Origin of the sequence: Methylibium sp. (assembly GCF_965279545.1) — a bacterium.
Lineage (GTDB): Bacteria > Pseudomonadota > Gammaproteobacteria > Burkholderiales > Burkholderiaceae_C > Methylibium.
This window is the reverse complement of sequence record NZ_OZ257250.1, coordinates 1,632,209-1,686,946: the sequence shown is the minus strand read 5'-3', so window position 1 is coordinate 1,686,946 and position 54,738 is coordinate 1,632,209. Positions and strand designations below refer to the sequence as shown.

The 54,738-nt window shown below is 67.3% G+C and carries 58 protein-coding genes (2 of these 58 only partly in view); 37 read left to right on the top strand and 21 right to left on the bottom strand.

What is annotated here, in order from left to right:
* Positions 1-778, top strand: the 3' end of a protein-coding gene (locus ACQY9S_RS07885; protein WP_428424564.1) for a M16 family metallopeptidase. The gene continues 1,988 nt to the left of window position 1, outside the view; the window shows 778 of its 2,766 coding nt (coding positions 1,989-2,766); the start codon falls outside the window, past its left edge; the stop codon is at positions 776-778.
* Positions 779-877: 99 nt separating this feature from the next.
* On the opposite strand, the gene ACQY9S_RS07880 is transcribed toward ACQY9S_RS07885, so the two are convergent.
* Positions 878-1,348 carry an Lrp/AsnC family transcriptional regulator gene (locus ACQY9S_RS07880; RefSeq protein ID WP_428424562.1) on the bottom strand — a complete coding sequence of 157 codons (471 nt, stop codon included), beginning with the start codon at positions 1,346-1,348 and terminating at the stop codon, positions 878-880.
* A 126-nt stretch (positions 1,349-1,474) separates the two neighbouring features.
* Here ACQY9S_RS07880 and rocD point away from each other — a divergent pair, with 126 nt between their 5' ends.
* A complete protein-coding gene (gene rocD, locus ACQY9S_RS07875) occupies positions 1,475-2,710 on the top strand; it encodes an ornithine--oxo-acid transaminase (RefSeq protein WP_428424560.1) in 1,236 nt (411 codons plus the stop codon).
* Between the two features lie 77 nt (positions 2,711-2,787).
* On the opposite strand, the gene ACQY9S_RS07870 is transcribed toward rocD, so the two are convergent.
* Entirely contained in the window at positions 2,788-3,984 is a 1,197-nt protein-coding gene (locus tag ACQY9S_RS07870) for a GNAT family N-acetyltransferase (protein WP_428424558.1), read from the bottom strand.
* On the opposite strand from ACQY9S_RS07870, the gene ACQY9S_RS07865 reads away from it, so the two are divergent.
* Together ACQY9S_RS07865 and ACQY9S_RS07860 are read left to right on the top strand one after the other, a co-directional pair.
* Positions 3,983-5,662, top strand: coding sequence for an NAD+ synthase (locus ACQY9S_RS07865; protein WP_428424556.1), 1,680 nt, complete (start codon positions 3,983-3,985; stop codon positions 5,660-5,662). The two genes, ACQY9S_RS07870 and ACQY9S_RS07865, sit on opposite strands and share 2 nt — an antisense overlap.
* 33 nt (positions 5,663-5,695) lie before the next feature.
* Complete coding sequence (locus ACQY9S_RS07860; RefSeq protein ID WP_428424554.1) at positions 5,696-6,034, top strand: P-II family nitrogen regulator; 339 nt, start codon at positions 5,696-5,698, stop codon at positions 6,032-6,034.
* 16 nt (positions 6,035-6,050) lie between these two features.
* On the opposite strand, the gene ACQY9S_RS07855 is transcribed toward ACQY9S_RS07860, so the two are convergent.
* The 6 genes from ACQY9S_RS07855 to ACQY9S_RS07830 are packed head-to-tail and all read right to left on the bottom strand — an operon-like array spanning position 6,051 to position 9,389.
* Complete coding sequence (locus ACQY9S_RS07855) at positions 6,051-6,638, bottom strand: TIGR00730 family Rossman fold protein (protein ID WP_428424552.1); 588 nt, start codon at positions 6,636-6,638, stop codon at positions 6,051-6,053.
* Between the two features lie 8 nt (positions 6,639-6,646).
* A complete protein-coding gene (locus ACQY9S_RS07850; protein WP_428424550.1) occupies positions 6,647-7,027 on the bottom strand; it encodes a diacylglycerol kinase in 381 nt (126 codons plus the stop codon).
* 45 nt (positions 7,028-7,072) lie between these two features.
* Entirely contained in the window at positions 7,073-7,618 is a 546-nt protein-coding gene (locus tag ACQY9S_RS07845) for an RDD family protein (protein ID WP_428424548.1), read from the bottom strand.
* A 3-nt stretch (positions 7,619-7,621) separates the two neighbouring features.
* Positions 7,622-8,362, bottom strand: a complete 741-nt coding sequence (locus ACQY9S_RS07840; protein WP_428424546.1) for a DUF3106 domain-containing protein — start codon at positions 8,360-8,362, stop codon at positions 7,622-7,624.
* A gap of 11 nt (positions 8,363-8,373) precedes the next feature.
* The gene (locus ACQY9S_RS07835; RefSeq protein ID WP_428424544.1) at positions 8,374-8,826 is read right to left on the bottom strand and encodes a DUF3619 family protein; all 453 of its coding nucleotides are present in this window, start codon (positions 8,824-8,826) and stop codon (positions 8,374-8,376) included.
* A complete protein-coding gene (locus ACQY9S_RS07830) occupies positions 8,823-9,389 on the bottom strand; it encodes an RNA polymerase sigma factor (protein WP_428424542.1) in 567 nt (188 codons plus the stop codon). Before ACQY9S_RS07830 ends, ACQY9S_RS07835 begins: the two co-directional genes overlap by 4 nt.
* 246 nt (positions 9,390-9,635) lie before the next feature.
* Here ACQY9S_RS07830 and ACQY9S_RS07825 point away from each other — a divergent pair, with 246 nt between their 5' ends.
* From ACQY9S_RS07825 to pbpG, 6 genes are all read left to right on the top strand, one after another.
* A complete protein-coding gene (locus ACQY9S_RS07825) occupies positions 9,636-11,411 on the top strand; it encodes an acetolactate synthase 3 catalytic subunit (RefSeq protein WP_428424540.1) in 1,776 nt (591 codons plus the stop codon).
* 171 nt (positions 11,412-11,582) lie between these two features.
* Entirely contained in the window at positions 11,583-12,074 is a 492-nt protein-coding gene (ilvN, locus tag ACQY9S_RS07820; protein WP_011829697.1) for an acetolactate synthase small subunit, read from the top strand.
* Positions 12,075-12,112: 38 nt separating this feature from the next.
* Positions 12,113-13,129 carry a ketol-acid reductoisomerase gene (gene ilvC, locus ACQY9S_RS07815; protein ID WP_129451737.1) on the top strand — a complete coding sequence of 339 codons (1,017 nt, stop codon included), beginning with the start codon at positions 12,113-12,115 and terminating at the stop codon, positions 13,127-13,129.
* A gap of 135 nt (positions 13,130-13,264) precedes the next feature.
* A complete protein-coding gene (gene pssA / locus ACQY9S_RS07810; RefSeq protein ID WP_428425636.1) occupies positions 13,265-14,110 on the top strand; it encodes a CDP-diacylglycerol--serine O-phosphatidyltransferase in 846 nt (281 codons plus the stop codon).
* A 213-nt stretch (positions 14,111-14,323) separates the two neighbouring features.
* Positions 14,324-15,865, top strand: coding sequence for a 2-isopropylmalate synthase (locus tag ACQY9S_RS07805; RefSeq protein WP_428424537.1), 1,542 nt, complete (start codon positions 14,324-14,326; stop codon positions 15,863-15,865).
* Between the two features lie 162 nt (positions 15,866-16,027).
* A complete protein-coding gene (gene pbpG, locus ACQY9S_RS07800; RefSeq protein ID WP_428425634.1) occupies positions 16,028-17,008 on the top strand; it encodes a D-alanyl-D-alanine endopeptidase in 981 nt (326 codons plus the stop codon).
* 48 nt (positions 17,009-17,056) lie between these two features.
* On the opposite strand, the gene ACQY9S_RS07795 is transcribed toward pbpG, so the two are convergent.
* A complete protein-coding gene (locus tag ACQY9S_RS07795; RefSeq protein ID WP_428424535.1) occupies positions 17,057-17,830 on the bottom strand; it encodes an IclR family transcriptional regulator in 774 nt (257 codons plus the stop codon).
* A 240-nt stretch (positions 17,831-18,070) separates the two neighbouring features.
* Between ACQY9S_RS07795 and ACQY9S_RS07790 the strand changes: the two genes are divergently transcribed.
* The 5 genes from ACQY9S_RS07790 (at position 18,071) to ahpF (ending at position 23,069) form a co-directional block, all read left to right on the top strand.
* Positions 18,071-18,490 carry a rubrerythrin family protein gene (locus tag ACQY9S_RS07790; RefSeq protein ID WP_428424533.1) on the top strand — a complete coding sequence of 140 codons (420 nt, stop codon included), beginning with the start codon at positions 18,071-18,073 and terminating at the stop codon, positions 18,488-18,490.
* Positions 18,491-18,654: 164 nt separating this feature from the next.
* The gene (locus ACQY9S_RS07785) at positions 18,655-20,004 is read left to right on the top strand and encodes a heterodisulfide reductase-related iron-sulfur binding cluster (protein WP_428424531.1); all 1,350 of its coding nucleotides are present in this window, start codon (positions 18,655-18,657) and stop codon (positions 20,002-20,004) included.
* 23 nt (positions 20,005-20,027) lie between these two features.
* Positions 20,028-20,609: a DUF3501 family protein gene (locus ACQY9S_RS07780; protein WP_428424530.1), complete on the top strand. Its 582-nt coding sequence runs from the start codon at positions 20,028-20,030 to the stop codon at positions 20,607-20,609.
* 170 nt (positions 20,610-20,779) lie between these two features.
* A complete protein-coding gene (ahpC, locus tag ACQY9S_RS07775) occupies positions 20,780-21,343 on the top strand; it encodes an alkyl hydroperoxide reductase subunit C (protein ID WP_428424528.1) in 564 nt (187 codons plus the stop codon).
* A gap of 154 nt (positions 21,344-21,497) precedes the next feature.
* A complete protein-coding gene (gene ahpF, locus ACQY9S_RS07770) occupies positions 21,498-23,069 on the top strand; it encodes an alkyl hydroperoxide reductase subunit F (RefSeq protein ID WP_428424526.1) in 1,572 nt (523 codons plus the stop codon).
* 12 nt (positions 23,070-23,081) lie between these two features.
* Here ahpF and ACQY9S_RS07765 read toward each other — a convergent pair whose 3' ends face one another.
* The gene (locus tag ACQY9S_RS07765) at positions 23,082-23,492 is read right to left on the bottom strand and encodes a YchJ family protein (RefSeq protein ID WP_428424524.1); all 411 of its coding nucleotides are present in this window, start codon (positions 23,490-23,492) and stop codon (positions 23,082-23,084) included.
* A 73-nt stretch (positions 23,493-23,565) separates the two neighbouring features.
* Between ACQY9S_RS07765 and yaaA the strand changes: the two genes are divergently transcribed.
* The 3 genes from yaaA to ACQY9S_RS07750 all read left to right on the top strand — a co-directional run bounded on the left by yaaA (position 23,566) and on the right by ACQY9S_RS07750 (position 25,543).
* Entirely contained in the window at positions 23,566-24,339 is a 774-nt protein-coding gene (gene yaaA / locus ACQY9S_RS07760; protein ID WP_428424522.1) for a peroxide stress protein YaaA, read from the top strand.
* Positions 24,340-24,366: 27 nt separating this feature from the next.
* Entirely contained in the window at positions 24,367-25,227 is an 861-nt protein-coding gene (locus ACQY9S_RS07755; RefSeq protein ID WP_428424520.1) for a 2OG-Fe(II) oxygenase, read from the top strand.
* 121 nt (positions 25,228-25,348) lie between these two features.
* The gene (locus tag ACQY9S_RS07750; RefSeq protein WP_428424518.1) at positions 25,349-25,543 is read left to right on the top strand and encodes a hypothetical protein; all 195 of its coding nucleotides are present in this window, start codon (positions 25,349-25,351) and stop codon (positions 25,541-25,543) included.
* A gap of 79 nt (positions 25,544-25,622) precedes the next feature.
* Here the strand turns inward: ACQY9S_RS07750 and ACQY9S_RS07745 are convergent, their stop codons facing one another.
* The 5 genes from ACQY9S_RS07745 to ACQY9S_RS07725 form a co-directional block, all read right to left on the bottom strand.
* Positions 25,623-26,156, bottom strand: a complete 534-nt coding sequence (locus ACQY9S_RS07745) for a hypothetical protein (RefSeq protein ID WP_428424516.1) — start codon at positions 26,154-26,156, stop codon at positions 25,623-25,625.
* A gap of 197 nt (positions 26,157-26,353) precedes the next feature.
* Positions 26,354-27,736, bottom strand: a complete 1,383-nt coding sequence (locus ACQY9S_RS07740; RefSeq protein WP_428424514.1) for a DEAD/DEAH box helicase — start codon at positions 27,734-27,736, stop codon at positions 26,354-26,356.
* Positions 27,737-27,952: 216 nt separating this feature from the next.
* The gene (locus ACQY9S_RS07735; protein ID WP_428424512.1) at positions 27,953-28,498 is read right to left on the bottom strand and encodes a c-type cytochrome; all 546 of its coding nucleotides are present in this window, start codon (positions 28,496-28,498) and stop codon (positions 27,953-27,955) included.
* Positions 28,485-29,789 (bottom strand): sulfite dehydrogenase, encoded by a 1,305-nt coding sequence (gene soxC / locus ACQY9S_RS07730; protein WP_428424510.1) that lies wholly within the window; start codon positions 29,787-29,789, stop codon positions 28,485-28,487. The genes ACQY9S_RS07735 and soxC overlap by 14 nt, the downstream gene beginning before the upstream one ends.
* Positions 29,790-29,793: 4 nt before the next feature.
* On the bottom strand, positions 29,794-30,612 hold the full coding sequence (locus ACQY9S_RS07725) for a quinoprotein dehydrogenase-associated SoxYZ-like carrier (RefSeq protein ID WP_428424508.1): 819 nt from the start codon (positions 30,610-30,612) through the stop codon (positions 29,794-29,796).
* A 177-nt stretch (positions 30,613-30,789) separates the two neighbouring features.
* On the opposite strand from ACQY9S_RS07725, the gene ettA reads away from it, so the two are divergent.
* A complete protein-coding gene (gene ettA, locus ACQY9S_RS07720) occupies positions 30,790-32,457 on the top strand; it encodes an energy-dependent translational throttle protein EttA (protein WP_428424506.1) in 1,668 nt (555 codons plus the stop codon).
* Positions 32,458-32,512: 55 nt separating this feature from the next.
* Entirely contained in the window at positions 32,513-35,191 is a 2,679-nt protein-coding gene (locus tag ACQY9S_RS07715) for a zinc-dependent metalloprotease (RefSeq protein WP_428424504.1), read from the top strand.
* A 331-nt stretch (positions 35,192-35,522) separates the two neighbouring features.
* On the opposite strand, the gene ACQY9S_RS07710 is transcribed toward ACQY9S_RS07715, so the two are convergent.
* Positions 35,523-36,464, bottom strand: a complete 942-nt coding sequence (locus ACQY9S_RS07710; protein ID WP_428424502.1) for an ROK family protein — start codon at positions 36,462-36,464, stop codon at positions 35,523-35,525.
* 194 nt (positions 36,465-36,658) lie between these two features.
* On the opposite strand from ACQY9S_RS07710, the gene ACQY9S_RS07705 reads away from it, so the two are divergent.
* The 10 genes from ACQY9S_RS07705 (at position 36,659) to ACQY9S_RS07660 (ending at position 46,817) form a co-directional block, all read left to right on the top strand.
* Positions 36,659-37,648 carry a YncE family protein gene (locus ACQY9S_RS07705; RefSeq protein WP_428425632.1) on the top strand — a complete coding sequence of 330 codons (990 nt, stop codon included), beginning with the start codon at positions 36,659-36,661 and terminating at the stop codon, positions 37,646-37,648.
* Complete coding sequence (locus ACQY9S_RS07700) at positions 37,632-38,438, top strand: polysaccharide deacetylase family protein (protein WP_428424500.1); 807 nt, start codon at positions 37,632-37,634, stop codon at positions 38,436-38,438. Before ACQY9S_RS07705 ends, ACQY9S_RS07700 begins: the two co-directional genes overlap by 17 nt.
* Positions 38,439-38,444: 6 nt before the next feature.
* On the top strand, positions 38,445-39,419 hold the full coding sequence (locus tag ACQY9S_RS07695; RefSeq protein ID WP_428424498.1) for a sterol desaturase family protein: 975 nt from the start codon (positions 38,445-38,447) through the stop codon (positions 39,417-39,419).
* A 39-nt stretch (positions 39,420-39,458) separates the two neighbouring features.
* Positions 39,459-40,337 (top strand): EI24 domain-containing protein, encoded by an 879-nt coding sequence (locus tag ACQY9S_RS07690; protein ID WP_428424496.1) that lies wholly within the window; start codon positions 39,459-39,461, stop codon positions 40,335-40,337.
* Between the two features lie 13 nt (positions 40,338-40,350).
* Complete coding sequence (locus ACQY9S_RS07685; RefSeq protein ID WP_428424494.1) at positions 40,351-41,163, top strand: competence/damage-inducible protein A; 813 nt, start codon at positions 40,351-40,353, stop codon at positions 41,161-41,163.
* Positions 41,164-41,384: 221 nt separating this feature from the next.
* Complete coding sequence (gene glnA / locus ACQY9S_RS07680; protein ID WP_428424492.1) at positions 41,385-42,803, top strand: type I glutamate--ammonia ligase; 1,419 nt, start codon at positions 41,385-41,387, stop codon at positions 42,801-42,803.
* A gap of 186 nt (positions 42,804-42,989) precedes the next feature.
* The gene (locus ACQY9S_RS07675; protein ID WP_428424490.1) at positions 42,990-43,505 is read left to right on the top strand and encodes a hypothetical protein; all 516 of its coding nucleotides are present in this window, start codon (positions 42,990-42,992) and stop codon (positions 43,503-43,505) included.
* Between the two features lie 34 nt (positions 43,506-43,539).
* The gene (glnL, locus tag ACQY9S_RS07670; protein ID WP_428424488.1) at positions 43,540-44,622 is read left to right on the top strand and encodes a nitrogen regulation protein NR(II); all 1,083 of its coding nucleotides are present in this window, start codon (positions 43,540-43,542) and stop codon (positions 44,620-44,622) included.
* A 50-nt stretch (positions 44,623-44,672) separates the two neighbouring features.
* Positions 44,673-46,172, top strand: a complete 1,500-nt coding sequence (gene ntrC / locus ACQY9S_RS07665; RefSeq protein ID WP_428424486.1) for a nitrogen regulation protein NR(I) — start codon at positions 44,673-44,675, stop codon at positions 46,170-46,172.
* 51 nt (positions 46,173-46,223) lie between these two features.
* Complete coding sequence (locus ACQY9S_RS07660; RefSeq protein WP_428424484.1) at positions 46,224-46,817, top strand: DUF3617 domain-containing protein; 594 nt, start codon at positions 46,224-46,226, stop codon at positions 46,815-46,817.
* A gap of 12 nt (positions 46,818-46,829) precedes the next feature.
* On the opposite strand, the gene xth is transcribed toward ACQY9S_RS07660, so the two are convergent.
* Positions 46,830-47,600, bottom strand: a complete 771-nt coding sequence (gene xth, locus ACQY9S_RS07655) for an exodeoxyribonuclease III (protein WP_428424482.1) — start codon at positions 47,598-47,600, stop codon at positions 46,830-46,832.
* Positions 47,601-47,776: 176 nt separating this feature from the next.
* Entirely contained in the window at positions 47,777-47,992 is a 216-nt protein-coding gene (locus tag ACQY9S_RS07650; protein ID WP_428424480.1) for a hypothetical protein, read from the bottom strand.
* A 752-nt stretch (positions 47,993-48,744) separates the two neighbouring features.
* Between ACQY9S_RS07650 and ACQY9S_RS07645 the strand changes: the two genes are divergently transcribed.
* The 5 genes from ACQY9S_RS07645 (at position 48,745) to ACQY9S_RS07625 (ending at position 51,463) form a co-directional block, all read left to right on the top strand.
* Positions 48,745-49,212 (top strand): single-stranded DNA-binding protein, encoded by a 468-nt coding sequence (locus ACQY9S_RS07645; protein ID WP_428424478.1) that lies wholly within the window; start codon positions 48,745-48,747, stop codon positions 49,210-49,212.
* 77 nt (positions 49,213-49,289) lie between these two features.
* Entirely contained in the window at positions 49,290-50,153 is an 864-nt protein-coding gene (locus ACQY9S_RS07640) for a DUF932 domain-containing protein (protein ID WP_428424476.1), read from the top strand.
* A gap of 113 nt (positions 50,154-50,266) precedes the next feature.
* Positions 50,267-50,623, top strand: coding sequence for a DUF7673 family protein (locus tag ACQY9S_RS07635; protein WP_428424474.1), 357 nt, complete (start codon positions 50,267-50,269; stop codon positions 50,621-50,623).
* A gap of 244 nt (positions 50,624-50,867) precedes the next feature.
* Complete coding sequence (locus ACQY9S_RS07630; RefSeq protein WP_428424472.1) at positions 50,868-51,155, top strand: YlcI/YnfO family protein; 288 nt, start codon at positions 50,868-50,870, stop codon at positions 51,153-51,155.
* The gene (locus ACQY9S_RS07625) at positions 51,152-51,463 is read left to right on the top strand and encodes a type II toxin-antitoxin system RelE/ParE family toxin (protein ID WP_428424470.1); all 312 of its coding nucleotides are present in this window, start codon (positions 51,152-51,154) and stop codon (positions 51,461-51,463) included. Before ACQY9S_RS07630 ends, ACQY9S_RS07625 begins: the two co-directional genes overlap by 4 nt.
* A gap of 31 nt (positions 51,464-51,494) precedes the next feature.
* On the opposite strand, the gene ACQY9S_RS07620 is transcribed toward ACQY9S_RS07625, so the two are convergent.
* From ACQY9S_RS07620 to ACQY9S_RS07610, 3 genes are read right to left on the bottom strand one after another with little or no spacing between them, the layout of a single operon-like run.
* A complete protein-coding gene (locus ACQY9S_RS07620) occupies positions 51,495-51,956 on the bottom strand; it encodes a hypothetical protein (RefSeq protein WP_428424468.1) in 462 nt (153 codons plus the stop codon).
* Positions 51,953-52,696, bottom strand: a complete 744-nt coding sequence (gene stbB, locus ACQY9S_RS07615) for a StbB family protein (RefSeq protein WP_428424466.1) — start codon at positions 52,694-52,696, stop codon at positions 51,953-51,955. The genes ACQY9S_RS07620 and stbB overlap by 4 nt, the downstream gene beginning before the upstream one ends.
* A complete protein-coding gene (locus ACQY9S_RS07610) occupies positions 52,677-53,069 on the bottom strand; it encodes a hypothetical protein (RefSeq protein ID WP_428424464.1) in 393 nt (130 codons plus the stop codon). The genes stbB and ACQY9S_RS07610 overlap by 20 nt, the downstream gene beginning before the upstream one ends.
* 328 nt (positions 53,070-53,397) lie before the next feature.
* Between ACQY9S_RS07610 and ACQY9S_RS07605 the strand changes: the two genes are divergently transcribed.
* Both ACQY9S_RS07605 and ACQY9S_RS07600 read left to right on the top strand, forming a co-directional pair.
* Positions 53,398-53,973: a plasmid mobilization protein gene (locus ACQY9S_RS07605; protein ID WP_428424462.1), complete on the top strand. Its 576-nt coding sequence runs from the start codon at positions 53,398-53,400 to the stop codon at positions 53,971-53,973.
* A 14-nt stretch (positions 53,974-53,987) separates the two neighbouring features.
* Positions 53,988-54,738 carry the 5' portion of a relaxase/mobilization nuclease domain-containing protein gene (locus tag ACQY9S_RS07600; RefSeq protein ID WP_428424460.1) on the top strand. The gene runs 224 nt beyond the window's last position, so 751 of the gene's 975 nt are visible here — the first part of the coding sequence; the start codon lies at positions 53,988-53,990; its stop codon lies beyond the right edge, outside the window.

The following is a 54,738-nucleotide window of genomic DNA, read 5'->3' as shown; positions in this document are numbered from 1 at the left end:
CGACGAACTGATTGCCGACATCGGGTCGGCGAAGGTCGAGCAACTGCGCGAATTCCACCGCCGCTTCTATGGCGCTTCGCACGCCGAGTTCGGCGCCAGCGGCGACCTTGACGTGCCGGCGGTGAAACAGGCGCTGGCAGCCGCTTTCGGCGACTGGAAGAGCAGTGAGCCCTGCGTGCGCGTCGCCGAGCCCCTGGTGCCGGTGCCGCCGGCGCGCCTGATGCTGCCGACGCCCGACAAGCAGAATGCCCAGATGGCGGTGTTCCTGCCGGTGCCGCTGATGGACAGCGATCCCGACTACGCGGCGCTCACGCTGGCCAACCACCTGCTGGGCGGTGGTGGCAGTTCGCGGCTGTGGGTGCGCATCCGCGAGAAGGAAGGTCTGTCCTACGGCGTCTACAGCTATCTGGCATGGAACCAGGACGAGCGCAATTCTCCTTGGCATGCCCAGGCCATCTTCGCGCCACAGAATCGCGCGAAGGTCGAGGCGGCGTTCAAGGAAGAGGTCGCGCGTGCGCTGAAGGAGGGCTTCACCGCCACTGAACTGCAGGAGGCCCAGCGCGGCCTGATCAGCTCGCGCCGGTTGTCGCGCGCGCAGGACGCACGCCTGGCGGCCGGCCTTGCCGGCAACCTGCGTCTCGATCGCACGTTCGCGATTTCGCAGCAGGTCGACGACGCGATCGCCGCGGCGACCCTCGAGCAGGTGAACGCAGCCTTGCGCAAATACATCCGCCCCGACGGCTTCGTCTACGGCTTCGGCGGCGACTTCAAGGAGTAGTCGGGGCACCTGGCACCGGCGTACCGGCGCCACCCGCCGAGCGGGTGCGCGGTCGGCTTGGGGCGGCCCGGCGCTCGACCGCAGGCGGGGCGCCCCGCTTCATTCGGTCGTCGTCGGCAGCGGCGAGGGAGGCTTGATCTCTTCCATGCAGATCATCGAGCGCACGTTCGCGACGCCGGAGATCTGCATCAGGCGATCGGTCAGGAACTGGCTGAGCGACTTGAGATCGCGCGCCACCACCTTGAGCAGGTAGTCGGAGTCGCCCGAGACGGTGTGGCATTCGAGGATCTGCGGGAAGCCGCGGATGGTCTGCTCGAACTCGCGCACATGGCCGAACTGCTCGGCGGCGATGTCCACGCTGACGTAGGCCATCACGCCCAGGCCCAGCGCCTCGCGATCGACCTGGGCGGCGTAGCCGCGGATCACGCCACGCTCCTCGAGCGATTTCACGCGCCGGAAGCACTGCGGCGCCGACAGATGCACCGCCGCGGACAGCTCGACGTTCGAGGCACGACCGCGACCCTGGAGTTCGGCCAGCAATCGACGATCAAGCGCATCCAAAGTACCCATGATTCATATCATATGCATGAAACGTGCATAAGAAAATGAATATGCACAAGAAATGGAAAGCACATTGCGTGCATCCCTCTCTACAGTGAGAGCCGGGGATCGAACCCCTGAATGCAGGAGATCGCCATGACCATCCACCCCGGTTTTCCGTTGTCGGCCAGCCCCATTGCGCTGGAAGAACACTACGGTGCCTCGAACTACGCCCCCTTGCCGGTCGTGCTGACGCGCGGCGAGGGCGTGTACCTGTGGGGGCAGGATGGCAGACGCTATCTCGACATGATGTCGGCCTACTCGGCCGTCAGCTTCGGCCACAGTCATCCGCGTCTGGTCGAGGCGCTGGTCGCGCAGGCACGGCAACTGGCCGTGACCTCGCGCGCCTTCTACACCGACAAGCTCGGTTTCTTCCTCGAACGCCTGTGCCGCCTGACCGGCATGGACCGTGCGCTGCCGATGAACACCGGCGCCGAGGCGGTGGAGACGGCGTTGAAGGCGGCCCGCAAGTGGGGCTACACCGTCAAGGGGATCGCGGACGGTCGCGCGCAGATCATCGTGGCGGCCGGCAACTTCGCCGGGCGCACGACGACGATCATCGGCTTCTCGAGCGAGGCCCAGTACCGCAGCGGCTTCGGGCCGTTCGCGCCCGGTTTCGTGACGGTGCCCTACGGTGACCCGGCGGCGCTGGAAGCCGCCATCACGGCGGACACCTGCGCCTTCCTGGTCGAGCCGGTGCAGGGCGAGGCCGGCATCATCGTTCCCCCCGCCGGCTATCTGAGGGCTGTGCGCGAGATCTGTACGCGCCGCAACATCCTGATGATCTGCGACGAAGTGCAGACGGGTCTGGGCCGCACCGGCCGGCTGCTCGCCTGCGACCACGAGGGCGTGCGCCCGGATGGCCTGACCTTGGGCAAGGCTCTGGGCGGCGGCCTGTTGCCGGTCAGCGCCTTCCTTGCGCGTGAGGAGGTGATGGCGGTGTTCACGCCCGGCGATCATGGCTCCACCTTTGGCGGCAATCCGCTGGCCGCGGCCGTCGGGGACATGGCGCTGCAGGTGCTCGTCGAGGAAAAGCTGTCGGAGCGCGCGGCGGAGCACGGCACGGCGCTGCTCGAACGGCTGCACGCGCTGCGGCACCCGGCGATCCGCGACATCCGCGGCAAGGGCTTGCTGATCGGCATCGACATCGATCCCTGCTTTGCGTCGGCTCGCACGGTGTGCGAGGGCCTGTTGCAGGAACGCGTGCTCAGCAAGGACACCCATGGCACGGTGGTGCGCTTTGCCCCGCCGCTGGTGATCGGCATGCGCGAGATCGGTGAGGCCACGGCAGCCCTCGGGCGGGTGCTCGCGCGCCTCGGCACGGCGCACTGAATCCTGCTCAGCCGAGCCCCAAGCCGGCCGAGACCCCCATGGGGGTGGCTGCGGTGGGCCGCAGCCGGGGGCGCCCGTCAGCGCTTGAACGGGTTGCGCTCATCGAGCTCGCTGACGTAGGCCTCGATGCCGGCGCCTTCGCGCTCCAGGTAGCGCGCCACGGCATCGGCGAAACGCGCGTCGCTGAGCCAATGCGCCGAATGTGTGCGCACCGGCATCAGTCCGCGGGCCATCTTGTGCTCGCCCTGCGCGCCGCCTTCGAAGCGGCGGTAGCCGTTCTCGATGCACCACTCGAGCGGCTGGTAGTAGCAGGCATCGAAGTGCAGGCAGCTGACCGCGTCGAGCGCGCCCCAATAGCGGCCATAGGCGTGACCGCGCTCGGGGTCGAGCGCGATCAGCGAAGCGGCGATCGCTTCGCCACCCCGCTTCGCGGTGAACAGCAGCCAGTGCTGCGGCATCGACGTGGCCATGCGCTCGAAGAACTCGCGCGTCAGGTAGGGCGTCGAGTGATGGGCGCGGTAGGTGTTCAGGTAGCAGCGGTAGAAGAAGTCCCAGTCGGCCGCAGTGATCTGTGCGCCGACCCGCGCCTCAAACCCGACGCCGGCCTCGCGCACGTAGCGCCGCTCCTGCTGGATCTTCTTGCGCTTCTCGCGCTGCAGGCTGGCGAGGAAGTCGGCGAAGTCGGCGTAGGCCGCGGGTTCGCGGTTGACCCAATGGAACTGCACGGTACTGCGCAGCATCCAGCCCGCTGCCTCGGCGGCGGCGCGATCGGCTTCATCGAGAAAAAGCACGTGGGCCGACGACAGCCGGTGGCGCCTGGCAAACGTTTCCATCGCGCGCAGCAGCACCACGCGGGCCTGCGGGTCACGCGCGAGCAGCCGTGAGCCCGGCACCGGGGTGAAGGGCACCGCCGAGAGCAGCTTGGGGTAGTAGCGCAGCCCGGCGTCTTCGTAAGCCTGGGCCCAGGCCCAGTCGAACACGTACTCGCCGTAGGAGTGGCTCTTGAGGTAGAGCGGGCAGGCGGCTGCCAGCGTGCCGTCGTGCTCGATCGCGAGGAACTGCGGCGCCCAACCCGTTTCGGGCACTGCGCTGGCGGATTGGTGCAGCGCGCACAGGTAGGCGTGGCGCATGAAAGGCGTGGCCGAAGGGCTCGCCTCGACCAAAGCGTCCCAGGCGCGGGCGTCGATGCGCGACGGATCGGCATGCAGCTGCACCGCCCAGTCGCCGGGGGCAGGGGTACCATCGATCGACAACGCGTCACGTCCCTGATTCATGTCTGCCACTGTGTCCGCCACGATCGCCCTCGTCCAATTCAACGCCACCGTCGGCGACCTCTCTGGCAACGCGCAACGCATCGCCCACTGGGCGCGCCAGGCCTATGCACAGGGCGCGCGGCTGGTGATCACGCCGGAGCTGTCGCTGACCGGTTATCCCCCGGAAGACCTGCTGCTGCGTCCCGCCTTCATGCGGGCCTGCGACGAGGTGCTGACCACCTGCGCCGCGGCGCTGGCCGACCTGCCGGACTTGCAAGTGGTGGTCGGCCATCCGCAGGCCATCGATGCGACGGGTGATCTTCGCACGCGCTCGCTGGCGGTGCAGCGGCGGGTCAATGCGGCGTCGGTGCTCGGTGGCGGGCGGATCACCGCCACGTATGCGAAGCGGGAACTCCCGAACTACCAGGTGTTCGACGAGCGCCGTTACTTCGTGTCGGGCCGGGATGCCGGCTTCGGGCCGGTGGTGGTGGAGGCGGGTGGTGTGCGTGTGGGGCTGCTGATCTGCGAAGACGCCTGGTTCGACGAGCCGGCTGCGGCCGCGAAGGCGGCGGGCGCACAGGTTCTGGTGGTGATCAACGCCTCGCCGTTCCACCTGGGCAAGGCCGAGGAGCGCGAGGAGCGCATGGCCCGGCGCGCGACCGGGAGCGGGTTGCCGGTCCTGTACGCGCACCTCGTCGGTGGGCAGGACGAGGTGGTGTTCGATGGCGCCTCGTTCGCCGTCGACGCGCACGGCGTGGTGCGTGCGCGTGCCGCCAGTTTTGCCGAGGAGCTGCTGCTCGTCGACGTGAGTGCTCAGGGCGCTGTCGCCGGCGCGCTCTCGCCAGCGCCCACGCTCGAAGCCCAGGCCTGGTCGGCCCTCGTGACGGGTGTGCGCGACTACCTGGGCAAGAACGGCTTCCCTGGCGCGATCATCGGGCTGAGCGGGGGTATCGATTCGGCGCTGGTGCTGGCGATCGCGGTCGACGCGCTCGGGGCCGACCAGGTGAGGGCGGTGATGATGCCCTCGCCCTACACCGCCGACATCTCGTGGATCGACGCGCGCGACATGGCGCGGCGCCTGGGCGTGCAGTACGACGAGCTCTCGATCGTGCCGATGTTCGAGGCGTTCAGGGCCGGGCTGGCGCAAGAGTTTGCCGGTCTGGCCGAGGACGCGACCGAGGAGAACATCCAGGCGCGCATTCGCGGCACGCTGCTGATGGCGCTGTCGAACAAATCCGGCCGCATCGTGCTGACCACCGGCAACAAGAGCGAGATGGCCACCGGCTACTGCACGCTTTACGGCGACATGGCGGGCGGTTTTGCGGTGATCAAGGACGTGGCCAAGACCCTGGTCTACCGGCTGGCCGCCTGGCGCAATGCGCAGGGCGCGGCGCCGGTGATTCCCGAGCGGATCATCACGCGAGCGCCGTCCGCCGAACTGCGCCCCGACCAGACCGACCAGGACAGCCTGCCGCCCTACGACGTGCTGGACGCCATCCTGGCGCGCTACATGGAGGAAGACCAGGGGGTCGAGGACATCGTCGCGGCCGGCTATGCGCGCACCGATGTGGAGCGCGTTACAAGGCTGATCAAGATCAACGAGTACAAGCGGCGGCAGGCCCCGGTCGGCATCCGTATCACGCACCGATCGTTCGGCAAGGACTGGCGCTACCCCATCACCTCGAAATTCCGTGCTTAAATTCCAGCCAGTCATCATCCACCGGAGCGCGCCATGAAACAGATCACCGCCGTCATCAAGCCCTTCAAGCTCGAGGAAGTGCGCGAGGCGCTGGCCGAGGTCGGCGTGTCGGGCCTGACGGTCACCGAGGTCAAGGGCTTCGGCCGGCAGAAGGGGCACACCGAGCTGTACCGCGGTGCGGAGTACGTCGTGGACTTCCTGCCCAAGGTCAAGGTCGAAGTCGTGGTGAAGGATGCCGACGTCGATCGTTGCCTCGAAGCGATCGTCAAGGCGGCCAAGACCGGCAAGATCGGTGACGGCAAGATCTTCGTCTCTTCGGTCGAGCAGGTCGTTCGCATCCGCACCGGCGAGACGGACGAAGCCGCCGTCTGAGTGGCGGGCCGGAACGTCAGGTGCGGCTGTAGTCGTCTCGCCCGCGGGCCAGGCGCGCCTGACTCGCGAGCCGATCGAGCAGCACGGTCGGGTCGGCTTCGACCTCCAGCACGGCGCGCGTGCCTTCCGACACGAAACCCGCGGCCACCGTCTCCTGCATGAACGCGATCAGCGCGTCGTAATAGCCGCCGACGTTGAGCAGGCCAATGGGTTGATCGTGGTAGCCGAGCTGGCGCCACGTCCACACCTCGAACAGTTCCTCGAAGGTGCCGATGCCGCCCGGTAGGGCCAGGAAGGCATCGGCGTGTTCGGCCATCATCTGTTTGCGCTGGTGCATGGTTTCGACGACGTGCAGCGAGGTCAGTCCCTGGTGACCGACCTCACGCTCCATCAGCGAGCGCGGGATCACGCCGACCACCGGTGCGCCGCCGGCCAGGGCCGCATCCGCAACGATGCCCATGAGGCCCACATTGCCGCCGCCGTAGACCAGCTGCCAGCCACGCTCGGCGACCTGTCGGCCAACGGCTTGTGCGGCTCGCGCGTGGGCCGGGGCCTCGCCGGTGCGCGAGCCGCAGTAGACGCAGAGCGCGAAGGGGGCTGCCACCTGGAGCCTCAGACGCCGAAGCGATGCCAGAGCGCGGCCACCCAGATGCCGCCGCACAGCAGCAGCGACAGCAGCACCGCGGCACTGGCCAGGTCCTTGGCGCGCTTGGACAGGTCGTGCAATTCGTAGCTGACCCGGTCGATCGCGGCCTCGATGCCGGAATTGAGCAACTCCACGATCAGCACGAGCAGCACCGAGCCGACCAGCAGCGACACCTCGATCCAGCTGCCCCCGAGCCAGAATGCCGCCGGCAGCAGCGCCACCGCCGCCCAGACTTCCTGCCGGAAGGCGCTCTCGCCGCGGTAGGCGATCTGCAGCCCGTCCATCGAGTAGCCGGCGGCGCGGATCACGCGGTCCAGGCCGGTGCGGCCTTTGTAGGGGTTGCTCATGGCGCGCGATGGTAACTGCGGCCGATGGCAGCACCGCGAAGCGCCTCAGGCACGGCGCTTCGGGATGGCCCGGGTGTCGACGAGTCGGGTGCCGCACAGCGCGTCGTGCCAGAACTGGCGCCGGGGGTGCAGTCTCGACGACAGTGCGTAGAGCACGATGCCCGTGCACAGCGCGGCCGCCAGCCGGGTGCCGCTGTCATGCCAGCCGGCCAGCCAAGCGAACGCGAGCGCGGGCAGGAACCACACCCAGGCGGCGACGTAGCGCAGCAGCGCGCGGCCGCGCGTCAGCCGCTGGCCGTCGGTTGTCTGCAGCTGGATCTGCCAGGTTTGCATCGGCAGCGTCTGGCCGGTTTGAGACCAGTACCAGACGAAGTAGATGCCGGGTGCCAGCACGAAGGCGGTCAGCAGCATGCCGTGCCGGCCGACCATCGCGTTGCGCTGATCGGTGAGAACGGAGTAGACGAGCGCGCAGAAGAACACCACGCCGAACAACAGGACCCCTTCGTACAGGAAGCAGGCGAGCCGCCGCCGCAGGCCGGGGGTGTTCGTGCCCGGGGCCTCGATGCCGGGTTGTGCCGAAAGAGCGGGCACGTTTCAGGGTTTGCGGCGTGGTTCGGTCGCGGCGCCCTGCGGGCCGCGCTGCGGCAGCAGGGTCGTGGAGTCGACGAACTCCGGCGTGGCGGCGACCTTCGGCAAGCCCGTCTGCTGGTGCAGCGGCGGCGTCGGCCGGGTCGACATCAGGTTGGTCGTGGCGCCCGGGTTTGCCTGCGTCAGGCCTGGGGTCACGGCACGGGGTTTGCGCGCTTCCAGCAGAGGGTTGGGGACCGTGTTGATCTTGGTCTCGGCGGACGGAGCTGCCGCTCGCGTGTTGCCTTTGACGGCACTGCTCTTGGCGCGGGCCGCAAGGCTGCGCCGCTGGTCTTCGGGCAGCGACTGGTAGGCCTGCCAGCGGGCCTGACGCTCCTGCGGGCTCAAGTCCTTGGCGCCCTGGAAGTTCATTCGCGCCTCGGTGCGTTGCTTGGCACTGAGGCGGACCCAGTCGGACATCCGTTGCTGCACCCGGCTGCGCTCGTCGGGCGACATGCGATCGAAGCGCGAGGCCAGCTCCAGCCACTTCTGCTTGCGCACCGGATCGATCGCGGACCAGTCCCGTTCGAGAGGCGCCAGCGCCTGGCGCTGCGCAGCGCCGAGGGAATTCCACGCCGGTCCGCCGCCACCGTTCGGGCCGGCCGCCCCCACGAGCGGCGACACCAGCACCAGAAGGGCGCACAGCACCAGCCCGGTGATCTGCCTGGCGCCAAGCGAAAGGGCGGGGAGCGAGCGCGACGACGTCAAGTCACCCGTCCTCAGTAACCACCGGGTGTGTTGGGCGAGCGCAGGAACTCGGCGAAACCTGCATCGGTGTAAGCATCGGGCGGCAAGTCATCGGCCAGCAGGGCGGCATCGACCTCGGCAGCTGCGGAGATCTGGTCGTCGTCGTGCTGAATCTGGATCAATACCAGCCCCGCCACCAAGGCGATCAAGGGCGCCAGGGTGGCGAGCCGCCAGCCCCAGCCCGGCTCGCCACCCCAGGCCAGCACGTTGCCACCGAGCCGCGTTGCGGCTGGCGCCGTGCGTGTCGCCAGCCGGCGCGCGCGCTCCAGCGCCTGCTCGCGGGCGAAACGCAAGCGCTCCGTCACGTCGCGGGGCAACTCGTCGGCGTGAGTGCTGAGCGCTGCGGCGATCCGCAACGCGTAGCGGTCTTCGAGAAACTGACGCTCGGGTCGGGCAGAACCTGGATCGGTATTCGAATTGTTCATGGCAGCACTCCTTTGGCCCTCAAGGCCTGTGCCAAGCTGTGCACCGCCCGGGAGCAGTGGGTCTTGACGCTGCCTTCCGAGCAACCCATCGATTGAGCGGTCTCGGCGACATCGAGCTCCTCCCAGTAACGCAGCAGGAAGGCCTCTCGTTGACGCCCCGGCAGCCGGGCCACTTCGGTCTCGATAGCGAGCAGGATCTGGGCCCGCGACACGCTGTCGGCTGCCGTTTCGACGGTCGTGGACCCGCCGGCCGCCGCCAGGGTTTCCAGGAGATCGAAGTCGCCGTCGGCATGGGCGGGCTCGAAATCCGAGAAATTGCGCACGACGGCGTTGCGCACCTTCTGCCGCCGGAACCAGTCCATGGTCGCGTTCGACAGGATCCGCTGGAACAGCAGCGGCAGTTCGGCCGGCGGCCGATCAGCGTACTTCTCGGCCAGACGGATCATCGAGTCCTGCACGATGTCGAGGGCCGCGTCGTCATCGCGAACGGCGTAAACAGCGCGCTTGAAGGCGCGTTTTTCGACGCTCTTGAGGAAATCGCTGAGTTCTTTGTCGGAGGCCAAGAGGCGCGGCCTGAGACCGTGGCTTTGGAGAGGCCGCGGATTATGTCACTGCACCTCGAAGTGGCAGCTCGCGCCGCGATGGTGCTGCGCCGATGTCATAATGTTGCCTCGCAAAACGCTCATTGGTCTTCAACACCATCCGACCCGGGTGGCTTTGCCAGACCGCGCAGGTCCCACATCCACCCCACCAGGGTGTGAAGAGGGACACCGATGGTTTTTCGTCAGAGAAATTCACAAAGGTTCGAAATGGACATGTCTGCCGCGGAAATCAAGCGGGCCGCAACGGCCCTGCCGCACCCCTCTCAAGCTGCCGAGCCGAACGGCTCGGAAATCCTCGTTCGCTGCCTGCAGGCCGAAGGCGTCAAGTACCTTTGGGGCTACCCCGGCGGTGCCGTGCTGTACATCTACGATGCGCTGTACAAGCAGGACACGATCGAGCACGTGCTGGTACGCCATGAGCAGGCGGCCATTCACGCAGCCGACGGCTATGCGCGTGCCACCGGCGATGTCGGCGTCGCGCTGGTCACCTCGGGTCCGGGCGTGACGAATGCCATCACCGGCATCGCCACCGCCTACATGGACTCGATCCCGATGGTGATCATCACCGGGCAGGTTCCGACGCCGGCGATCGGCCTCGACGCCTTCCAGGAGTGCGACACCGTCGGCATCACCCGCCCGATCGTCAAGCACAACTTCCTGGTGAAGGACGTGCGCGAGCTGGCGCTCACGATGAAGAAGGCCTTTCACATCGCCCGCACCGGGCGGCCCGGGCCGGTGGTGGTGGACGTGCCGAAGGACGTGTCATTGAAGACCGCGCCGTTCCACTACCCGGCGACCGTCGAGATGCGTTCGTACAGCCCGGCGAAGAAGGGGCACAGTGGCCAGATCCGCAAGGCAGTGCAGTTGCTGCTGCAGGCCAAGCGCCCTTACATCTACACCGGCGGCGGCGTGATCCTCGGCAATGCGTCGGCGCAGCTGCGCCAGCTGGTCGACCTGCTCGGCTACCCGTGCACCAACACGCTGATGGGTCTGGGCGCTTTCCCGTCGACCGACCCGCGCTTCCTGGGCATGCTGGGCATGCACGGCACCTACGAAGCGAACATGACAATGCAGAACTGCGACGTTCTGCTGGCGGTCGGTGCGCGCTTCGACGACCGCGTGATCGGCAACCCGAAGCACTTCGCGTCGGTGGAGCGCAAGATCGTGCACATCGACATCGACCCGTCGAGCATCTCCAAGCGCGTCAAGGTCGACATCCCGATCGTCGGTGACGTGAAGGATGTGCTGCAGGAGCTGATCTCGCAGATCAAGGATGCACAGACCCGGCCGGATGCGCAGGCCCTGTCGGCATGGTGGAAGCAGATCGCCGAATGGCGTGGCCGCGAGTGCCTGAAGTACAAGAACTCCGACGAGGTCATCAAGCCACAGTACGTCGTGGAGAAGCTGTGGGAGCTGACCCGTGATCGCGATACCTACATCACGTCCGATGTCGGTCAGCACCAGATGTGGGCCGCGCAGTACTACCGGTTCGACGAGCCGCGGCGCTGGATCAATTCCGGGGGGCTGGGCACCATGGGTGTGGGTCTGCCGTATGCGATGGGCATCAAGCTCGCCAAGCCGGAGTCGGACGTGTTCTGCATCACCGGCGAAGGATCGATCCAGATGTGCATCCAGGAGCTTTCCACTTGCCTGCAGTACAAGACACCGGTCAAGGTGATCTCGCTGAACAACCGCTACCTGGGCATGGTGCGGCAGTGGCAGGAGATCGACTACGGCGGCCGCTACTCCCACAGCTACATGGAGGCGCTGCCTGACTTCGTGAAGCTGGCCGAGGCCTACGGTCACGTCGGCCTGAAGATCGAGAAGCCCAGCGAGGTCGAACCCGCGCTGCGCGAAGCGATACGGCTCAAGGACCGCACCGTCTTCCTCGACGTGCGCACCGACCCGACCGAGAACGTCTGGCCGATGGTGCAGGCCGGCAAGGGCATCTCCGAAATGCTGCTGGGCTCCGAAGACCTGTAGCGGCGGCGGCACGAACGGCGCGAGGGCAGGGGCTTGCCGGCCCCTCGCCAGGAGCGCGGCGAGTGCAGCCGCCGAGGTCGAAGAACCACACTTTCTCATTTCATCGAAGCGCGTGGCCAAGGGGCTGCGGTTACCGCCGCCGTTCTGAAGAGCGCGAAGGACGATCCAACCATGAAACACATCATTGCCCTGTTGCTCGAGAACGAGCCGGGCGCCCTGTCCCGCGTCGTCGCGCTGTTCTCTGCGCGCGGCTACAACATCGAGAGCCTGACCGTCGCGGCCACCGAGGACCCCTCGCTGTCGCGCATGACCATCACCACGACCGGCAGCGAGGACGTGATCGAGCAGATCACCAAGCACCTCAATCGCCTGATCGAAGTCGTCAAGGTCGTCGACCTCACCGAAGGGCAGTACACCGAGCGCGAACTGATGCTCATCAAGGTGCGCGCCGTCGGCAAGGAGCGCGACGAGATGAAGCGCATGGCCGACATCTTCCGGGGCCGCATCGTCGACGTCACCGAGAAGACCTACACGATCGAATTGACCGGCGACGCGCCCAAGCTGGATGCATTCATCGAAGCGGTGGACCGCACCGCGATTCTCGAAACCGTGCGCACCGGCACCAGCGGGATCGGTCGCGGCGAGCGCATCCTGCGCGTCTGAATCCCGCCCCATCACTGAATTTCGACAGGAGAGAACCCATGAAGGTCTATTACGACAAGGACGCCGACCTGAGCCTGATCAAGGGCAAGAGCGTGGCGATCATCGGCTACGGCTCACAAGGCCATGCCCATGCACAGAACCTCAATGACAGTGGTGTCAAGGTGACGGTTGGCCTGCGCCGCGGCGGGGCTTCGTGGAACAAGGTCGAGAAAGCCGGCCTGAAAGTGGCCGAGGTCGCCGAGGCAGTCAAGAGCGCCGACGTCGTGATGATCCTGCTGCCCGACGAGCAGATCGCGGCGGTCTACAACGCCGAGGTCGCGCCGAACATCAAGCAGGGCGCGTCGCTGGCCTTCGCGCATGGCTTCAACGTGCACTACGGCCAGGTCGTGCCGCGCGAGGACCTCGACGTCTGGATGGTCGCGCCGAAGGCTCCGGGCCACACGGTGCGCAACACCTACACCCAGGGTGGCGGCGTGCCGCACCTGATCGCGGTGCATGCCGACAAGACCGGCAAGGCGCGCGACCTGGCGCTGAGCTACGCCGCGGCGAACGGCGGTGGCAAGGCCGGCATCATCGAGACCAACTTCCGCGAAGAGACCGAGACCGACCTGTTCGGCGAGCAGGCCGTGCTGTGCGGCGGGACCGTCGAGCTGATCAAGGCCGGTTTCGAGACGCTGGTGGAGGCCGGCTACGCGCCCGAGATGGCCTACTTCGAGTGCCTGCACGAGCTCAAGCTGATCGTCGACCTGATCTACGAAGGCGGCATCGCCAACATGAACTACTCGATCTCGAACAACGCCGAATACGGCGAGTACGTGACCGGGCCGAAGGTCGTGACCGAGGACACCAAGGCGGCGATGCGCCAGTGCCTGAAGGACATCCAGACCGGCGAGTACGCCAAGAGCTTCATCCTGGAGAACCGCGCCGGTGCGCCCACGCTGCTGTCGCGTCGCCGCCTGACCGCGGAGCACGACATTGAGGTGGTGGGCGAGAAGTTGCGCGCCATGATGCCGTGGATCAAGGCCAACAAACTGGTGGACAAGAGCCGCAACTGATCTCGGTTTGCTGTCTGCATCGAGGCCGCGACACCGCAAGGTTCGCGGCCTCTTGCCTTCGGTCCCCTGCGGTATCCTCGCGCCCATGAAAGATATTCACGGCGCAACGGCCTCGCAAGGTCGGTGGGCATGAGCATGCATGACGGTACGCAGGATCCGAAGCTGCCGGAGGCTTTCGACGATGTCGACGACGATGTGCCGCGTCGCCCGCGCCGCAAAGGCATCTACATCTTGCCCAATCTCTTCACGCTGGCAGCGCTGTTCGGAGGTTTCTACGCGATCGTGATGGCCATGAACGATCGCTTCGAGCAGGCAGCGATCGGGGTGTTCTGCGCGATGGTGCTCGACAGCCTGGACGGTCGCGTCGCACGCATGACGAACACGCAAAGCGCCTTTGGCGAGCAGATGGACAGTCTGTCCGACATGGTGTCGTTCGGTGCCGCCCCGGCTCTGATCGTCTATGAATGGGCGCTGCGCGGGCTGGGCAAGCTCGGCTGGGTCGCCGCCTTCGTGTACTGCGCCGGTGCTGCGCTGCGGCTCGCGCGCTTCAACACGAACATCGGCGTTGTCGACAAACGCTTCTTCCAAGGATTGCCGAGCCCTGCGGCCGCCGCTCTGGTGGTCGGGTTCATCTGGCTGATGGACGACGCGGGCTTCAAGGAGGTTGGCAGCATCGACTGGCTGTCGTGGATAGCCTTCGCGTTCACGCTGTATGCAGGCTTGACCATGGTCACCAACGTGCCCTTTTACAGCTTCAAGGACGTGAGCTTCAAGCGCACGGTGCCATTCATCGTGATCGTCGCGATCGCACTCTTCATCGCGGTGATCAACCTGCACCCGCCGCTGGTGCTGTTCAGCCTGTTCGTCTGCTATGGCTTCTCCGGCTACGCGGTCTATGTGTGGCGCAGGATGAAAGGCAAGCCGGTCAGCGTCATCGCGACCTCGACCCATGAGCCCGATGAAGAGGGCCTGCATCGCTGACGGCCGCAGCCCTGAGTTGCCACGGTCTGTGACGTGCTATATTGAACTCATGATGTTTCGCGCCCGCCTTTCGCTGCTGCTACTGCTAGGAGTGCCCGGCGCGCGCTGATTGCATACGTCTTTGTTCGTTTCTGCATCTCCGGCCCGCGCGCTTCCTGCCCGCGGGCTGTTTTGTTTTGTCCCGTCATTTCGCACCTTTCGCTGGAGACCTCCATGGCCGACAAGCTCATCATCTTCGACACCACCTTGCGCGACGGCGAGCAATCGCCCGGCGCCTCGATGACCAAGGACGAGAAGCTGCGCATCGCACGCCAGCTCGAGCGGTTGCGGGTCGACGTGATCGAAGCGGGATTCGCGGCGTCGAGCAACGGCGATTTCGAGGCCGTCAAGGCGATCGCCGACGTGGTCAAGGAATCGGTGGTTTGCTCACTGGCGCGTGCCAACGACCGCGACATCGCTCGTGCCGCCGAAGCGCTCGAAGGTGCGGCGCGCTCTCGCATTCACACCTTCATCGCGACCAGCGAACTGCACATGGAGAAGAAGCTGCGCATGACGCGTGAGCAAGTGCTGGAGCAGGCGAGACTGTCGATCCGTTTCGCCCGCAACCTTTGCGCGGACGTCGAGTTCTCGCCAGAAGACGGCTACCGGTCCGACCCGGACTTCCTGTGCCGCGTGATCGAAGCGGTGATCGCCGAAGGAGCGACCACGATCAATGTGCCCGATACCGTCGGCTACGGGATTCCCGAGCTCTACGGGAGCTTCATCAAGATGCTGCGTGAGCGCGTGCCGAACGCCGACAAGGCCATCTGGTCGGTGCACTGCCACAACGATCTCGGCATGGCGGTGGCGAACTCGCTCGCGGGTGTCAAGATCGGCGGCGCACGCCAGGTCGAATGCACGATCAATGGTCTGGGGGAGCGCGCCGGCAACTGCTCGCTCGAAGAGGTCGTGATGGCAGTGCGCACACGGCGTGACTACTTCGGTCTCGACGTGGGCATCGACACCACGCAGATCGTGCCGGCCTCGCGACTCGTTTCGCAGACAACCGGCTTCATCGTCCAACCGAACAAGGCCGTTGTCGGTGCCAACGCCTTCGCACACGCCTCCGGCATCCACCAAGACGGGGTCCTGAAGGCGCGCGACACCTACGAGATCATGCGTGCCGAGGATGTGGGTTGGAGCGCCAACAAGATCGTGCTCGGCAAGTTGAGCGGGCGCAACGCGTTCAAGCAGCGGCTGCAAGAGCTCGGCATCGAGCTCGAATCGGAGACTGATATCAACGCGGCTTTCGCGCGCTTCAAGGATCTCGCCGATCGCAAGAGCGACATCTTCGACGAGGACATCATCGCCCTCGTCAGCGACGAGAGCGTGACCCATGAACACGAAACCTATCGCTTGCTGTCGCTGGAGCAGCAGTCGGCCACCGGAGAGCGCCCGCACGCGAAGGTTGTCTTCGCCGTCGGCGAGAGCGAGTACCACGCCGAGAGCGAGGGCAACGGTCCGGTCGATGCGAGTCTCAAGGCCATCGAGTCGAAGCTGCAAAGCGGCGCTGAAATGCTGCTCTATTCGGTCAATGCCATCACGTCCGGCAGCACAGAATCACAGGGCGAGGTGACAGTGCGGCTGCAGTACGGCGGGCGAGTGGTCAACGGCGTGGGTGCCGACCCGGACATCGTGGTGGCGTCCGCCAAGGCCTACCTGTCAGCCTTGAACAAGCTGCACAGCAAGAACGAGCGCGTTGCCGCCCAGGGGTAACGGGAGGCATTCTTCACGTGGAATGGAGGAAGGGCGCGTAAGTTTTTGATCTTGTGTGCTTTTTTCCTTTATCCTAAACTCTGACGCGAGTCGGAGGGGGTGCCCGTGTTGAATTTGTTGCCTGTGTTTCGTTGGCGTGTGGCTGTGTTGGCGGTATTTGCCATGTGTGCCTTCGGTTTGAGCACGGGTGCCGACGCGGCCTCCAAACGAAGTACGTCCAAGGCCAGTACCAAGACCCAAGCCAAGGTCAAAGCGAAGAGTGTTTGCTCGACCAGGCGGAACTCGGTGCGCACCGTGGTGGCGCGGCCGTCCTTTGGCGAACTCAGTGGCTTGCGCGCCACCGACGACCCGCTCGATCTGCGCTCCAGCGTTGCCCTCGTCATGGACCAGGACACGCATGAAGTGCTCCTGAACAAGAATTCACAGGCCGTGTTGCCCATCGCGTCGCTGACGAAGCTGATGACGTCGGTGGTCGTTGTCGAAGCGGGACAGTCGCTCGACGAGGTGCTCACCATCACCCAGGATGATGTCGACACCGAGAAGGGCAGCGGCTCGCGGCTGGCGGTCGGCACTCAGCTGACACGCGGCGAGATGCTGCATCTGGCCTTGATGTCGTCGGAAAACCGCGCTGCGCATGCCCTGGGCCGGCACTATCCGGGCGGCTTGCCGGCCTTCGTGTCGGCGATGAATGCGAGGGCCAGCCTGCTCGGCATGACCGACACGCGCTACGTCGAGCCGACCGGCTTGTCGAGCCGCAATCAATCGAGTGCGCGTGATCTGGCTGCCCTGGTTGGTGCGGCGTACCAGCATCCGCTGATTCGTGAACTGTCCACCTCGCAGGAGTACAGCGTCGCTGTCGGGCGCCGCACGCTGCAATACCGCAACACCAACGGCCTGGTGCGCAACCCGGCCTGGGACATTGGCCTGCAGAAGACGGGCTACATCGCTGAAGCCGGCCGCTGCCTTGTCATGCAAGCCCAACTGGCGGGCCGCAAGCTGATCATGGTCTTCCTCGATTCCGCCGGCAAATACTCACGCCTTGGCGACGCGGAGCGCGTGCGGCACTGGATCGAAGCCAGCCCGCCGCCGGCAGTCTTGGTGCCTGAAGCGCCAAGGGCCGAAGGCGTCAAAACCACCTCCTGACGAGTCTGCTGCGGGCGCGGCTCCAGAACACAGGGGCCGCGCGCGCATTCAGGTCTTGCCGTTGTGGCCGAGGGCGGCTGAAATCTGGGCCGCCGTCGCCTTCACGCGGTCCATCCAGCTCTCCTCCAGGCGATCGGCCGGTGCCGAGATCGACAGGCCTGCGATCAACGTGCCCTGGTCATCGAAGATGCCGGCGGCCATGCAGCGAACACCCAACTCCAACTCCTCGTTGTCGCGTGCACTGCCGTACTGCAAGACCTTGGCCAGTTCTCGTTCGAGCGCCGGCAGTTCGGTGATGCTGTTGCGGGTGTGCCCGGCCAGACCGGTGCGCGTGGCATAGGCACGTACCCGCTGGGCATCGTCGTGTGCAAGGAACAGCTTGCCAACGGACGTCAAGTGCAGCGGCGCCCGGCCGCCGACGGCGCGCACCACCTGCATGCCCGATCGTTCGCTGTAGGTGCGTTCGATGTAGACGATCTCGTCGCCTTGGCGCATCGAAAGATTCACCGGCTGGTGGGTGAGCTTGTGCAGTTCGCGCATGGGCGCCAATGCTGCTTCGCGCACGTCCAGCCTCGCCTTGACGAGATTGCCGAGTTCGAGCAGGCGCATGCCCAGACGATAACTGCCTGCCTCCGGCCGATCGACGAAGCGTCCGATCGCCAAGTCGTTGAGGATGCGGTGCGCCGTTGAGGGGTGCAGCCCGGTTTGCTCGCTGATGTGCTTCAGTGACACCGGGTCATGGTGTGCCGCCAGCACATTGATCAGCGAAAACATGCGCTCCATCACTTGGATGGTCGGTACCTGCACATCGTTGCGTTTCATAGCGTGGATTGTCGCTCAGCGTGGCGAATTCTTGAACCGCCCGGAGGTGGGGCCACGGCGACCTCCGCCGACGGCGGACGTGAAAGCGCCAGAACGTTCACGGCCCCACGTAAACCCGAACAATTTGCTGGATAAAGGCACCCTATTGGACGCTGCAGCCCGACTCCACTACCGTCGAGTTGCACTGAGCGGTCAGCGCTCCGTGAGGTCAATTCGCATTCGCATCACAAGGAGATCGACATGCAACTGAAGGGCTCCAAGACCGAGAAAAATCTGAAGGACGCATTCGCCGGGGAATCTCAAGCGAACCGTCGCTATCTTTACTTCGCCAGCAAGGCCGACGTTGAAGGCCAGAACGACGTGGCCGCGCTCTTTCGCTCGACGGCCGAAGGGGAGACGGGTCATGCGCATGGCCATCTCGAGTTTCTGGAGGCGGTCGGCGATCCGGCAACGGGTCTGCCAATCGGATCGAGCCGTCAGAACCTGATGGCCGCCGTGGCGGGCGAGACGCACGAGTACACCGACATGTACCCGGGCATGGCCAAGCAGGCGCGTGACGAGGGATTCGACGAGGTCGCAGACTGGTTCGAGACCCTGGCCAAGGCCGAGCGCTCGCACGCGAACCGCTACCAGAAGGCGCTCGACGCACTGGTGGATTGAGTGCCTCGACTGTGGCCGCGGCGGCCTGTGCGCTGCGCCTCGCGCGGCCGCGCGACGGCGTCTTGAACGAGGGGCCCGGACTCCTCGTTCGCCTTGTGCTGCCCCGCAAGGCAGCAGGCAGCCGGGCCTGATCTGCAAAGCCACCGTCCACGGGAGGACTCCGGATGAGCACACGAGAGGGCAATCTCGAAGCCCCCACCCGGCATGCGATCGACTGGACGAGTCCCTCGTACTACGACGAGGCAGCCTGCGAGCAGGAGCTGGAGCGCGTCTTCGACATCTGCCACGGCTGTCGACGTTGCGTGAGCCTGTGCCACGCATTCCCGTCCTTGTTCGATCTGGTCGATGCCACCGACGACGGTGAGGTGCACGGCGTCGCCAAGCAGGATTACAGGAAGGTCGTCGACCAGTGCTATCTGTGCGACCTCTGCTACATGACCAAGTGCCCCTACGTGCCGCCCCATCCTTGGAATCTGGATTTCCCACACACGATGCTGCGTGCCAAGGCAATCAAGTTCAAGAGCGGGGGCGTCGGGGTGGGCGAAAAGCTCCTCGCGTCGACCGATGTGCACGGTCAGTTCGCCGGCATCCCGGTGGTGGTCCAGGGGGTCAACGCGCTGAACAGGACGAAGCCGATGCGCAGGCTGCTCGATTCGGGCTTGCACGTGCACCCCGATGCCTGGCTGCCGGAACTCGCGAGCAGTCGCTTCCGCTGGTCCGCCAGGAAGCAGGGCAGCGCGACGGTCGTCACGAACGGGGAGCGCACACCGGGCAAGGTGGCCATCTTCTCGACCTGCTATGTGAATTACAACGAGCCCGGCATCGGCCATGACCTGATCCGGCTGCTCGAGCACAACGACATCCCGTACGTGCTGGTCGAGAAGGAGAAATGCTGCGGCATGCCCAAGCTCGAACTCGGCGACCTCGATGCCGTGGCCGCCCACAAGGCGGCGAACATGCCCGTGCTTGCGAAATACGCGAAGGAGGGCTACGCGATCCTCAGTGCGATCCCGAGCTGCACGCTGATGTTCAAGCAGGAACTCCCGCTGATGTTCCCCGAGTGCACCGACACGCAACGGGTGAAGGAGGCGATGTTCGACCCCTTCGAGTACTTCATCGCTCGGCACAAGGACGGTCTGCTGAAGACCGACTTCAAGCAGCAGCTCGGCAAGGTCAGCTACCACATCCCCTGTCACGGCCGTGTTCAGAACATCGGCAAGAAGACGGAAGAGATGTTCAAGCTCATCGGACAGAAGGTGACCGTGCAGCTCAACACCGTCGAGCGCTGTTCGGGCCACGCGGGCACCTACGGCGTCAAGACACTCTTCCACCCGATCGCGATGAAGATCGGCAAGCCGGTCTTCAGGAGCATGGGCAAGGACGGGCCCGACTTCATCAGCTCCGACTGCCAACTTGCAGGGCACCACATCGAGCAAGGCATGCGCGTCAACGATCTGCCGGCCGCCAAACTGGCGCACCCGCTCAGCCTGGTGCGCTTCGCGTATGGGCTGTGATCCCGCACAACGAGGATGCCGACATGACCACCATCGCACGTGACAGCCTCATGAGCCTCGAGGCCTATGCCAAGGTTCGCAAGACCGACAAGCCGGAGCTGATCGCACACCGCCGCCTGCGCACGGTGCGGCTCGGCGAACACCTCGGCGTTCAGTTCGAGGACGAGCGCACGATCCGCCGGCAGATCCAGGAGATGCTGCACATCGAGAAGATCTTCGACCAGGAGGGCGTCCAGGCGGAGATCGACGCCTATGCGCCGCTGATTCCCGATGGCAGCAACTGGAAGGCGACGATGCTGATCGAGTACCCCGACGTGCATGAACGCAAGCGGGAGCTGGCGCGCTTGATCGGCATCGAGGACCGCATGTTCGTCGAGCCGGAAGGCCTGCCGCGCGTCTACGCGATCGCCGACGAAGACCTGGACCGCGAGAACGACGAGAAGACATCGGCAGTGCACTTCCTGCGGTTCGAGTTCACGCGCGCGATGGTCGATGCGATACGGGCCGGCGCTGCGGTCAAGCTCGGCTGCGACCACCGAAACTACCCCGCCCACGTGGCCATCGCGCCGGAGACCTTGGCCAGCCTGGCTGGTGACCTGCACTGACCTGCCCGCCGGGGCACTGCTCCGGCTGCCCTTGGGTGGCTGGGGCTTGTACCAGTGACTTGATAGCAATTTTGGATGCCCTTGATTTAGTCAATAAATAAACTGGATAAGAGGGTCGCATTACCATTTCGGTGTGGTTTCACTCAACCCCCACCGATAAGGAAGCACCGATGTCTCTCATCAACACCGAAGTCAAGCCCTTCCAGGCCACCGCCTATCACAACGGCAAGTTCGTGCCGGTCAGCAACGAGAACCTGAAAGGCAAGTGGTCCGTGTTCGTGTTCTACCCGGCCGACTTCACCTTCGTGTGCCCAACCGAACTGGGAGACCTGGCCGACCACTACGCCGAATTCCAGAAGCTGGGCGTCGAGGTCTACGGCATCTCCACCGACACGCACTTCGCCCACAAGGCCTGGCACGACAGCTCGGACACCATCGCCAAGGTCAAGTACCCGCTGATCGGTGACCCGACGGCCACGTTGGCGCGCAACTTCGAGGTGCTGATCGAGGAGGAAGGCCTGGCTTACCGCGGCACCTTCGTGATCGATCCGCAAGGCAAGATCAAGATCATCGAAGTGCACGACAACGGCATCGGCCGTGATGCCTCCGAGCTGCTGCGCAAGGTCAAGGCCGCGCAGTACGTCGCAGCCCACCCCGGCGAAGTGTGCCCGGCCAAGTGGACCGAGGGTGCCGAGACGCTGAAGCCCTCGCTGGACCTCGTCGGCAAGATCTGATCGAACGAGTCTCCCGCAGGCCCCTTCCAATCGAAGCGGGTCCGTAGAACTCTCCGTCGCCGCCTCGTCCGGGGCGGCGGATCACGCGCTCGGGCCTACGAGGCCCGGGCGCAGGGATGACGCATCCCGAGAACGTCAAAGGACACAAGCCACCATGTTGGACGCCGCCCTCAAGAACCAGTTGAAGACCTATCTCGAGAAGGTCAAGCAGCCGATCGAGATCGTCGCGTCCGTCGACGACGGCGAGAAGTCGAAGGAACTGCTGGCGCTGCTGGGCGACATCGCCGAACTGTCGACCCGCATCACGCTCGTCGTGCGCCGTGACGACGCCGAGCGCAAACCCTCGTTCTCCCTGAATCGCCCGGGCGGCAACATCAGCCTGCGTTTCGCCGGCCTGCCGATGGGACATGAATTCACGTCGCTGGTGCTGGCGCTGCTGCAGGTCGGCGGACACCCGTCGAAGGCGGCAGCCGAGATGATCGAGCAGGTTCGCAACCTCCAGGGCGAATACCACTTCGAGACCTTCTTCTCGTTGAGCTGCCAGAACTGCCCGGACGTGGTCCAAGCGCTCAATCTGATGGCGGTGCTGAACCCGAACATCCGTCACGTGGCGATCGACGGCGCGCTGTTCCAGGGCGAGGTCGAGCAGCGCCAGGTGATGGCGGTGCCCACGATCTTCCTCAACGGCAAGGCCTTCGGCCAGGGCCGCATGGGTTTGGAAGAGATTCTCGGCAAGATCGACACCGGCGCGCCGCAGCGCGAGGCCGCGAAGCTCAGCGCCAAGGCAGCCTACGACGTGCTGATCGTCGGCGGCGGCCCGGCCGGCGCGGCGGCGGCGATCTATGCGGCCCGCAAGGGCATCCGCACCGGTATCGCGGCCGAGCGTTTCGGCGGCCAGGTGCTGGACACGCTGGCGATCGAGAACTTCGTCTCGGTCAAGGAGACCGACGGCCCGAAGTTTGCGGCCGCGCTGGAAGAGCACGTCAAGGCGTACGACGTGGACATCATGAACCTGCAGCGTGCCGAGGCGCTGATTCCCGGCAAGCCGGGCGAGCTGACCGAAGTGCGCTTCGCCGGTGGTGCGACGCTGAAGGCGAGCACCGTGATCATCGCCACCGGTGCGCGCTGGCGCGACATGAACGTGCCGGGCGAACAGCAGTACCGCACGAAGGGGGTGACCTACTGCCCGCACTGCGACGGCCCGCTGTTCAAGGGCAAGCGCGTCGCCGTGATCGGCGGCGGCAACTCCGGCGTCGAGGCGGCGATCGACCTGGCCGGCGTGGTGGCCCACGTCACGCTGCTCGAGTTCGCCGGCGAACTGCGCGCCGACGCGGTGCTGCAGCGCAAGTTGCACAGCCTGCCCAACGTGAAGGTCATCCTCCAGGCGCAAACCACCGAGGTGAACGGCGACGGCCACAAGGTCAATGGCCTCAGCTACAAGGACCGCGCGTCCGGCGAGATGCACGAGCTGGCGCTCGAAGGCGTGTTCGTGCAGATCGGCCTGCTGCCCAACACCGACTGGATCAAGGGCACGGTCGAGTTGTCGAAGCATGGCGAGGTGGTCGTCGACGCCCGTGGGCAGACCTCCGTGCCGGGGGTGTTCGCCGCCGGCGACGTGACGACCGTGCCCTACAAGCAGATCGTCATCGCGCTGGGCGAGGGCTCCAAGGCGGCACTCAGCGCCTTCGACCACCTGATCCGCTCGTCGGCCCCTGCGGTGGCCTGAGCGGGCAGGGCCTCAGCCCGAGGCCGGATCGAGGTTGCCATCGACATAGAACCAGCGGCCGGCTTCGCGGATGAAGCGACTGCGCTCGTGCAGGCGGTGGGCGCGGCCCGCCAGCTTGCTGCGCGCGACGAACTCGACCTCCGCCGCATCGGGGCCGGTGTCGCGGTGTCGGCGCACCTCCAGGCCGAGCCAGCGCAGGCCAGGCGCGGGTGGCTCGATCGCGGCCGGCCGCGTCGATGCATGCCAGGTGGCCAGCAGGTGATCGCGGCGGTCGAGCACGAAGGCGCTGTAGCGCGAGCGCATCAGCGCCGGTGCGTCCGGGGCCGCGAGCGGCGTGTCGATGTAGCGGCCACAGCAGCGGGCATAGGTGCCGCCGCCGCAAGGGCAGGGCGATGGTTCGGCACGGAGGGTCGGCGCAGGCATGGCGGCAGAGCCTAACCCGGTTCGCCGTCGCAGGGCGCTGCTACCCTTCGCGCTTCGCCGATCTGCTCCCACCATGCTGTTCCTTCTTTCCCCCGCCAAGTCGCTGGACTACGACAGCGCGGCGCCGGTGTCCGACGCCGGCCTGCCGCATTTTTCGACCCATGCCGAGGAGCTGATCGGCCTGCTGCGCCGCCACGATCAGCGCGGGGTCGCCGAGCTGATGGATCTGAGCGCGGCGCTCGCCGCGCTCAACGTCGCCCGCTACGCGGCCTGGAGCCCGCGCAGCACCGCGGCGAACAGCAAGCCGGCCTTGTTCGCCTTCAACGGCGATGTCTACGAAGGACTGGCCGCGTCCCGGTTGAGTGCCGGACAGGTCACCTGGGTGCAAGAAAACGTGGCGATCCTGAGCGGCCTGTACGGCGTGCTGCGGCCGCTGGACCGCATGCAGCCCTACCGGCTCGAGATGGGCACGCGGCTTGCCAACCCGCAGGGCAAGGACCTCTACGCCTACTGGGGGCCGCGCATCGCTGCGCACCTGAACGAGCGGCTCGCCGACGAGCGCACGCCCGTCGTGGTGAACCTCGCGTCGGAGGAATACTTCAAGGCCGTCGACCGCCGGGCGCTGAAGGCCCGCGTCGTGCACTGCGTGTTCCAGGACTGGAAGGGCGGCGCCTACAAGATCATCAGCTTCCATGCCAAGCGGGCACGCGGCCTGATGGTTCGCTACGCCGCGCAGCGACGCGCGCGCACACCCAGGGCGCTGGCCGGCTTCGACCTCGAAGGCTATGCTTTCGACGCTTGTGCGAGCGAGCCCGATCGGCTCGTTTTCCGGCGCCGCCTGCCCTGACGCCATTGCCGCGCAATCGATCGCCCGATGAGTGCCGCCGCGTCTCACCACATCACCCCGGCTGTGCGCGAGTGGATCGCGGAGCAGGCTCGTGCCGGGCACAGTCCGCAGGTGCTGCTGGAATCGATGAAGGCCAGCGGCTGGGAAGAAGACGCAGCGATCGAGGTGCTCGAAACGGTGCTCAGGGATATCGTCGAGGCCCATGCGCGGCAGCAGGCCCTGCCGTCAGCCAACCGCGTGCCCGAGCCCGCGTTGAACGGGGCGCCGGCGACCCTTTGGGCACATGATCGCGAGGTTCGGGTCGTGATGGCCCTGCGCGACCCCAGGGTGGTCGTGTTCGCGGGCTTGCTGTCGGATGACGAATGCGACGAGATCGTGTCGCTCGCCGGTGCGCGGCTGGCGCGCTCGCACACCGTCGACACCACCACCGGCGCCAGCGAGGTCAATGAGGCCCGCACCAGCGACGGCATGTTCTTCACGCGGGGCGAGCATGCGGTGTGTGCGCGCTTCGAGGCCCGCATCGCGGCGCTGCTGAACTGGCCGGTCGAGAACGGCGAAGGGCTGCAGGTCCTGCACTATCGCCCGGGTGCCGAGTACAAGCCCCACTACGACTATTTCGACCCGGAGCAACCGGGCACGCCCACCGTCCTCAAGCGGGGCGGCCAGCGTGTGGCGACGGTCGTGACCTACCTCAACACGCCCTTGCGCGGCGGCGGCACGACGTTTCCGGACGTCGGCCTCGAGATCAGGCCTCTCAAGGGGCATGCCGTGTTCTTCAGCTACGACCGGCCGCACCCGTCGACGCGCAGCCTGCACGGCGGAGCGCCGGTGCTCGAAGGCGAGAAATGGGTCGCGACCAAGTGGCTTCGCGTGGGCCGCTTCGACTGATGGCAAGTTCTCGGCAAGGTTGACACAGACCTGAATGCCGGTGGGCGATGTCACCGAATCGGCCGGGGCGGCCGTTGTGTCAAGGAGCCCGTTGCTCATTCACCCTTTGAGGAGTTACTGCATGAACAAGCTGATCGCTGGTCTCGTCGCTTCCCTGTTCGTCCTCGGTGCCCAGGCCCAGGCTGCTGCCCCCGCGGCTGCGGCTGCCCCTGCGGCCACGTCGGCCTCGGCCCCGGTCAAGGCGGAGAAGAAGGCGGTCGTGAAGAAGACCTCGAAGAAGAAGTCCAAGAAGGCAGCCGCCAAGCCGGCCGTCTGAGCCACAGCGAGAAGGGGCCCCATGGGCCCCTTGCGTTGACGACCCGGCTTGCCCCGGGTCGTTTCGTTTCCGGTCGGACTCAGCCCCGCAGGTCCTGGATGCGAGAGGGCACCGAGTCGAGTCGCGTGTCGATGCGGGCAAACGGGCGAGAACGCTCGAAGCGCTGCCAGCGGCGCTCGTCCCAGCTGTTCGGCCCCTCGATCAGCCAGTGTTCGACCACCGGCGCCAGATCGGCGCGCGGTATGCGGCCGTAGCGAGGGCTGCGGCGGGTCAGCGTGAAGCCGCGGCGGTACAGCCAGCGCGCCGGCAGGCGGGCCGTGACCGTGTTGGCCCAGTAGGTGCACGCCTTCGCAGCCCAGAACGCCTGGCGCTCGAAGTGCACACGACCCGCGAAGCCCGTCTCGGTCGGGAAGACCACGAATTCATCGTCCAGCTCGACCAGCGCGAACGACAGATCGCCGACGCGCTGCACGTCGGCGGTTTGCACAAAGACGATGCGGCGGATGTCAGGCGTGTGCAGGCGATCGACCTCGACGTCGTTGCGGCGCACCACGATGTCCGGCCCGGACCAGGCGGTGCTCCAGCGGGGGGAGAGGTCGAAGGCAGTTCTCATTCGGTGGACTCTAGGTCCACCGCCGAGCGCGCGTTGTGACGAGGCGCGTCCAAATGCAATCAACGTGGGCAAACGACGGGGGCCATGGTCGGCAACCCGCGACAGGGCGGCGCCTCGGCGACGGGGCTGCTCCGGCAGTGGGTGCCGTAGCGGCGGTGCCCGCGCACCACGGCGGACGCGGGGCATGGTGTCGTTATTCAGCGACTGCGGCCGCCACCACCACCACCGCTACCGCTACCGCCGCCGCGGTGACCGCCGGTGCCGCTGCGCGGACCGCCGCCACCGCCGTTGCGAGGACCACCGCGGCCACCGCTGGGCGCGGCTGCTCGCGCGCCGCCGCCCGTCGGGCGGCCTCCGGCGCCCCGTCCACCACCGGAGCGCGCACCGCCGTTGAGCGTTTGCCGTCCGACCTGGATCGGCTGTGCCACGGCGCGCGGATCGGGCTCGAAGCCGGGCACGAGCTCGCGGGGGATGCTGCGCTTGATCAGCTTCTCGATGTCGCGCAGGAAGCCGTCCTCGTCGATGCACACCAGCGAGATCGCTTCGCCCTGGGCGCCCGCGCGTCCGGTGCGGCCGATGCGGTGCACGTAGTCCTCCGGCACGTTGGGCAGCTCGAAGTTGACGACGTGGGGCAACTGGTCGATGTCGATGCCGCGTGCGGCGATGTCGGTCGCCACCAGCACCTGCAGGTCGCCGTTCTTGAAGTCGGCCAGCGCCTTGGTGCGAGCGCTCTGGCTCTTGTTGCCGTGAATCGCCATCGCCGTGATGCCCTGCTCGTTCAGGAACTCGGTCAGTCGGTTGGCGCCGTGCTTCATGCGGCAGAACACCAGCACCTGGTGCCAGTCCTGACTCTTGATCAGGTGCGCGAGCATTTCCTTCTTGCGATCGCGGTCGACCGGGTGGATCTTCTGTGCGATGGTCTCGACCGTGCTGTTGCGGCGCGCCACCTCGATCACCTGCGGGCTGTTCAGCAGGCGGTCGGCCAGGGTCTTGATCTCGTCGCTGAAGGTCGCGCTGAACAGCAGGCTTTGCTTGTGCTTGGGCACGATCGCCAGCACTTTCTTGATATCGTGGATGAAGCCCATGTCGAGCATGCGGTCGGCTTCATCGAGTACGAAGATCTCGACCTGGCTCAGGTCCAGCGTGCGCTGCTGGTGGTGGTCGAGCAGGCGGCCGGGAGTGGCCACCAGGATGTCGACGCCGCGCTTCAAACGGTCGATCTGCGGCTGCATGCCGACGCCGCCGAACATCGCCATCGAGCTGAGCTTGGCGTGCTTGCCATAGACGCGCACGCTTTCCTCCACCTGGGCCGCGAGTTCGCGGGTTGGCGTGAGGATCAGCGCACGCACCGGGAGGCGGCCCTTGGCGTCGCGCACGGCCGGCTTGGCCATCAGGCGGTGCAGCATCGGCAGCACGAAGCCGGCGGTCTTGCCGGTGCCGGTTTGTGCGCCGGCGAGCAGATCGCCACCCAGCATGACGGCCGGAATGGCCTGTTTCTGGATCGGCGTGGGGGTGTCGTAACCCGCGTCGGCAATGGCTTGCAGCAGGGGCTCGGCGAGCCCTAGTTCTTTGAATGACATGGAGGGGTGCCCGACAACGGGCATCGAGGTCGGCCTGCCGCGGCGTGCGAAGCACGTGCGCCAGTCGGAGGCCAGAGGGGAGAAGGAGGTCGGAATCGACTGCAGCGCAAGGACTGGAACTGCGCGCTGCAGCGGCCATTGTAGAGGACAGCCCCCGAGCGTGCCCGGACACTGCCGCTTCGGTGTGGATGAATACCGGGTGAGCGTGCGATGCCCTCAGTGCGGCAGCGGTGCGTCGATGCCGATGAAGCCGTCGCGGTTGGGCATGCGCACCTTGGGCAAGGTCTTCGCGTTCATCTCGTCGTGCTCGCCGATCACGCCATTGGCGAACAGCAGGTAGGCGCTCAGCGCGTAGACCTCGTCGGCGCTCAGCGTGCCGGGCGCGGCCATCGGCTTGGCGCGGCGCACGAAGTCGAAGATCGTCGTCGCGTAGGGCCAGTACAGGCCGATCGTCTTGTCGGGCGTCGGGCTGGTCAGCGGTTCGGAGCCGCCGGCCAGTTCCTCGGCGCTGGCGCCGTGGCCGCCGGCGCCGTGGCAGGCCGCGCAATGCTGGCGAAACAGCGGCGCGCCGTCGAGCGCGTTGCCGCGGCCCGCGGGCAGGCCGCGGCCGTCGGGAAAGACGCTGAGGTCCCAGCGGGCGGCGTCCCGTGCGTCGACCGGCCGGCCCAGCCGGGGGGCCTGCACCGCCTCGGCCGCCGTGGCACCACAGGCCCATATCAGCAGCAGCCCGGCGGTCAGTCCGCGGCCTCTAGGCATAGACATGGCGCACCGCACCTTCGTCGTCGACGGCCCAGGACACGATGGCGTTGTAGTGGAAGTAGCCGTTGCTGCCGCGCTGCGCGATCAGGGCCGTGCGCTCGGGCTGCACATCGCCGGTCTCGTCGGTGGCCCGGCTCTTCAGGACGGCGGGCCGGCCGTTCCATTTCCAAGCGGCACGAAATCGCGTCAGGCAGCGCGGCAGCACCGGATCCTGCAGTGCCGCCTCGGCCCAGCTGTGTCCGCCATCGGCCGAGACCTCGACGCTGCGGATGCGCCCGCGGCCACTCCAGGCCAGCCCGCTGATCTCGTAGAAATCGGGCCCGTGCAGGCGCTGGCCATGCGAAGGCGATGTGATCAGCGACTTGACTTCCATCACGAAGGTGAACATGCGCGCGGTGCCGTCGGCTTGCAACTCGGTGTACTTCGCGGTCTCGTTGCGCGCCATCAGCGGCTGGTCCGTCAGCTGCAGCCGCCGCAGCCACTTGACGTTGAGCACGCCTTCCCACCCGGGGACGATCAGGCGCAGCGGATAGCCGTGCTCGGGGCGCAGGCGCTCGCCGTTCTGGTAGAGCGCGACGATCGCGTCATCCCTCAGCTTCGCGACGGGCAGGCTCACGTTCATCGCGAAGGCATCGGCGCCCTCGGCGATCGCCCAGCCGGCGCGGGACTCGGCGCCCGCTTCATCGAGCAGGAGGGCCAGCGGCACGCCGGTCCATTCGCTGCAGGAGATCAGGCCGTGGAAGGAGCCGACCGTGCGCTGGATCGGCTCCGGGTGCCAGCCGGCGTTGCTGTTGCCGCCGCACTCGAGAAAGACCAGGTGCGAGCGCAGCGGGTAGCGCAGCAGATCGTCGACCCCGAAGCTCAGTGCTTGCTTCACGCGGCCGTGTATCAGCAGCCGGTGCCGTGCCGGGTCGATCTCGGGCACGCCGTTGTGGTGACGTTCGAAATGCAGGCCGGTCGGGGTGATGATTCCTTCGAGTTCCTCCAGCGGCGTCAGCGACACGCCATTGCCCGGCAGCATGCGGTTGCCGCTGATGCGGCGGATGACCTGTTGCTCGTACCGGGACGGCTGGCCATAGACCGTGAAGGCCCTGCCGGGCGTGTGCATCCACGGCGGTGACGGGTCGATGGCCAGGGAGGGCTCCGGACCGGCAGCCTGCGCAGCGGCCCGGGGGATGGCGGCGCTGGCCGATGCCAGTACCAGGCCGCGCGTCAGCAGCGCACGCCGGTGCAGCAGACCGCCGCCTGCGACGGGCCGCAGCGCGTCGACCGGCGGCTCGGGCGTGTCCGCCACGGCCTCAGGTCTTGGTGCGGACGGGGATGGCGCTTTCGAACTTGCGCTCCTCGCTGTCGACGACCTGCGCCTTGAGCTCGCCGTCGCCGGTGAGCATGAAGTAGAAGCGCAGCGACGGGTTCTCGCTGATCGTGAAGTCGATGTCGGCGCTCATGACCGGCCGGCCGGCGTAGGTCACGTTGATGCTGCGCACATAGTGGGGCGAGGGAGCCAGGCGCGTCAACTGATCGATGGCCAGGCCCGAGATGTTCGGGTGGCTCACCATCAGCTGCGCCAGCACCGGCTGGCCTGCCACCGGAACACCTTCCACGCGCAGCTTCATCTTGCCCATCGATGCCATGGCTTCGGCGAGGTCCTTGCCGGCCGGCGCCGAGCACCCACCGGAAGCCTTGACGAAGTGCTTGTCCATCACCAGCGAGCCGTTGCTCAGCTCGGCGATGGCCCGCACGTGGGTGTACTCCTCGATCCGCACGCGGGTCTCGAGATCGGCCCGGCCGCTGTCGGGCGTGAAGCTGAAGACGGCACCGACCGGCGAGGGATTGCGGTCGATCACCAGCCAGATCTTCCTGATGTAGCGGCTCGGGCTCTGGACGAGTTGGGTGCGGATCGCGATCGGCACCACCGCGGCGTCGGCGGCCCGCACCGGGGTGTCGAGTTCGACGATGCCGCGCGCGTCCTCCGAGATCGCCCGGTCGGCGAACAGCGACTTGCGCACGGATTGCCAACGCTCGTTGTCGGCGCTGTCGTCGGCCGACCAGGCCGGGCTGGCGTGCAGGCCCAGCGCCGCGAGGCAGGGCAGCAAGATACGAAGGAAGGACTTCATGCCGGTCTCCTGGAGCGCCGTCGAGGCTGTTCTCCAGCGGGATCATGCGCCCAAGGCTGGCGCCTGTCAGCGACTTGAGCGCAGACCACCGGGTTATCGGGGGCTGTCGGCGACAATAGGGGCTAGCGCGGCAGTGGCCGCGCCTTACAGAAGTTTCCCGAAAAGAGCGCTCCGAACATGGCCCAGTACGTGTACACGATGAACCGCGTCAGCAAGACGGTTCCCCCGAAGCGGCAGATCCTCAAGGACATTTCGCTGAGTTTCTTCCCCGGCGCCAAGATCGGCGTGCTGGGTCTGAACGGCTCGGGCAAGTCGACGCTGCTGAAGATCATGGCCGGCCTGGACAACGAGATCGAGGGTGAGGCCGTGCCGATGCCCGGCATCAAGATCGGCTACCTGCCGCAGGAGCCGCAACTCGACCCCGAGCAGACGGTGCGGCAGGCGGTCGAGCAGGGCATCGGCGGTGTGCTGGCGGCGAAGAAGCGGCTCGACGAGGTCTACGCCGAGTACGCCGAACCCGACGCCGACTTCGACAAGCTGGCCGCCGAGCAGGCCGAACTGGAGGCCGTCATCGCCGCGGCCGGCAGCGAGAACACCGACCTGCAGCTCGAGATCGCCGCCGACGCGCTGCGCCTGCCGCCGTGGGACGCCGTGATCGGCAAGCTCTCGGGCGGCGAGAAGCGCCGCGTCGCGCTGTGCCGGCTGCTGCTGAGCCAACCCGACATGCTGCTGCTCGACGAGCCGACCAACCACCTGGACGCCGAATCGGTCGACTGGCTGGAGCAGTTCCTCAAGCGCTTTCCGGGCACCGTGGTCGGCATCACCCACGATCGCTACTTCCTCGACAACGCCGCCGAGTGGATCCTCGAGCTCGACCGCGGTCGCGGCATCCCGTGGAAGGGCAACTACAGCGACTGGCTGGAGCAGAAGGAAGCCCGCCTCGAGCAGGAGCAGAAGGCCGAGGACGCCCACACCAAGGCGATGAAGCAGGAACTCGAGTGGGTGCGCAAGAACGCCAAGGGCCGCCAGGCCAAGAGCAAGGCGCGCCTGCAGCGCTTCGAGGAACTGTCGGACGTCGAGTACCAGAAGCGCAACGAGACCAACGAGATCTTCATTCCGGTCGCCGACCGCCTGGGCAACGAGGTCATCGAGTTCGAGAACGTCACCAAGAGCTTCGGCGACCGGGTGCTGATCGACAACCTGAGCTTCAAGGTGCCGGCCGGTGCGATCGTCGGCATCATCGGCCCGAACGGCGCCGGCAAGTCCACGCTGTTCCGCATGATCGCCGGCAAGGAGCAGCCGGACTCGGGCACCGTGAAGGTCGGCGCGACCGTCAAGATGGCCTTCGTCGAACAGACCCGCGAGTCGCTCGAAGGCGACAAGACGGTGTGGCAGGACATGTCGGGCGGGCTCGACAACCTCGTGATCGGCAAGTTCGTCGTGCCGTCGCGGGCTTACCTCGGGCGCTTCAATTTCAAGGGCAACGACCAGCAGAAGCTGGTGGGCAACCTCTCGGGCGGCGAACGTGGCCGCCTGCACCTGGCCAAGACGCTGGCGACCGGCGGCAACGTGCTGATGCTCGACGAACCGTCGAACGACCTCGACGTCGAGACGCTGCGTGCACTGGAAGACGCGCTGCTCGAGTTCGCCGGCTGCGTGATGGTGATCTCGCACGACCGCTGGTTCCTCGACCGCATCGCCACCCACATCCTCGCCTGCGAGGGCGACTCGAAGTGGTTCTTCTTCGACGGCAACTACCAGGAGTACGAGGCCGACAAGAAGAAGCGCCTGGGCGAGGAGGGCGCCAAGCCCAAGCGCATCCGCTTCAAGGCCTTGAGCGTCTGAGCCTGGTTCGGTGCGCCTGACTGGCTCCGTGCGCATTCCCGGATCGACCTCGAACATGAAGCCGCTGCGCCTGTGCCTGCTGGCGTTGGCCTGGTCCCTGTTGGCCGGCTGCGCGACACTGCGGTCGTTGCCCGCGGTGGGGCCGGCTGCGGCCGATGGTCCGGGTGCGCCGTCGCGGGCCGCTGCGGCTGTTGCGGCAACGGCGGCGTCGGCGCCTGCACCGGCACCGGGCGCACCACCGGCCTTTGCGCTCGTCATCAAGGACGCCAAGGCCAGCGAAGGCCTGTTCACGCTGTGGCGCAAGGATGAGAAGCTCTGGCTCGAGCTCAAGCCCGAGGACCTGAACAAGCCCTTCTTCTTCTCGCCGAAGCTGGCGACCGGCATCGGCGAGGCGGGGCTGTTCGGCGGCCTGATGGCCGGCAGTCCGCGCATCGTCGAGTTCCGGCGGCTCTACAACCAGGTGCAGCTGATCGCGCCGAACCTTGCCTACACCGCGGCCGCCGGCACGCCGACCGGGCGCGCGGTGCAGGCCGCGTTCTCGCCCAGCCTGGTGGCGAGCGCGGCCGTGGCGAGCCTGCCGCATCCGCAGCGCAAGTCCTTCCTGGTCGAGGTCAATGCGCTGTTCCTCGGCGACCTGCTGGGCATCGCATCGACGCTGGATCGCAGCTTTCGCCAGGGCTACGCCTTCGATGCGCGCAACTCCGCCGTCCTGAAGGAGCGCGCGCTGCCCGACGCGGTCAGTTTCGAGGTGCTGGGGCATTACGCGACCGCGCGGCTTGCGCAGGCCCAGCCCGGCGCGCCCGTGGTGCCGAGCACGCCCCTCACCGTGCCGGACGCGCGCAGCCTGTTCGTCACCGTCTACTACGCGATCGCGAAGCTGCCCGACACGCCGATGGCGTCGCGCGCCGCCGACCCGCGCGTCGGCTATTTCCAGACCGTTCGCAGCGATTTCAGCGACGACCTCGCGCGCTCGCCCCGCCAGCGCTTCGTCAACCGCTGGCGGCTGGAGAAGCAGGACCCGGCCGCCGCGATCTCCGAGCCGGTCAAGCCCATCACCTACTGGCTGGACCGCAGCATCCCGGAGAAGTACCGCGGCGCGATCACGGCCGGCGCTCTGGAGTGGAACAAGGCCTTCGAGCGCATCGGTTTTCGCGATGCGATCCGGGTCGAGGTGCAGCCCGATGATGCCGACTTCGACACGCTCGACGTGAACCGCGCCTCGGTGCGCTGGATGACGAACGCGGCGCCGTCGTTCGGGGCGATCGGCCCCAGCCACGTCGACCCGCGCAGCGGCGAGATCATCGATGCCGACATCGCGATCGAGAGCCTGTCCTCACGCAGCCGGCGCACCGAGCGCGCCCAGGTGCTCGCGACCGAGGTCGCGGCTGCGAGCGATGAGGGCGCCTTCGCCTGTACCCATGCCGACGGCGCCGCGGAGCAGCTCGGCTACGCGCTCGACGTGCTCGAAGCCCGCGGCGAACTCGACCCGGGCAGCCTCGACACCGAGGCCTACGTGCTCGCCTACCTGAAGGACGTGACGATGCACGAGGTCGGCCACACGCTCGGGCTGCGCCACAACTTCCGCGCATCGCGGGTCTACGGCGAACAGCAGCTTGCCGATCCGGCTTTCACGGCCACGCATGCGCTGACCGGTTCGGTGATGGAGTACGCGGCCGTCAACCTGCCGACGCCCGGACGGCCCGGCGGCAGCCCGTTCCAGACCACGCTCGGCCCCTATGACTACTGGGCGATCGAGTACGGCTACAAGCCGGTCGCGCCCGCCGACGAGGCGGCCGAGCTGGCGCGCATCGCCGCGCGCAGCGCGGAGCCCGAACTCGCCTACGGTACCGACGAGGACAACGGACTCGGCATCGACCCCGAATCGCTGCAGTTCGACCTGGGCTCCGACCCGGTGGCCTTCGCCCGCAAGCGCTTTGCGATCGCACGCGACCTGCTGGCACGCCAGGAGACGCGCGAGCTGCCGCCCGGCAGCGACTACGCGGTGCTGCGCCGCTCGGTCAGCTACGCACTGCGCGACCTCGGTCGCGCAAGCACCGTACTGGCGCGCCAGATCGGTGGTGTGCGGACCTTGCGCGACGCCTCGGGCAGCGGTCGCGACCCGCTGCAGCCGCTGCCGGCCGCCCAGCAGCGCGAGGCGCTCGACACGCTGTCGCGTGGCCTGCTGGCGGCCGACAGCATCCGCCTCTCGTCGGCGCTGCAGCGCCGCCTGGCACCCGACTTCGCCGAGCGCACCGACGCCGTGTTCAGCGGCGAAACGCAGATCGCCACCGACTACTCGCTGGTCGGTGCGGTGCTCGAACTGCAGCGCAACGTGCTCGCGCAGCTGATGAGCGACGCCGTCGCCGCTCGGCTGCTCGACAGCCAGGGCAAGGCCAGCGCCGCGGCCGACACGCTGCCGCTCGCCGAGCTCTACGAACGCCTGACGCGCGACGTGTGGAGCGAACTGCGGGACGGCGGCGACATCCCGCCGCCGCGTCGCGAACTGCAGCGCGAGCATGTGAACCGGCTCGCCGCCTTGCTGCTGCGGCCCGGTGCGCTCAGCCGGGCCGACGCCCGCAGCCTGTTGCGCGCGCAGTCGCGCACGCTGCTCGCGCAGATCGCGAGCGCCCGGCGGCATCCGGGCTTGAGCGCCGAGGCGCGGGCCCACCTCGCCGACAGCGCCGACACCCTGTCGCAGGCCCTGGCCGCCCGGCCCGTGCGCACCGCTTCCTGATCCTTCTGAGCAAGGCCGGCCGGGCGAGCGCCATGCGCTCGTACCCAGTCGCGTTCATCCACATCAAGTCAGGCGGCGTCTTGTGGCTCCTTGCAGCCGTTCGTGTGCGTGGGTGGTTGAGGTTCGAAGCGTCCTCCGGCCGGCTTCCTGCAAGGACCGCGCGTTGCTGGCGAGGCCGCCGGGCGAGCGGCTCCGCTCATGCCCAGCCGCTTGTATCGCGACCCGGCGCGGCGCCCCCGCTGACGTTTGACGGTCGTGCTTCCGGACAAAGACACCGCAACCACCCCTGGCCCGACCTTCAATCCGATGCGCTCGAATGTGCAATGCCGTATCAGCGCGCGCCGAGCGCCCGGCCGAGCCAGGCCGCGCCGCGCACGCCCGAGGCGTCGCCGTGGTGCGAGAGTGCCAGGCGGGTGCGCACCGGCATGTCGTGGCGCGCGCCGAACACCCAAGGCGTCCACAGCGCCGGCAGGCGTTCGATCAGACCGGGCAGGCGCGAGGCGCCGCCGCCGAACACGATCACGTCCGGATCGAGCAGGTTGATGACCGAGGCGAGCGCGCGAGCGCTGCGCTGCGCATGGCGATCGAGGGTCGCCTGGCAGGCGGGGTCGCCGGCGCTGGCGGCCTGCGCGATCGCCACGGCATCGAGGGCGCCGCCGCCGTGGCGCCGGTGGTCGGCCGCGAGTGCCGGTCCGCTGAGCCAGGCTTCGATGCAGCCCGACGCACCGCAGTAGCAGGCCGGGCCGGGGCTCTCGTCGTCGCCGGGCCAGGGCAGCGGGTTGTGGCCCCATTCGCCCGCCAGGCCGTTCGGGCCCTGCAGCACGCGGCCGTGCACCGCGATGCCGCCACCGCAGCCGGTGCCCAGGATCACCGCGAACACGACGGCAGCGCCGGCGCCGGCGCCGTCGGTGGCTTCGGACAGTGCCAGGCAGTTCGCGTCGTTGGCCAGCGCGATCGGCTGGCCGAGCAGGGCCTCCAGGTCGCGCTGCAGCGGCTGGCCGTTGAGGCAGGTCGAGTTGGCGTTCTTCATGACGCCGCTGTCGTCCGGGGTGCCGGGCGCGCCGATGCCGACGCTGAGGTCGCCGCCGGCGGCGCTGCGGGCGCGCGCGACCAGACCATCGATCGCGGTGAGCGTGGCACGGTAGTCGCCGGGCGGGGTGGGAATGCGCTCGCGCCAGCGCTCGGCGCCGTCGGCGCCGAGCAGCAGCGCTTCGATCTTCGTGCCGCCGAGGTCGATGCCGAGGGCGGGCCGGACGGCGGGGGTGGGTTTCATGGTCGGGCTGGTCGGCGGCGAGCGCCGTGATCGCGTTGTCGTCACTGTAGTGAAGCACGGGCCCCCATGGGGCGCCCCGTAGAATTGCTGGTTTGCTGTCGGGGTGTCGATTGAATCAATCAGTGAGCGCGGGCCGTGGCCTGCGCCGGATCGCAAGAGGGCGCCGCGCGGCGCTGTACGCAGCGGTGCTCGGCGTGCTGGGTGTGGCTTGCGGGGCCCGGGCGCAAACGACTCCAGCGGCAGGGGCCCAGGCCGTGCCGCCGATCTTCGTGCTCAACTCGCTCGATGCAACGATCAGCGTGATCGATCCGACCACCTTCAGCGAACTGCGGCGCCTGCCGACCGGCAAGGAGCCGCACCATCTCTACCTGTCGCCCGACGAGCGCTCGCTGCTGGTGGCCAATGCGATGTCGGACACGCTGACGCTGGTCGACCCGAAGACGGGGCTGGTGCAACGCACCATCAGCGGCATCGACGATCCCTACCAGCTGCGTTTCTCGCCCGACATGAAGTGGTTCGTCACCGCGGCGAACCGGCTCGACCACGTGACGATCTACCGCTGGAATGCGGCGGCCGACGGCGGTGATTTCAAGCTGGTCAAGAAGGTCGCGGCCGGCAAGACGCCGAGCCACCTGTTCATCGACAGCAAGAGTACCGTCGTCTACACCTCGTTGCAGGACAGCGACCAGCTGATGGCGATCGATCTCGCCACGCAGACGCCGCGCTGGACGGTGCCAACCGGCAAGCTGCCGGCCGATGTCTTCCTGACGCCGGACGACAAGCAACTGCTGGTCGGCCTGACCGGCGACGAGTTCGTCGAGGTCTACGACGTGAGCGCCACTGCGGCGAAGCTGGTCAAGCGCATCAAGACCGGCGCCGGGGCGCATGCCTTCCGTGCCTGGGGCGACGGCCGGCATGTGCTGGTGAGCAACCGGGTGGCCAACTCCATCAGCCGCATCGACCTGCAGTCGCTGACCGTGGTCGATACCTATCCGGCGCCGGGCGGCCCGGACTGCATCGACGTGATGGTCGATGCACGAGGCGTGAAGACGATCCTGGTGACTTCCCGCTGGGCGCGCCGGCTCACGGTGATCGACCCGGTCAGGCACCAGGTCGTGCGTCAGGTCGCCGTGGGTCGCTCGCCGCACGGCGTGTGGACGCTGGCTCATGCATCGCGCCGCTGAAGCCCTGCGCCAGGGTGTTGCCGCGGCGGTGTCGCTGGCGGCGGTGGTGTGCGGCGCGGCGGCATCCGCCGCGTCCTGCGACAAGCCGGTCTACCTGAGTTTCGACACCGGCCACATGGGCGTGGCGCCGCTGGTGGCCGACGTGTTGCAGCGCCAGCAGGTCAAGGTGACGTTCTTCCTCGCCAACGAGCGCACGCTGAGCGGTGGCAGCAGCCTCGACGAGCAGTGGGCACCCTGGTGGAAGGCGCGCGCCGCCGAGGGCCATGCCTTCGGTTCGCACACCTGGGACCACTGGGTCTGGCGTGCCGACCAGGGCGCCGGCTTCCGCGTCAAGCCGACCGCCGGCGCGCAGACGGGTCGAACGCTGAAGGTCAGCGCCGCGGACTACTGCGCCGCGTTGAAACATCCGCTGCAACGCTTCGAGCAGATGACCGGCCAGCGCGCGCTGCCCCTGTTCCGCGCGCCGGCCGGCCGCACGTCGCCGTCCTTGCTGAAGGCGGCCGAGGCCTGCGGCTTCATGCACGTGCCGTGGTCGCCGGCGGGCTTTCTCGGCGACGAATTGCCGAGCGACAAGTACCCCAACACGCAGTTGCTGGCGAACGCGCTGCGCGACATCCGGCCGGGTGACATCCTGCTGGCGCACCTGGGCATCTGGTCGCGCCAGGATGCCTGGGCGCCGGCGGTGCTGGAACCGCTGATCGAAGGGCTCAAGGGCCGTGGCCTTTGCTTTGCCACACTGCGCGAGCACCCGGACTACCGCGCGTGGATCGCGGCCCACCCGCTGCGTTGACCCCTGATGGACACGCTGACCGACCTGTTCGCCCGCGCGCAGCAAGCGCTGTTCGAGGCGGTGACGCAGCCCCTGCTGTTCTCGCTCGGCTTCGGCAACCTGCTCGAGGACGGCTTCGACGCGACCGGCTGGCTGTTGGTCGGGCTGCTGCAACTGACGGTCATGCTGCTGGTCATCGCGCCCTTGCAGCTCTGGCGGCCGGTGGAGCCGGTGACGGACCGGCAGGCGGTGCGCGTCGACGTGATCTACACGCTGCTGCACCGCCTGGGCCTGTTCCGCGTGGCCTTGTTCTTTGCGATCGATCCCGTGTGGAATGCGGCGTTCGGTGTGCTCAGCGTGCACGGCTACAGCGGCTGGCAACTCGACCAGTGGGTGGCGCCCTGGTGGCCAGTGGCCACCGACACGGCGGTGTTCGCCTTCGTGCTCTACCTGCTGGTGTTCGACCTCGCCGACTACTGGATCCACCGCGGCCAGCACGGCCTGAACGCCTGGTGGGCGCTGCATGCACTGCACCACAGCCAGCGGCAGATGACGATGTGGAGTGACAGCCGCAACCATTTGCTCGACGACCTGCTGCGCGACAGCCTGCTGGTGCTGTTGGCCCGCGCGATCGGCATCGCGCCGGGACAGTTCGTCGCGGTGGTGGCAGTCACGCAGCTGCTCGAGAACCTGCAGCATGCCAATCTGCGCCTGAGCTTCGGCCGCGTCGGCGAGCGTCTGCTGGTCAGTCCGCGTTTCCATCGCCTGCACCACAGCATCGGCATCGGCCACGAGTCGGGCGGGCAGGGCACGCTCGGCGGCCACAACTTCGCGGTGCTGTTCCCGGTCTGGGATCTGTTGTTCGGGACCGCCCGCTGCGAGGACCGCTACGACCCGACCGGGGTGCGCGACCAGTTGCCCGAGGCCGGTGCGAGGGACTACGGCCGCGGCTTCTGGGCCCAGCAGTGGCGTGGGCTGCAGCGCCTGTTCGGGCGCGCCTGAGGCAAGGCAGCGCTGGCGCGGCTTCGGTATGCTCGCCGCATGAAGCAACTGGTCGATTCGTTCTGGCGCGCCGCGGCCTACTGCCTGCACCCGCGCGTCGTCTGGCTGTCGCTGCTGCCCTTGCTGCTGACCGGCGTGCTGGCCGCGGTGCTCGGCTATTTCTTCTGGGAGAGCGCACTGATCGCCGTGCGCTCGCAACTCGATGCCTGGTCGCTCACCGGCAGTGCGCTCGACTGGCTCGACGCGGTCGGCGCCGGCGGTCTGCGCACGATGATCACGCCGTTGATCGTGCTCGCGCTGGCGGTGCCGCTGCTGGTGATCGTCTCGCTGCTGATCGTCGCGCTGATGATGATGCCGAAGCTGGTCGAGCTGGTCGCGAAGCGGCGCTTCGCCACGCTGGAGCGGCGCCACGGCGAGCCGCTGTGGCGCGGCGTGCTGCTGTCGCTCGGCGCGACGCTGCTGGCCCTGGCGGCGCTGGTGATCTCGATGCCGCTGTGGCTCGTTCCACCGCTCGTGCTGCTGCTGCCGCCGCTGATCTGGGGCTGGCTGAGCTACCGGGTCATGAGCTTCGATGCGCTGGCGGAGCACGCATCGCGCGAAGAGCGGCGCGAGCTGATGCGCGAACACCGGCTGCCCCTGCTCGGCATCGGCATCGTCACCGGCTACCTCGGCGCGGCGCCGGCCCTGGTGTGGGCGGTGAGCGCGGCGCTGCTCGTTTTTGCACCCCTGCTGATCGTGGTGTCGGTCTGGCTGTACACCCTGGTGTTCGCCTTCTCGGCGCTGTGGTTCAGCCACTATTGCCTGGCGGAGCTGCAAGCCTTGCGTGCGAGACGCGAGACCGCTGCCGCGCTCGTGCCGGCCGACGTGGTCGATGCCGCTGCAGCAGCTGCCGCTACGCCGCTGCTACCGCCTGTTTGAGAAACGGGAAGGCATGGACTTCGGTCTGCTGATCATCGGTGACGAGATCCTCTCCGGCAAACGCCAGGACAAGCACCTCGCGAAGGCGATCGAGCTGCTTGGCGAGCGTGGGCTGCAGCTCGCCTGGGCGCGCTATGTCGGCGACGACCGCGAGCGCATCACCGCCGAGTTGAAGCTCGCCTTCGCCAGCGGCGCGGCGGTGTTCTCCTGTGGCGGCATCGGCGCGACGCCCGACGACCACACGCGCCAGTGCGCCGCTGTGGCGCTCGGCGTGCCGCTGGCATTGCATCCGCAAGCGCGCGATCTGATCCTGGAGCGCATGCGCGACGTGGCGGCGGAGCAGGGTGTGCCGTACGAGCCGGATCGCGACGACAACCGGCACCGGCTCAACATGGGTGTGTTTCCCGAGGGCGCCCGCATCATCCCCAACCCTTACAACAAGATCGCCGGCTTCACGGTGCCGGGCCGGGCCGGCGGTGGCGCGGTGCATTTCCTGCCCGGCTTTCCGGTGATGGCCTGGCCGATGATGGCCTGGGTGCTCGACACGCATTACGCCGACCTGCGCGGACAAGGTCAGGCGGAGCGCTCGGTGATCGTCTACGGTGCGATGGAGGCCACTTTGACGCCGCTGATGGAGGCGATCGAAGCGGACTTCGACGGGGTCAAGGTGTTCAGTCTGCCCAGCGTCGACCATCCCGAGCACGGCCGGCATATCGAACTCGGCGTGAAGGGCGGGAGCGTTGAAGTGCTGGGCCGCGCCTACGCCGCTTTGCTCAACGGCTTGGCCGAGCAGGGCGCGCGTCTTGGCCCTGAAATGGTGCGATGATGGCGCCAGGATTGCCCATGAATGGGGCGTTATCTGCATCGAAGAGGTGCTTGATTGCCGATCAAAGCCGCTGACAGGTCCTGGGCAGGCGCCGGTGCACCGTTCATGGTCCAGTCTTGGGCATGCTTTCTGCTAAATTCCCGCGAGCCTTTTTCGGCCATTCCGGGGGTCTCTCAACCCCTCCCCCCATACCAACACAACGTCCCGCTTAGGAGCACCTGATGGCCAACAAGACCGTCGCCGACGTGATGAAGATGGTGAAGGAAAACGAAATCAAGTTCGTTGATTTCCGTTTCACCGACACCCGCGGCAAAGAACAACACGTTTCCGTGCCCGTCTCGCATTTCGACGAAGACAAGTTCACGTCGGGCCATGCCTTCGATGGCTCCTCGATCGCTGGCTGGAAGGGCATCGAAGCCTCCGACATGCAGCTGATGCCGGACCCGAACACGGCCAACATCGATCCGTTCTTCGAGGAGCCGACGCTGATCCTGACCTGCGACGTCGTCGACCCGGCCGACGGCAAGGCCTACGAGCGCGATCCGCGTTCGCTGGCCAAGCGCGCCGAGGCCTACATGAAGGCGTCCGGCCTGGGCGATGCCGCCTACTTCGGCCCCGAGCCCGAGTTCTTCGTGTTCGACAGCGTGCGCTGGAGCAACGACATGTCGGGCTGCTTCGCCAAGATCGAGTCGGAAGAAGCCGCCTGGAACACCGGCAAGGAGTACGAGCACGGCAACACCGGCTTCCGTCCGACGGTCAAGGGGGGCTACTTCCCGGTCCCGCCGGTCGATTCGGGCCAGGACCTGCGCTCCGAGATGTGCCTGATCCTCGAGTCGGTGGGCATCCCGGTCGAAGTGCATCACCACGAGGTGGCGAACGCCGGCCAGATGGAGATCGGCACCAAGTTCAGCACGCTGATCCAGCGCGCCGACTGGGTGCAACTGCAGAAGTACGTGATCCACAACGTCGCTCACGCCTACGGCAAGACCGCGACCTTCATGCCCAAGCCCATCGTCGGCGACAACGGCTCGGGCATGCACGTTCACCAGTCGGTCTGGAAGGACGGCAAGAACCTGTTCGCCGGTGACGGCTATGCGGGCCTGTCGGAGTTCGCGCTGTTCTACATCGGCGGCATCATCAAGCACGCCCGCGCGCTGAACGCGATCACCAACCCCGGCACCAACAGCTACAAGCGCCTGGTGCCCGGCTTCGAAGCCCCGGTGAAGCTGGCCTACTCGGCCAAGAACCGCTCGGCTTCGATCCGCATTCCGTATGTGGCCAACCCGAAGGGCCGCCGTGTCGAAGCGCGTTTCCCCGATCCGCTGATGAACCCCTACCTGGGTTTCGCCGCGCTGCTGATGGCCGGCCTGGACGGCGTGGAAAACAAGATCCACCCCGGCGAAGCCGCCACCAAGGACCTGTACCACCTGCCGCCGGAAGAAGACGCGAAGATCCCGACCGTGTGCGCCAGCCTCGAACAAGCACTGGAATACCTCGACAAGGGGCGCGCCTTCCTGACCAAGGGCGGCGTGTTCACCGACTCCTACATCGACGCCTACATCGATCTCAAGATGCAGGAAGTCACGCGCTTTCGCATGGCGACCCACCCGGTCGAGTTCGACATGTACTACACGCTCTGATCGCGAGTGCGGGCCCCCGGGTCCGCCACGGAGCGACTGGATAGCGTGAAGAAGGGACGGCCTGCGCCGTCCCTTTTTTTCTGGGCGCCGTGCGCGCCGTCCCGGTGCGGTGCGTTGGATACTGGATGCCGGATACTCGGGTCGCCGGGTGTTGCGGTGCAGGGATTCGATCGAGAAGGAGCCGGGATGAGTCGATGGGTGGGTAGGGTGCGTGCGCTGCTGGTGGCAGGGCTGTCGGTCGCGGCGGCTGGTGCAATGGCCCAGGAGCCCGTGATCTACAAGTGTCCCGGCAACCTGTACACGAGCACCATCACGCCCAAGGAGGCGACCACCAAGGGCTGCAAGGCGCTCGAAGGCGTCCCGGTGTCGGTGATCCAGGCGCCGGTGCGGCGAGCACCGGCAGCCGCGACCGGCGGCGACGCCCGCCCGGCGGACAGCCGCGTCGACCCGGCCGACCAGAAGGCGCGCGACACCGACAAGCGGCGCATCCTCGAGACCGAACTGCGGCGCGAAGAGGAGCGCCTGGCCAGCCTGAAGCAGGAGTACAACAACGGCCAGCCCGAGCGCCGCGGCGACGAGAAGAACTATCAGAAGTACCTCGACCGGGTGGCCGAGATGAAGGCCAGCATCGAGCGTTCCGAGTCCGACGTGGCGGCGCTGCGGCGCGAAATCTCCAAGATCGGCGGCGGCAGCGGTGGCTGAGCGGCGCAATGTGACGGCCGTACCGGGCCTTGCGATGAGTCCCTTGCCGCCAACGGCTGCCCACTGGAGCGAAGCCTTCGATCTGCTCGCCACGATGGTGGCCGTGGTCCAGCCCGATGGCCGCTGCCTGTTCGCCAACGCCGCTTTCGAGAACGTGCTCGGCCTGTCGCGGCGCAACGTGCTGCGGCGCGACTGGTTCGACTGGTTCGTCGATCCGGCGCTGCTGCGCGACACGGTGACGGCGGTGGCCCGCAACGAGTTCTCGACCAGCCGACTCGATGCCCAGCTCAAGCGGCCTTTCGTGTCGCCCGGCGAACCGCTGCTGGTGCACGTGATCGTCAACCAGATGGAGCAGTCCGACGTCACGCTGGTCGAGCTCATCGAGATCGAACAGCAGACCCGGCAGGACCGCGAAGAGCGCGCACTCGACCAGGTGCGGGCCACCAAGGAGCTGATCCGCAACCTGGCCCACGAGATCAAGAATCCGCTCGGCGGCATCCGCGGCGCGGCGCAGCTGCTCCAGATGGAGGTCGAATCCAAGGGGCTGAGCGAGTACGCCCAGGTGATCATCCACGAGGCGGACCGCCTGCAGGCCCTGGTCGACCGGCTGCTGGCGCCGCACCGCCGGCCGCACGTGGTCGGCGACGTCAACGTCCACGAGGTCTGCGAGCGGGTGCGGGCGCTGATCGTGGCCGAGTTCCCGCGCGGCCTGACGATCGAGCGCAACTACGACACCTCGATTCCCGACTTCCGCGGCGACCGCGAGCAGCTGATCCAGGCGGTGCTGAACATCGCGCACAACGCGGCGCAGGCGCTGGCCGACCGCATGCTCGCCGGCGATGCACGCATCGTGCTGCGCACGCGCATCGCCCGGCAGGTCACGCTGGGCAAGCAGCGCTTCCGATTGGCACTGGAATTGCATATTGAGGACAACGGTCCGGGCGTCCCCGAGGCCATCCGTGATCGCATCTTCTACCCCCTAGTTTCAGGGCGCGATGGCGGATCGGGCTTGGGGCTCACACTGGCACAGACCTTCGTGGCGCAACATCAGGGCACGATCGAATGCGAGAGTGAACCGGGCAGGACGCTGTTCAAAATCACGATGCCGCTGCCCTGACCATCCGTCGGGGGTGCGGCACGCAAGAAGCTCAGGGATCGCACAGCCGCATGAAATCCATCTGGATCGTCGACGACGATCAATCCATCCGCTTCGTGCTGCAGAAGGCACTCCAGCGCGAAGAGCTGCCGGTGCGCTCCTTCTCGAACCCGCGCGACGTGCTCGTTGCGCTCGACGAGGGCGACGCCCCGCAGGTGCTGGTGAGCGACATCCGCATGCCCGGCGGCTCCGGCATCGACCTGCTCGCCACGGTGAAGGAGCGACTGCCCGGGCTGCCGGTCATCATCATGACGGCCTACTCCGACCTCGACAGCGCCGTCTCCGCGTTCCAGGGCGGTGCCTTCGAGTACTTGCCCAAGCCTTTCGACCTGACGAAGGCGGTCGAGCTGATCCGTCGCGCGCTCGACGAGAGCCTGCGCGAGGACGAAGGCGACGAGCGGCTCACCCAGGTGCCCGAGATACTCGGACAGGCACCGGCGATGCAGGACGTGTTCCGTGCGATCGGTCGCCTGAGCCAGAGCAACGTCACCGTGCTCATCACCGGGGAGAGCGGCACTGGCAAGGAGCTGGTCGCACATGCCTTGCACAAGCACAGTTCGCGCGCCAGCGGCCCTTTCGTCGCGATCAACACCGCGGCGATCCCGAAAGACCTGCTGGAAAGCGAACTGTTCGGCCACGAGCGCGGTGCCTTCACCGGCGCGCAGACCACGCGCCGCGGCCGCTTCGAGCAGGCCGATGGCGGCACGCTCTTCCTCGACGAAATCGGCGACATGCCCTTCGACCTGCAGACGCGCCTGCTGCGCGTGCTGAGCGACGGGCAGTTCTACCGCGTCGGGGGCCACAACCCCTTGAAGAGCACCGTGCGGGTGATCGCGGCCACGCACCAGGACCTCGAGCAGCGCGTCAAGCAAGGGGCCTTCCGCGAAGACCTGTTCCATCGCCTCAACGTGATACGCCTGCGCCTGCCTGCCTTGCGCGAACGCCGCGAAGACATCCCCGGCCTGGCCCGCTCCTTCCTGCAGAAGAGTGCGAAGGAACTCGGCGTCGAGGCCAAGCGCCTGAGCGAAGCGGCGCTCGCGAGGCTGTCGGGCTTCGACTATCCCGGCAATGTCCGGCAGCTCGAGAACATCTGCCACTGGCTCACGGTGATGGCGCCGGCCCAGATGGTCGATGCCAAGGACCTGCCGCCGGAGCTGTTGGCCTCTGCGGCGTCCGCGCCGGCGGTGCCGCAGGCCGCGACCAGCATGCTGCTGCCGGACGCGGCCGCCGTGCCCCTGGAACTGCCGGCCAGCGTGCTCTCGCCATCGGCCATCGGGGTGGCTGCTGCCGTGGCGGGCCTGTGGCTCGATGACCTCGAGCGCGAGGCCCGCGCGCTGCTCGAAGCCGGGGTTCCCGACGTGTGGCAGGCCCTGACCGAGAAGTTCGAGGCGCGTCTGATCCACACCGCGCTCGACATCACGCGGGGCCGGCGCATCGAAGCGGCCCACAAGCTCGGGATCGGTCGCAACACGATCACGCGCAAAATCCAGGAACTGGGTCTCGACGACTGAACGGCGCCACGCCGGCACGGGTCGGTTCCCGGGCTGGACGAGGAGACGATCGTGAGCCATTCATGGACGTGTACCGCGGCGCCGATGCAGCGCGGCGCGGTGCTGGCGCTGCTGTGCGCCGGGATGCTGGGGACGGTCGGGCCGGCGCAGGGCCAGGCCGCCATGAAGCCGGGTCTGTGGCAGATCAAACAGCAAATGGAGCTCGATCCGGCCCAGCAGGCTCAGATGGAGCAGATGCGCAAGCAGATGGCCGCCATGCCGCCGGCGCAGCGCAAGCAGATGGAAGAGATGATGGGTCGCAACGGTGCCAGCCCGGACGCTGCCGGCGGTGGCACGACCAGCAAGGTCTGCGTCACGCCGGAAGACGTGGCGCGCCAGTCGGTCCCGATGGAGCAGCGGCCCGACTGCAGGTACGACCAGAGCCGCTCGGGCGCGACGATGAACGTGAAGTACGTCTGCACCAAGCCGCCGTCGCAGGGCGATATCGAGATCACCACGCTCGGCCCCGAGCGCTACACGATGAAGATGCGTGGCACCGGCGGCGCGAAGGGATCGAAGATCGCGATGCAGGGCGAGGGCCAGTGGCTCGGTGCCGATTGCGGCAGCGTCAAGCCGATGCCGCGCCCGCCCGCTGCCGCCAAGTAAGCGCGCCGCCGCTCACGCGACCGACAACTCGACGACCACCGGCGCGTGGTCGCTCGGCCGCTCGTTCTTGCGCGGCAGCTTGTCGATCGTGCAGGCGATCACCGCGGGCTTCAGCGCCTCGCTGACCAGGATGTGGTCGATGCGCAGGCCCTGGTTCTTGCGGAAGGCGAGGTTGCGGTAGTCCCACCAGCTCCAGCTCTTGGGCGGCTGCTCGAACAGGCGGAAGGCGTCCACCAGCCCGAGCGCGATCAGCTGCCGGAAATGCTCGCGTTCCTCGGGTGTGCAGTGGATCTGCCCGGCCCACAGCGCCGGGTCGTGCACGTCGCGGTCTTCGGGCGCGATGTTGAAGTCGCCCATCAGCACCAGCCGCGGATGCGCTGCGAGCTCGCCACGCACCCAGTCGCGCAAGGCCTGCAGCCACGCCATCTTGTAGATGAACTTCTCGCTGCCCGGCGCCTGACCGTTCGGGAAGTAGGCGCCGATGACGCGCAGGCCGTTCACGCTGCCGGCGATCACGCGCGCCTGCTCGTCGGCGAAGCCGAAGATGTTCTTCGCCACGTCCTGCGCCGGCGCGCGCGACAGCAGCGCGACGCCGTTGTAGGTCTTCTGGCCGAACCACTGCACGGCATAACCCGCGGCCTCGATCTCGGCGCGTGGGAACTTGTCGTCGGTGAGCTTGGTTTCCTGCAGCACCAGCGCATCGACCGGGTTCGCGACCAGCCAGTCCAGCACCTGCGGCAGCCGCACGGCCAGCGAATTGACGTTCCAGGTGGCGAGTTTCAAAGTAATCCTAAGTGACTGTTTTTATTGAAATTGTTTTCTTGTAATCTGGATGGTACCCCCATGCATACCCCCACATTTTTCCGCTGCGAACCCCGTCGATGGGGCTGGGCGGCAATCTGTTGCCGTCATCCTACAAGCGGTCGTCGGCACGCGCTTTTGGATGGGAGGGCAGAGCATCATGCGGCCCCCAGCACCGCCGCGTTCACCTTGAGCGCAAGCGCCTGGCAACGCTGCAGCAGGACGTCGAAGGGCTCGGCATCGTCCAAGAGCAGGCCGCCCTCAACCATGCGCTGGTAGTCCTCAGCCAGCGTCTTCCGCGCGTCGCCGCTAGGTGCCAGATCCAGTGCGCCGGTGACCGCTGCGCGGTAGTCGATGGGCGCACCGTCTGGCATCGATTCGGCGAAGAAAATGCTCTTGTGCTCTGCGCGTCGAGCCGCTGTCAAAGGCCCAGCGTCTCGACCCTGTCGGGCTGCCGTCCCTCACGCAACATGGTCAGGCCGTCGTTGCCGGCTGAAACACGCGGCGGCCCTTTCCCGTGCCCGGGGATCGCGGACCCTGATTCCTTCACGCTGCGCATGAACGAGGCCCGCTTGGCGAACTGACCGGCTTGCAGGTCGCTGCGCTCGGTGCAGCGCCGGCCAGATCTCCACCCCGGTCACCCGCCAAGCCCGGAGCCGGGCCGCTGAATACCGGGTTCATTGAAGTGCTCGCAGCGGCTCGACCGCCGCGCCATTCGCTGCGCTCGGTGTCACGTCGGCCGCAGAGGCGCCGCCGCTCGTGGTCGTTCGGCCGGCTGCGCTGCAACCGCTGCGCCAGGCGAGCTGGCACATCGGCCGCGACGCTGCGCCGACCGTGGGGAGGGGGCAGCCCGTGCGCCAGTCGTCCCACCGCGCTCCCCCCACGGCGCCCCCGTCAACCAGTGAGGGGGACTTGTGGGGGGATCTTCAAGCGGTGGGCCGGGAAACTGGCTCACTGCTTCGGCTGCTGAATGACACCACCCATCCCCCACCCCTTCCCGTGAGGGAAGGGGCCATGCCCACCCCCCGCCCGCCCGTGGGCGGGAGCGAGGAAGTCCGAGCGAAGGGATCAGTTTTCAGGGCCACCTGTCCGGGGCCCGGCTGACCTTCACGCAAGGAGAGAAATCATGGCCAACGTTCAAGTCATCCAGCGTCACGCCCACCTGGCGGGCGGCGTCAAGCTCGAGTTCGTCAACGGCCGCGAGGGCCGGATCGCCAAGGCGGTGCTGACCGCGATCAGCAACACGCGGCGCGGTTCTGGTGATGCCCGCGAAGAGGAGTCCACCGCGATCCAGTGGACGCTGTGGGGCAAGCAGGCCGAGAACGCCGCCGAGTACCTGGGCAAGGGCTCGCACGTCAACATCGTCGGCCGGCTGCGCAACAACAACTACGAGAAGGACGGCGAAACCGTCTACGGCATGGCGTTCACGGCCGAGGAGATCGATTACCTCGACAGCCGCGCCGAGTCCGAGGCCCGCCGCAACGGTGGCCCCGGTGCCGAGAACGGTACGAGCAGCGCCGAGCGCCCCAGCACCCCCGCCGCGAGCACCCGCAAGCCCCGCAACGCGCGCCAGCCGGCGCACGCCGACGCCTGAACCCTCATCGGGTGGGCGTGAAGCCATCGAGCCGCGCCCGCCCTTCGAACCTCACTCAACGATCGAAGGAAACCATCATGTACTCGACCCCGACCCTTGCGACCCGCTTTGCCCGCAACACCCGCGTGATGCGTGGCGACCAGCCCCTGAGCGAAGACCAGATGCGCGCCGCGGCGCCGTCAATATTCGCCGAGGGCAAGCACGCGAGCCGCTCCGAGCGCTACACCTACATCCCCACCATCGATGTCCTGCGCGGCCTGCGCAAGGAGGGTTTCGAGCCCTTCATGGTTGCCCAGGGCGCCAGCCGCGTCGAGGGCAAGGCGGAGTTCACCAAGCACATGATCCGCATGCGCCACGCCGGCCAGGTGCAGACCCGGCCCGAGGCGAACGAGATCATCCTGATCAACAGCCACGACGGCGCCAGCTCCTACCAGATGCTCGCCGGCATGTTCCGCTTCGTCTGCTGCAACGGCCTCGTGGTGGGCGAGGTGGTGGAGGACATCCGCATTCCGCACAAGGGCAACGTCCAGGGCGAGGTGATCGAAGGTGCCTTCCGCGTGCTCGACGAGTTCGAGGCGGTTGGCGAACACACCGAGGCGATGAAGGCGCTTCAGCTCCAGCCACCCGAGGAGATCGCCTTCGCGACGGCCGCCCTGGCGCTGCGCTTCGGTGAGCGCGGTGCGGAGGAGACCGGGGGCCACAAGCCCGCGCCCGTTACGGCCGAGCAGCTGATCGAGGCGCGCCGGCCCGAGGACATCGGCCACAGCCTGTGGACCACCTTCCAGCGCGTGCAGGAGAACGTGATCCGCGGTGGCCAGCCCGGCCGCAGTGCCCAGGGGCGCCGGCTGCAGACCCGGCCGGTGGGCAGCATCGACCGCGGCGTGAGCCTGAACCGCGCGCTGTGGATGCTGGCCGAGGAGATGCGCAAGCTGAAGGCCTGAACCCAAGGGCCTCGCGCGCTGGATTCGGCCTCGAATCCAGCGCGTTTGCAGCCACACACCGGTCCGACCATCGGTGCGGTGCCGGCTGCAGCCGCTCCGCACGAGGTGATGAGATGAACATGTCACTCGAAACGCTCGACGACCTGGACAGCTTCGCGACCCGGTCCGGCGATGCAACGCGCCGAGGCGCCCAGGCCTTCGCTCGACTACTGCAGCTTGCCGAAACCCGCGACTCCGGCCAGATCCCGCGCATCGCCCGCTTCATCGCGGCCACGTACAACGGCCAGGCTTTCCAGCTGGATCCCTTCGAGCTTCGCGCCGTCGACATCGCGATCAGCGACGACATGCTGTGCTGCCTGGACGCGCTGCGCTGGGGCCGCGCCGACCTGTACACGCTCGTTCCCAACGGTGACGCCCGCGTGCGCGCTGTGATCGACCGATGGGGTCTGCGCTGGCCTGAGGGCGATTGATTGCAAAGGTCCGGCGGACGTGAGCAGCGGCCGGCGCGTCCGCACAGGCGCGAACGGCCTATCGGTTGCGCTCGCCGGCCTCCACTTCCTGCCGGCCGGCTCGCGCGGCCCGGCGGCGCCCCATCGAGGGCCGCACGCCGGGCAAACTGGGGTTCGGGCCGTGTCGAACCTTCGCTCCCAGTCTGGCGGTAGCACATCGACCTGCGTACAATGCATCGCAACTGCAACGCACGGGCCGCTCGTCATGAAAACCGCCACCCTGCCATCGCTGCGCGTCGATCCGGAACTGCGCGAAGCGGCCGAGAGCGTGCTGCAGGAGGGCGAGACGCTGTCCGGCTTCATCGAAGCGTCGGTGCGCGAGACCATCGAGCGCCGCCGTACCCGTGCCGAGTTCATCGCGCGCGGGCTGGCCTCCCGCGACGAAGCCAAGCGGACTGGCGTCTACATCGACGCTGACGTCGTTCACGCCCAGCTGGCCCAGAAGCTGGCCCAGGCCAGGGCGAAGCTGGAGAAGAAGGAGGCGCGTGCGTGAGCTTTGTCGTTCGCTACAGCGCGTCGGCTCGTGACGACCTGACCCGGCTGTACGAATACCTGCTAAATCGCGCCACGACCGTCGATGATCTAGACCTCGCCGAACAGGCGCTCGGCGCCATCAAGGGTGCGGTGGAAAGCCTCAGCCGCTCGCCCTTCATCTACCGCAAGGCCGGTGACGACCCCTTCCTGCGCGAGATGCTCATCCCTTTCGGCCACAGCGGCTATGTGGCGCTGTTCGAGATCGAAGACGCATCGACCGTGACCATCCTGGCCGTGCGCCACCAGCTCGAGGACGACTACTACTGAGCTCTTGCGCGGCGCGACAGCTCGCCAGCGCTCACCGTGTCCAGAAGTAGGTGGCGAGCGCCCAGGTGAGGGCAGACGCCACCGCCGCAGTCGCCGCGTGCGTCAGCCAGCGCTCCCAGGGGTGGGCGCCGCTGTCTGCCAGATGCTGCAGCGGCATGACGAGTCGTTGCAGGGTCGGGCCGATCTCGGACCTGAAAAGCGCCCGCGCCGCCTCTTCCATGGCCCGTGTCTGCGTGTCCAGCGAGCTTCGAGCCACCTCGTCGGTGCGGCGGGCGATGTGCCTGACCGCTTGGACCTTCGCGTTCTCGGTGACGGCGGTCATGCGGCTCTCGAACGCGACGACCTGGCTGGCGAGCTCCGCGCTGGCCTGGACGAGCACCTGCCGGGCTGCATCCATCGAGCGGGCCACGGCCTCCACGCGATCGATCAACGCTGCCACCTCGCCGATGGCCTCGACGATCAGCGCTTCGCGTGCGGTACTCGGACGGTTCACGCGACCTGCCTCGGCACTGGCAGCGCCGTGCGCGCGAGGCCGGTTCCCAGACCCAGCGCCACGAAGCACGCATCGAGTTCCGGCACCACGCCGCTGGCCAGCCTGCGGGTGGCCAGCTTCTGGGCCAGCGCGAGCTTGTCCGCCGTTCCCTGGGCCTTGACGATTAGCGCCTTGTAGTCGGTCTCGTCGCGGGCCAGCGCTTCCAGATCGGCGCCGGTGCCCTTGACGCGCTGGTAGATTTCGTTCGTTCCCAGTCGGCAGCCCGTGTTGGCCTGGGCGATCGGCTTCTCCGCGATGAAGGCCAGCAGGGTGTCGAAGGCCTGCGCCACTTCGACGCCGTCCTCGACCATGTTGAAGACCAGTTTCAGGCGAGAAGCCGGCACGCCAAGGTGCGCCAGCTCGGCCACCGTGGCGATGGTGTCCTGCTGCTGCTTGAGCGCGGACACGGTGGGGACGACAAAGCAATCGAAGTCCTCGTGGCTACCGCGGTAACGGTGCATCAGGCCCAGCAGGTCCTCGACGTTGCTGGCGCCGATGTCGACCACCACGCTGTCGACGGTCTGCAGGTACTCCTGCAGCTCGCCGAACTGTCGACCCCGCAGCGCCTGGCCCTGACCCTCGTCGGCGTTCAGGCTTTCGACGGCAATCAGTTCGGCGCCTTCGATGCGGGGCAACAGCAGATGCCTGGCCACCGTGGTTTTGCCCACGTTTCCGGAAAAGTTAATGACGGCTATCTTCATTGCTGCTCCTGGTGCGAAGGAGGGGGTTGGTGATGCGGTCCCGAACGAAGGCCTCGGCAATGTCCTTGCCGCTGCGAAGTTCGGTCCGGGCTGGCGTACCGTCTAGGGCGGCAGGGGCTTCGGTCACTGCGGGAGTCCGCGCAGGGGCCAGGGGAAGGAATACGCCGGCAGCGCCCACGGCGGTCGGACCCTGAGCGTGCCTGGCCACCTCCCGCTGGACGGTGCTCCTGCTGACGTGCACGCCGGCCTCGGCCAATGCTTCGCGTATCGCTTCGAAGGTGTAGCCCTGCGCGCGAAGCTGCCCGATCTCGGCTCCGAAGGCCCGTGCCTTGCGTGTGCTTCGACCTGGTGGGCGCTTCGGTGACAGCTTCATCTCGTCGCTCCGGTTCGGTTGCGGTCCACTCTTGACCCGATCCCGGCTCACTCTCGCATCGGCACTGGCCCGCTGTACGGTCACTCGGGTCCGCTGCGTGCTCACTCGCTGTTCACACGCTGCTCATGTCTGTTCGCTCGCGGGTCGGTCTCGGGTCAATTGGCCCATCATCGGCGCGCACACAGGCTGGTGCCGCGCTGGATTCAGGGCCGAATCCAGCGGCTCGAGAGCCTCGATTCGAGCCAATACTGAATGCGTAGGTGAGTGCAGAGATAGGCGGCCTGCCGCCAGTTTCACAAGCGCTTCGCGACCCTCCCTTCGTCGGCTCATGAACACCACTGCCCATGACTTCGTCACGGTCGATATGCGCGGCTTGAAGGCCGCGTTGGTGGCGCGCGCGCAGGTCGAGCGGGTGAGCGTTTCGGTGCTGGTGCGTGGTGCGGTGGCGCGCGATCTGGGGATTGCAGCGGGTGGCGAAGCCAGCCGCATGGACGCGCTCACCGCTGCCCCAGCAAGTGCCGCCAGCGTCAAGTTGTCGGTTCGGATGACCGCCGAGGAGGCTCACCAGCTCGCGGCGTGCGCGCGCGCAGCGGGCCTGTCACGTGGCGCCTACCTGGCCGGCCTGATCGCCAACGTGCCCGTGCTGTCCGCCGGCGGCGGCCGGACCGAGCACATCGCCACCTTGATGGCGTCCTGCGCCGAACTGTCGACCCTCAGCCGCAACGTCCACCGCCTCACGGCACTGCTGCGCCAGGCCAACGTGGAGCCGGCCAAGCCCTATCGGAAGATGTTGGACACGCTTGACGGAGACGTGCGCCGGCACCTCGAGTTGGCCGCCCGCGTATTGGCCGACCTGCAGCCACAGAGCCGCAGCGCTCGACCCACAGCTCGGTCATCCCAGTAAGCAAGGAGATCGCCATGGCCCAACCACCCAACATCGACGGCATCCTGATCACCTGGGGCGACCGCCTGTTCTACCCCGGCAACCGGGTCGTCAAGGTGAAGCCGCAACCCAGGCTGAGCAGAGACGCTGCACGGGTGCGAGCGGCTGCCATCCGCAAACGCATCGAGGCGACAGTGGTTCGGCGGGCGCCTCAGGTCATGGTCAAGGTGACGGGTGGCGGACGCGGCATGAAGGCTATTGCCGCTCACTTCCGCTACATCAGCAAGAACGGCAGGCTTGAGATCGAAGACCAACGCGGCGAGACGATGAGGGGGAAGGACACCTTGAGCGACCTGGCCGACGAATGGCGCTTCGGCGGCTCGATGATCCCTGATGACGCCGAGCCGGGTCACCGGCGCGAGGCCTTCAACATCATGCTGTCGATGCCGCGCGGCACCGACCCGCTGAGCGTGCAGCGAGCGGCGCGCGAATTCGCGCAAGCCGAGCTGGGCGACCACAAGTATGTGATGGTCCTGCACGACCACCAGGCCAATCCGCATGTGCACATCAGCGTGCGGGCCGAGTCGAAGCACGGCAAGCGCTTGAACCCGCGGAAGGCTGACCTGCACCGGTGGCGAGAGACCTTTGCCGAGAAGCTGCGCGGGCATGGCATCGAGGCCGAGGCGACCCGACAAGCCACGCGCGGCCGAAGCCGAAACTACGATCCCTTGTGGCGCGTGAAGGCGCGAGAGGATGGTCGGCTTCGCACCACCAGGCCCGGAACCA

Bases quoted from the DNA above. Each gene is read 5' to 3' on its own strand.
- ACQY9S_RS07880 (WP_428424562.1), bottom strand. From the start codon at position 1,348: ATGGGTACTTTGGATGCGCTTGATCGTCGATTGCTGGCCGAACTCCAG.
- rocD (WP_428424560.1), top strand. From the start codon at position 1,475: ATGACCATCCACCCCGGTTTTCCGTTGTCGGCCAGCCCCATTGCGCTG.
- ACQY9S_RS07865 (WP_428424556.1), top strand. From the start codon at position 3,983: ATGTCTGCCACTGTGTCCGCCACGATCGCCCTCGTCCAATTCAACGCC.
- ACQY9S_RS07870 (WP_428424558.1), bottom strand. From the start codon at position 3,984: ATGAATCAGGGACGTGACGCGTTGTCGATCGATGGTACCCCTGCCCCC.
- ACQY9S_RS07860 (WP_428424554.1), top strand. From the start codon at position 5,696: ATGAAACAGATCACCGCCGTCATCAAGCCCTTCAAGCTCGAGGAAGTG.
- ACQY9S_RS07850 (WP_428424550.1), bottom strand. From the start codon at position 7,027: ATGAGCAACCCCTACAAAGGCCGCACCGGCCTGGACCGCGTGATCCGC.
- ACQY9S_RS07835 (WP_428424544.1), bottom strand. From the start codon at position 8,826: ATGAACAATTCGAATACCGATCCAGGTTCTGCCCGACCCGAGCGTCAG.
- ACQY9S_RS07825 (WP_428424540.1), top strand. From the start codon at position 9,636: ATGGACATGTCTGCCGCGGAAATCAAGCGGGCCGCAACGGCCCTGCCG.
- ilvN (WP_011829697.1), top strand. From the start codon at position 11,583: ATGAAACACATCATTGCCCTGTTGCTCGAGAACGAGCCGGGCGCCCTG.
- ilvC (WP_129451737.1), top strand. From the start codon at position 12,113: ATGAAGGTCTATTACGACAAGGACGCCGACCTGAGCCTGATCAAGGGC.
- pssA (WP_428425636.1), top strand. From the start codon at position 13,265: ATGCATGACGGTACGCAGGATCCGAAGCTGCCGGAGGCTTTCGACGAT.
- ACQY9S_RS07805 (WP_428424537.1), top strand. From the start codon at position 14,324: ATGGCCGACAAGCTCATCATCTTCGACACCACCTTGCGCGACGGCGAG.
- pbpG (WP_428425634.1), top strand. From the start codon at position 16,028: ATGTGTGCCTTCGGTTTGAGCACGGGTGCCGACGCGGCCTCCAAACGA.
- ACQY9S_RS07795 (WP_428424535.1), bottom strand. From the start codon at position 17,830: ATGAAACGCAACGATGTGCAGGTACCGACCATCCAAGTGATGGAGCGC.
- ACQY9S_RS07790 (WP_428424533.1), top strand. From the start codon at position 18,071: ATGCAACTGAAGGGCTCCAAGACCGAGAAAAATCTGAAGGACGCATTC.
- ACQY9S_RS07785 (WP_428424531.1), top strand. From the start codon at position 18,655: ATGAGCACACGAGAGGGCAATCTCGAAGCCCCCACCCGGCATGCGATC.
- ACQY9S_RS07780 (WP_428424530.1), top strand. From the start codon at position 20,028: ATGACCACCATCGCACGTGACAGCCTCATGAGCCTCGAGGCCTATGCC.
- ahpC (WP_428424528.1), top strand. From the start codon at position 20,780: ATGTCTCTCATCAACACCGAAGTCAAGCCCTTCCAGGCCACCGCCTAT.
- ahpF (WP_428424526.1), top strand. From the start codon at position 21,498: ATGTTGGACGCCGCCCTCAAGAACCAGTTGAAGACCTATCTCGAGAAG.
- ACQY9S_RS07765 (WP_428424524.1), bottom strand. From the start codon at position 23,492: ATGCCTGCGCCGACCCTCCGTGCCGAACCATCGCCCTGCCCTTGCGGC.
- yaaA (WP_428424522.1), top strand. From the start codon at position 23,566: ATGCTGTTCCTTCTTTCCCCCGCCAAGTCGCTGGACTACGACAGCGCG.
- ACQY9S_RS07755 (WP_428424520.1), top strand. From the start codon at position 24,367: ATGAGTGCCGCCGCGTCTCACCACATCACCCCGGCTGTGCGCGAGTGG.
- ACQY9S_RS07750 (WP_428424518.1), top strand. From the start codon at position 25,349: ATGAACAAGCTGATCGCTGGTCTCGTCGCTTCCCTGTTCGTCCTCGGT.
- ACQY9S_RS07745 (WP_428424516.1), bottom strand. From the start codon at position 26,156: ATGAGAACTGCCTTCGACCTCTCCCCCCGCTGGAGCACCGCCTGGTCC.
- ACQY9S_RS07740 (WP_428424514.1), bottom strand. From the start codon at position 27,736: ATGTCATTCAAAGAACTAGGGCTCGCCGAGCCCCTGCTGCAAGCCATT.
- ACQY9S_RS07735 (WP_428424512.1), bottom strand. From the start codon at position 28,498: ATGTCTATGCCTAGAGGCCGCGGACTGACCGCCGGGCTGCTGCTGATA.
- ACQY9S_RS07725 (WP_428424508.1), bottom strand. From the start codon at position 30,612: ATGAAGTCCTTCCTTCGTATCTTGCTGCCCTGCCTCGCGGCGCTGGGC.
- ettA (WP_428424506.1), top strand. From the start codon at position 30,790: ATGGCCCAGTACGTGTACACGATGAACCGCGTCAGCAAGACGGTTCCC.
- ACQY9S_RS07715 (WP_428424504.1), top strand. From the start codon at position 32,513: ATGAAGCCGCTGCGCCTGTGCCTGCTGGCGTTGGCCTGGTCCCTGTTG.
- ACQY9S_RS07710 (WP_428424502.1), bottom strand. From the start codon at position 36,464: ATGAAACCCACCCCCGCCGTCCGGCCCGCCCTCGGCATCGACCTCGGC.
- ACQY9S_RS07700 (WP_428424500.1), top strand. From the start codon at position 37,632: ATGCATCGCGCCGCTGAAGCCCTGCGCCAGGGTGTTGCCGCGGCGGTG.
- ACQY9S_RS07695 (WP_428424498.1), top strand. From the start codon at position 38,445: ATGGACACGCTGACCGACCTGTTCGCCCGCGCGCAGCAAGCGCTGTTC.
- ACQY9S_RS07690 (WP_428424496.1), top strand. From the start codon at position 39,459: ATGAAGCAACTGGTCGATTCGTTCTGGCGCGCCGCGGCCTACTGCCTG.
- ACQY9S_RS07685 (WP_428424494.1), top strand. From the start codon at position 40,351: ATGGACTTCGGTCTGCTGATCATCGGTGACGAGATCCTCTCCGGCAAA.
- glnA (WP_428424492.1), top strand. From the start codon at position 41,385: ATGGCCAACAAGACCGTCGCCGACGTGATGAAGATGGTGAAGGAAAAC.
- ACQY9S_RS07675 (WP_428424490.1), top strand. From the start codon at position 42,990: ATGAGTCGATGGGTGGGTAGGGTGCGTGCGCTGCTGGTGGCAGGGCTG.
- glnL (WP_428424488.1), top strand. From the start codon at position 43,540: ATGAGTCCCTTGCCGCCAACGGCTGCCCACTGGAGCGAAGCCTTCGAT.
- ntrC (WP_428424486.1), top strand. From the start codon at position 44,673: ATGAAATCCATCTGGATCGTCGACGACGATCAATCCATCCGCTTCGTG.
- ACQY9S_RS07650 (WP_428424480.1), bottom strand. From the start codon at position 47,992: ATGCCAGACGGTGCGCCCATCGACTACCGCGCAGCGGTCACCGGCGCA.
- ACQY9S_RS07645 (WP_428424478.1), top strand. From the start codon at position 48,745: ATGGCCAACGTTCAAGTCATCCAGCGTCACGCCCACCTGGCGGGCGGC.
- ACQY9S_RS07640 (WP_428424476.1), top strand. From the start codon at position 49,290: ATGTACTCGACCCCGACCCTTGCGACCCGCTTTGCCCGCAACACCCGC.
- ACQY9S_RS07635 (WP_428424474.1), top strand. From the start codon at position 50,267: ATGAACATGTCACTCGAAACGCTCGACGACCTGGACAGCTTCGCGACC.
- ACQY9S_RS07630 (WP_428424472.1), top strand. From the start codon at position 50,868: ATGAAAACCGCCACCCTGCCATCGCTGCGCGTCGATCCGGAACTGCGC.
- stbB (WP_428424466.1), bottom strand. From the start codon at position 52,696: ATGAAGATAGCCGTCATTAACTTTTCCGGAAACGTGGGCAAAACCACG.
- ACQY9S_RS07610 (WP_428424464.1), bottom strand. From the start codon at position 53,069: ATGAAGCTGTCACCGAAGCGCCCACCAGGTCGAAGCACACGCAAGGCA.
- ACQY9S_RS07605 (WP_428424462.1), top strand. From the start codon at position 53,398: ATGAACACCACTGCCCATGACTTCGTCACGGTCGATATGCGCGGCTTG.